Genomic DNA, 55,530 nt, shown 5'->3' on the forward strand with positions numbered 1-55,530 from the left:
GAAGTGCACGTCGGTGCGCAGGCGGGTCTTGATGATGGTGGCGTCGGCGAACCAGCGCTCGTCGAAGTTCATCGCCACGCCGACTTGCGCGCTGTAGGTCAGCTTGTTGTCGATCTTGAAGGTGGTCGGCACGTCGCTGCCCGGATTGGTGATTGCGGTCATCTTGCCCGAACCGCGTTCCTTCATGAAGTAGGCATAGGTCGGGCCCACGCCCACGAACGGACGGAAGGCCGACGTTGGCGAACCAAAGCGGTATTGCACGAAAGCGGTTGGCGGCAATGCCTCGACCTCGCCCAGCTTGCCGGTGCCGTCGATCGCGCCGGCGCCGTAGATGCTGTGCTTGTACGGCGTGCCGAGCGCGCCTTCGAGCGAGATATTGTCGGTCAGGCTGTACGACAGGATCAGCACCGGCTGCATGTCGGCGCCGACGTCGGCCTTGGTGCCCGGCAGCGCCGGCGCGCTGATGTCGCCGCTCTCGACCTTCGGCATCAAGCGGTTGAAACCGATCTTGGCCGTGATCTGGCCGGCCGATTGCGCGTATGCGCCGGACGCGAATGCCAGCCCGGCAGCCACACCCAGCACCTTGATCATGCTGTTGAAACGAACTTTCATAATTTCTCCTGATGTGTGTGAGTAGGCCCGCCATCGAGGCAGGCCCGCCGCTGTTCGGCCCTTACAGCCAGCCCTTGGTTGCCATGTCCCTGAAGACGTAGCGGGCGATGAGGTCGTTCTCGAACGGGGTCGGGTGGATCCCGTCGGCGAACATGTAGCGGCTCACATCACCGGCGACCGTGTTGTTCGCGGTGCAGATCAGCGAGGTCGTGCCCAGGGCGTTTTCGGCGCAGGCCGGCGTGCTGGTATTGGTCAGGCCATAGGGGCCGGGGTTCTTCACCTGGTCGTTGCTGACGCTGTACAGGTCGGTGTACAGGACGCGCGCATCATCGGCGCCCAGGCCGGCTTTCAGCTGGGTGTTGAAGGCGTTGACCATGGCGGTGACCAGTTGCTGGATCGCGACCGGACGCGACTTGGCGGTCGGGGTGCTGGCGACGTCCGGCAGGTTGGCGACGATGACGTACTTGGCGCCCTTGGCCAGCAGTTCGTTCTTGACCAGGCCGGCCATCTGCGCGCCGGCGGTGCCGAGGGCGGTGACCATCGCGGTCGCGTTGGCGCTGGCGTAGGCGGTAGCGGCGGTGTTGCCGGCCGCGGTGCCGTCGGCCTGGGCCGCCGCCACGATCGGGCCGTATACGGCCGGCTGGGCCATGGCCTGGTTGCCCGGCTGGGTCGCGGCTGCGCGCACGGCAGCCTGCACCACGGTCTGGTCGGTCTTGCCCGGACGCGCGTTTTCGGTGGCGATCGCCAGGCCAATGGCTTGCGCCGCGGCTTGCGGATTGGTCGCGCCGGCCGCCAGGCGGGTGGCCAGGGCGGTGGCGAAGGCTTGCGCGCCGGCGGCGGTGCCGGCGCTGGTGACTGCGGCCAGCTGCATCAGCACGTCATTGCCGCCCGACAGCACGGTCACCAGCTCGGTGCCGGTAAACTTGTTGCCGGTCTTGGTCAGGTGATTGGCGATCTGGGTGACCATCGGGGTCGTCATTTCGCCGATCGGCGAGCCGGTGGCGATATTGCCCGGGCCGACCGGATTGACGACGCGCGAACCCCCCTGCGCGTAGTTGAAGCAATTCGGGTGGTTTACGATCGGCACGTTGAAGCCGAGCGATGCATCGCCCTGCAGGCCGGTCTGGGCGGCGCACGGCGCCGGCAGCTTGAGCTGCGCGGCCATGAAATCGAGCCAGATCTTGCCGGTCAGGTCGACGTTCCTGGCGGTGCTGTCGCCATTGATGGTGAACTTGCCACCGCCGGCGGCCGCGACCGCGCCGACGCGGTAGGTGCCGACGTCCGACAGGCTGTCGCCGAAGGACACCATATTGGTGAAGGCGAGCTTGGTGGTCTGGTCGCCGCCGGCCGGGCTGGTGCCACCGCCGCATGCGGTCAGTACGGCTGCCGTCAGAACGGCGAGCGCGATCTTGGTATGACGCATTGTGTCTCCTGAATAGAAATTATTATGAAACGAACGTCCGTGCTATTCGCATCGTGCTTACTATGCCAGCGTTCAAATCGCTTGTATAGCAAATTCCATTGCGTGTAGGCATTCTGCTACCCCATCTCCCAAAAGGGATGGGCTAGCCTGAGGGAAGGGATTATAACCACCGTTTTCTGGACAGAAAGAGGCGAATTTGTAACGAAGCAGGGCTAAAGACGGGGCGTTTGAGCCCCGCCATGCGCTTTTATTGATACAAGTTAAATTTTAGCTTGGGTGTTGAGCAAACCATGCACGATACCCGTCGAACCGTGTGCGGCGCGGCGCAGGCGGTCATTGACGCCCAGCCAGTCGCCGCCTTGCGGCGGCGCCTCGACCAGGATCACATCGGCGCCCTGCCCGTCCATCGCGCGCAGCGCGGCGTAGAGGGCATGGGCAAAGCCGTCGGGCGCGGCCGGCAGGCGCAGGGCGGCCAGGGTCGCCGGCATGTCGCTGGTGTGGATCAGCGCGACCTTGCGGCCGGCGCCATGCAGCGCGGCCAGGGTCTCCAGCAGCGTCGCACGCTCCTGCATCGCCACCGGCGTGTGCGGGGCGTAATGCGATTCGAGCGTGCCCGAGGCGCGCGGGGCGGCAGCATCCGGCGCGCTTGGCAGGCGGTCGATCACGGCGGCGATTGCGGAGGCAGAGATATGGCCGGGCCGCAGCAGCACCGGGCCGTGGGTGGCCAGGCGCGACAGGTCGACGATGGTCGATTCGATGCCGACCTGCGAAGCGCCGCCGTCGAGCACCACGGCAACGCTGCCGTCCGCGCCGAATTCGTCCCGGACATGCTGGGCCAGGGTCGGGCTGACGTGGCCGAACTTGTTGGCCGACGGCGCGGCGACGCCGCCCTTGCCGCCCTTGAAGGCGCGCAGCAGCGCCAGCGCCACCGGGTGCGACGGGCAGCGCAGGCCGACCGTGTCCTGGCCGCCGCTGACGGCGTCGGGGATATTCGGCGCGCGCTTGAGGATCATGGTCAGCGGGCCGGGCCAGAAGGCATCGGCCAGCGCCTGTGCCTCCGAAGGGATATCGCAGGCCCAGTAGTCGAGCGGGGCTTCCGGCGCCAGGTGCACGATCACCGGGTGGTCTTGCGGGCGTCCCTTGGCGGCGTAGATGGCGGCCACCGCCGCCGGGTTCTCGGCGTCGGCGCCCAGGCCATACACGGTCTCGGTCGGGAAGGCGACCAGCGCGCCCGCCTCGAGCGCGCGCGCGGCGGCGGCGATGGCCGCCGGGTCGATGTGCTGCTCGTCCATCTTATTGTCCGATGCCGAGGATGGCGCAGGCGGCGCGCAGGCTGTCCTGCGCCTCGGCCAGCGTCGGCGCCACGAAGGTCACGTGGCCCATCTTGCGGCCGCGGCGCGGGTCGTTCTTGCCGTACAGGTGCAGGTTGGCGCCGGGCAGCGCCAGGACCTGGTCCCAGGCCGGTTCGCGCGCGTTTTCAGGCACGCCTTCGCCATCGTTTTCAAACCACACATCGCCCAGGATATTGAGCATGACGGCCGGCGAATGCTGGCGCACGTCACCCAGCGGCAGGCGCGCCATCGCGCGCACCTGCTGCGCGAACTGGCTGGTGATGCAGGCGTCCATGGTGTAGTGGCCGCTGTTGTGCGGCCGCGGCGCCATCTCGTTGACGACCAGGGTGCCGTCTTCGAGCACGAAGAACTCGATGCACAGCACGCCCACGTAACCCAGTTGGGCGACGATGGCGCGCGCCGCGTCCTGCGCCTGTTTCGCACAGGCTTCGGACACGTTCGGTCCCGGCACGGTGGTGGTAAACAGGATGCCGTCGCGGTGGACGTTCTCGGCGATCGGGTACACGACCGATGCGCCGTCGTGGCCGCGCGCGGTGAGGACCGACACTTCGTAGGCCAGCGGCAGCATCTTCTCCAGCAGGCAGGTCACGCCACCCATGGTGTCGAAGGCCGTGCGCACGTTCTCGCGCGAACGCACGCGGACCTGGCCCTTGCCGTCATAACCCATGCGCACCGTCTTGAGGATGCCCGGCAGCAGGCTGTCATCGATGGCGTCGATGTCAGCCTGCGAGGCAATGGTCTTGTGCGGGGCCGGCATCACTTTCGACGCCGGCGCGCAGTCGACGAAGAATTTCTTCTCGAGGATGCGGTCTTGCGCGACCTGCACGCAGGCGCTTGCCGGCGCCACGAAACTGTCGGCGGCCAGCAAGGCCAGGCTGTCGGCCGGGACGTTCTCGAATTCGGTGGTGACGGCCGAGCACAGGGCCGCCAGCTCGGCCAGCGCGCCACCATTGGTGTAGCCGCCTTCGACGGTGCGGTCGGCCACCTGGCCGGCCGGGCAATCGGCGCTCGGCTCGAGCACGGCGACCTTGTAGCCCATCGCCTGGGCGGCGTGGGCGAACATGCGGCCGAGCTGGCCGCCGCCCATCACGCCGAGCCAGGTCGATGGATCGGCGGACGGGAGAAGTGGGGACGATGCGGGTTGAGTCATTGACTTACAGAGGAAGAGTCATGGCCTGGGCAGCGGCGGTCTGGTCGCGGCGGAACTGCTCCAGCTTGTCGGCCAGCGCGTCGTCGCCCGCGGCGATGATCGCCACCGCGGTCAGGGCCGCGTTGGCGGCGCCGGCTTCGCCGATGGCGAAGGTCGACACCGGCACGCCTTTCGGCATCTGCACGATCGACAGCAGCGAATCCTCGCCGCGCAGGTATTTCGACGGCACCGGCACGCCCAGCACCGGCACGATGGTCTTGGCGGCCACCATGCCAGGCAGGTGGGCCGCGCCGCCGGCGCCGGCGATGATGGCGCGCAGGCCGCGCGAACGGGCTTGTTCGGCGTAGGTGAACATCTCGTCCGGCATGCGGTGGGCCGAGATCACCGAGGCCTCGAACGGCACCCCGAATTGCTTGAGGATGTCGACCGCGTTCTTCATCACGTCCCAGTCGGACGAGGAACCCATGATCACGCCGACCAGGGGCTTTGCTTGATCCGTCATCTGCTTACGCCTTCAGCTTCTCGCCGGTCAGGCGTTCGATGGCTTCGAAATACTTGGCCTGGGTTTTTTCGATCACGTCCGCCGGCAAGCTTGGGGCCGGTGCGGTCTTGCCCCAGTCGGTCAGGGTTTCCAGGTAGTCGCGCACGAACTGCTTGTCGAACGACGGCGGCGACATGCCCGGCGCGTACGAGTCGGCCGGCCAGAAGCGCGACGAATCGGCGGTCAGGACTTCGTCCATCAGGTGCATCACGCCGTCTTCATCGAGGCCGAACTCGAACTTGGTGTCGGCGATGATGATGCCGCGGGTGGCGGCGTATTCGGCGGCGGCGGTATACAGCTTGATACTGATGTCACGCATCTTGGCGGCCAGTTCGGCGCCGATTTTTTCTTCCATCTGGGCGAACGAGATGTTTTCGTCGTGCTCGCCGATATCGGCCTTGGCGGCCGGGGTGAACAGCGGCTCGGGCAGCTTGTCGGCCTGGCGCAGGCCGCTTGGCAGCTGGATGCCGCAGATCGCGCCGCTTTGCTGGTAGTCCTTCCAGCCCGAACCGATGATGTAGCCACGCACGACGGCTTCGACCATGATCGGCTTCAGGCGCTTGGCCACGACAGCGCGGCCGCGTACCTGCTCCACCTCGTTCTCGGCGACCACGCTTTCCGGCGCCACGCCGGTCAGGTGGTTCGGCACGATGTGGCCGAGCTTCTCGAACCAGAAATCGCTCATCTGGTTCAGCACCATGCCCTTGCCCGGGATCGGCTCGTTCATGACCACGTCGAAGGCCGACAGGCGGTCGGTGGTGACGATCAGGATCTTGTCGTCGCCGACGGCGTAGTTATCGCGCACCTTGCCGTGACCGAGCAGTGGCAGGGACTGGATGGAGGATTGGTAGAGGCTGTTCATAGATGGGCTATCAGGAAAGCGGAAACCGGCGGACAGGTCCGCCGGTTGAGAAAGTCAGGCCGTACGAGCCTGTGCAATGCGATATTTTACGTCAAATTGTGCTGCGGCCGGTCAAACTGGCGGCAGAACACGTGGGGTGGATGGCTGCGCCGTCCACGCGTCCAAGCAGCGCATGCTTTGCCACGAGGCATGCTTGGTTTGAACGCGTGGACGGGAAACCCGTCCACCCCACATGTGATCGCGGTCCGTATTTACACGCGATCGAGATCCGTATTACATGTGATCGCAATCCATATTACATGTGATCGCGATCCGTATTACATATGATCGCGATCCGTATTACATGTGGTCGCGATCCATATTACATGTGGTCGCGATCCGTATACATGTGGTTGCGATCCATATTACATGTGATCGCAATCCGTATTTACTGGACGATCTGCGCCAGTTCACCCGCCTTGTAGCGCTCGGCCATCTTGTCCAGCGGGATTGGCTTGATCTTGCTTGCCTGGCCTTCGCAGCCGAACGACAGGAAGCGCGCCTTGCATACTTCCATCGCCGCTTCGCGCGCCGGCTTCAGGTAGTCGCGCGGGTCGAACTTGGACGGGTTCTGGAACATGTATTTGCGGATCGCGGCCGTCATCGCCAGGCGAATGTCGGTGTCGATATTGATCTTGCGGACACCGTGCTTGATGCCCTCTTGAATCTCTTCGACCGGCACGCCATAGGTTTCCTTCATGTCGCCGCCGAATTCGCGGATGATCGCCAGCAGCTCTTGCGGCACCGACGACGAGCCGTGCATCACCAGGTGGGTGTTCGGGATGCGGGCGTGGATTTCCTTGATGCGGTCGATCGCCAGGATGTCGCCGGTCGGCTTGCGCGTGAATTTATAGGCGCCGTGCGAGGTCCCGATGGCGATGGCCAGGGCGTCGCACTGGGTGCGCTTGACGAAGTCGGCCGCCTGGTCGACGTCGGTCAGCAGCTGTTCGCGGGTCATGGTGCCGTCCGCGCCGTGGCCGTCTTCCTTGTCGCCCTTCATCGTCTCGAGCGAGCCCAGCACGCCCAGCTCGGCTTCGACGGTGACGCCGATCGAGTGGGCGAACTTGACGACCTCTTTCGAGACTTCGACGTTGTATTCGTAGCTGGCGACGCTCTTGCCGTCGGCTTCCAGCGAACCGTCCATCATCACCGAGGAAAAGCCCGAGCGGATCGCGGCCATGCAGACCGCCGGCGACTGCCCGTGATCCTGGTGCATGACGACCGGGATGTGCGGGTAGGCTTCGACGGCTGCGTCGATCAGGTGGCGCAGGAATGCCTCGCCGGCGTACTTGCGCGCGCCGGCCGAGGCTTGCATGATGACCGGGCTGTTGGCGGCGTCGGCGGCGGCCATGATGGCCTGCACCTGCTCCAGGTTGTTGACGTTAAATGCGGGCAAGCCGTAGCCGTTTTCCGCAGCGTGGTCCAGCAATTGACGCAGTGATACGAGTGCCATGGTTGTACTCCAAAACAATAAAGAAACTTGTCCGGGACTCCCGAATGCCGAGCGCGGCGCCATCCGTCCTGGACGGCGCCAGGCAGATGCCGCTGTCGCGTCTCAGGCTACTCGTGAAGTCGCTTTAATCATATTCGGGGCCGCGGTCGCCGGCGCGCACGATCTTGAGTGCATTGGTGCCACCGGCCTCGCCCATCGGCGAACCCCAGGTGACGATGATCAGGTCGCCCTTGCGGATGAAGCCTTCGCTGATCAACAATTCCTCTGCCTTGCGCAGCACGGCATTGCTGCCGCCGCCCTGCGGCAGGTTGAATGCTCGCACATTCCGGTACAGCGACGCCTTGCGCTGCGTCGTCTGCAGCGGGGTCAGGGCGAAGATCGGGGTGTCGATGCTGTAGCGGCTCATCCACAGGGCGGTCGAACCCGACTCGGTCAGCGCCACGATCGCCTTCACGCTCAGGTGGTGGGCGGTAAACAGCGTGCCGTAGGCGATGGTCTGGTCGATGCGGGTGAACTGCTGGTTCAGGAAATCGACGTCGATCTTGTTGTATTCGGACTGCTCGGCTTCGACGCAGATCGCGGCCATCATCTCGACGGTCTCGATCGGGTACTTGCCCGACGCGGTCTCGGCCGAGGTCATGACGGCGTCGGTGCCATCCAGCACGGCGTTGGCGACGTCCGACACTTCGGCGCGGGTCGGCACGGCGTTGACGATCATCGACTCCATCATCTGGGTCGCGGTGATCGCCAGCTTGTTCGACGCGCGCGCCATGCGGATCATGCGCTTTTGCAGCGCCGGCACGGCGGCGTTGCCGACTTCGACCGCCAGGTCGCCGCGGGCGACCATGATGCCGTCGGATGCGTCCAGGATCTCTTGCAGCACCGGAATCGCTTCGGCACGCTCGATCTTGGCGATCATCATCGGCTTGTGGGCATACGGCTCGCCGGCGATATTGGCCAGCTGGCGCGCCATTTCCATGTCGGTCGCGCTTTTCGGGAACGAGATGGCGAGGTAGTCGGCCTGGAAGCTCATCGCGGTCTTGATGTCTTCCATGTCCTTCGAGGTCAATGCCGGTGCGGTCAGGCCGCCGCCCTGGCGGTTGATGCCCTTGTTGTTTGACAATTCACCGCCAACCTTGACCGTGGTATAGATCTCGTGGCCGACGACGCGGTCGACGATCAGCACGATCAGGCCGTCGTTGAGCAGCAGCCGGTCGCCCGGCTTGACGTCGCGCGGCAGCGCCTTGTAGTCGAGGCCGACGCGTTCCTGGTTGCCCAGCTCACCGTTATCGCCCCATTTGGCGTCCAGGATGAAGCGGTCGCCGTTCTCCAGGAAGATCTTGCCTTCTTCAAACTTGCCGACGCGGATCTTGGGACCCTGCATATCGGCCATGATGGCCACTTCACGGCCGCATTCAGCAGCGGCGCGGCGTACCAGGGCAGCCCGATCGATATGGTCCTGCGCCTTCCCGTGCGAGAAATTCAGGCGCACGACGTCGACGCCGGCGCGGATCATTTTGACGAGAATATCGAAGTCGGTCGAAGCAGGGCCGATGGTTGCGACGATCTTGGTGCCACGGTACATGGATTGTCCTTGTATAAAAACAAAGCGCAGCAGGGCTGCGCTGGGGTCTCTCTTTAAGCGCTGCGTTGCAGCAGGATGTCGACAGCTGGCAGGGTTTTGCCTTCGAGGAATTCGAGGAAGGCGCCGCCGCCGGTCGAAATATAGCCGATCTGGTCGGCAATCTTATATTTTGCGATCGCGGCCAGGGTGTCGCCGCCGCCGGCGATCGAGAAGCCCTGGGAGCTGGCGATGGCCAGCGCCAGGGTCTTGGTACCCTCGGCGAACTGGTCGAATTCGAAGACACCGACCGGACCGTTCCAGACGATGGTGCCAGCCTTGGCGACCTGCTCGGCCAGCATGGCGGCGGTTTTAGGGCCGATATCGAGGATCATGTCGTCATCGCTCACGTCGGCGACATCCTTGACGGTGGCGGCGGCGGTCGGGGCGAACTCTTTCGCGCACACGACATCGACCGGAATCGGCACCTGTGCACCGCGCTGCGACATTTTCTCGATGATGGCCCGGGCTTCATCGACCAGGTCGTTCTCGACCAGCGACTTGCCGATATTGAGACCCACGGCCTTCATGAAGGTATTGGCGATGCCGCCGCCGACGACCAGGTTGTCGACCTTGTCGGCCAGGCTTTGCAGGATGGTCAGCTTCGACGAGACTTTCGAGCCGGCGACGATGGCCAGCAGCGGACGCTGCGGCTGGCCCAGGGCCTTGCCCAGGGCGTCGAGTTCAGCCGCCAGCAGCGGGCCGGCAGCGACGACGGGCGCGAACTTGGCGATGCCGTGGGTGGTCGCTTCGGCGCGGTGGGCGGTGCCGAAGGCGTCGTTGACGTAGACGTCGCACAGCTTGGCCATCTTCTGGGCCAGTTCGTCGCTGTTTTTCTTTTCGCCCTTGTTGACGCGACAATTTTCCAGCAACACGACCGAGCCAGGGGCGACGTCGACGCCGTCCACCCAGTCCTGCTTCAGTTCGACCGGTTGGCCCAGCAGCTCGGACAGGCGCTTGGCGACCGGCGCCAGGCTGTCGTCCGGCTTGAACTCGCCCTCGGTCGGACGACCGAGGTGCGACGTCACCATCACCGCCGCGTCGGCCTTGACCGCGGCCTGGATCGCCGGCACCGAGGCGCGGATGCGCGTATCTTCGGTGATATTTCCAGCGTCATCTTGTGGAACGTTCAGGTCAGCGCGGATGAAGACGCGCTTGCCTTGCAGCGCTTGTTGGTCGATCAGGTCTTGCAGGCGGGTGAAACGGAGAGCGTCCATTTGGTCGGCGTGGCAATAGTGAAAAAACGCCATTGTACATTAGCGGGCCTCGAAAAATCGTCGCGGGCGGCAGCGGTGGCGGTCGGAAGCGCAGCTGTACGGATGCACAGCGAGCATCACAAACCGGTACCGCAACGCGCAGCGGATTGTGGAGGCGCGCTAGCCTGCGGCGCCGAAAACATGCAATACGCGCAACAAGGTAAATACCAGCATGCCGAACAAGATCGTCAGCAGCATGCTGCGGCGCCACAGGTAGAACAGGAAGGCGGCGCCGCCGGCCAGCAGCTTCGGGTTGGCCAGCGTGGGCTGGATGTCGCCATGCGTATCGATCAAAAAATCAGGTCCGATGATGGCGGCCAGTGCGCAGGCCGGGGCGTAGCGCAGCATTTCCTGCACCCGCGGCGGGATCGTCACGCGGTGGCCGATCATCCAGAACGCGCTGCGGGTGGCGGCGGTGGCCACGCACAGCACGCCGATCACGACCCAGATTTCCCAGTCAGCCACGGCGCACCTTCGCTTTCGCCAGCGTTTCTTCGATCACCATCGCGGTGACCATCCCCACCAGTACCGCCAGCAGCAGCCCCAGCTTGTACGGCAGATCGTAGGCGAGCACGGAGATCGCCCCCGCCACCAGCACGCCGCACAGGGCCGCGTTGTTGATCATCAGCGGCACCATGATGCACAGGATGGCCAGGGTGCCGGCAAAGCCAAGACCCCATTCGGCCGGCACCGCGCTGCCGAGGAAGATGCCGATGCAGGACCCGACCTGCCAGGCGAACCAGTTCGGAAACATCAAGCCTTTGAGGTAGGACAGCTTGCCGACCGCCGGCTCCTGGGTCGGATAGCGCTGCAGGAACAGCGCGACCGTCAGGTCGCCCGAAATATAGCCGAGATAGAAACGCTGCCGCCAGGGCAGGTGGGCAAAATGCGGCCCCAGCAGCGCGGAAAAGATCACGAAACGCAGGTTGACCACCAGGGCGGTGGCGAAGATGACCCAGATCGGGGCCTGGGCGGCGATCAGCGGCAGCGAGGCCAGTTGCGCCGAGCCGGCGAACACCAGCAGGGTCATGCCCAGCGCCTGCGGCACCGACAGGCCGCTCTTGACCATGGCGATGCCGACCACCAGGCCCCAGGCGGCGATACCGAACAGGGTCGGCAAGCCGGTCTTGAATCCTTCGTTCCAGGCGTCGCGGTTCGGCGCGTCGCCGATGGCGGCGGGATGCTGGCCCTGGCCGTCGGCCGCGCTCATGCGGCGGACCGTGGCAGGGCGGCGCGTATTACGACATGGGCTGTGGCATTCATGCAACGATACCCGGGGGTGACGGCGATAACGGCGGACGTGAAACGGTCGGGCATGAAGCGCATGTGAAGAGGTGGCACCAGTTGGACGCCCAATATAACAGGCCGCGTCCGTGCCCCTTATGTTGGGTGCATTATTTTACGGTCATTTCGGCAATAGAGCGAATCCGTTAAAATCCAGTCTTTGCCCAACTTGCCTGACGGAGAAACAGATGAACCAAAAGACGATGCCCGTGGTGGAGCTCAAGGCCGAGGACCTGCCGGCCTACTGCCCCAACCCGGCGATGCCGCTGTGGTCCTCGCACCCGCGCGTCTTCCTCGACTTCGACCACCACGGTCAAGCAAAGTGCCCGTACTGCGGCACCGGGTATCGCCTGGCGCCGGGCACCGTGCTCAAGCACCACTGATTTCTCCAGAGGCACGCATGTGCCTCTTTTTCATGCACTACCCCGCTCCTTCATGGCTGCCTGGCGGTCACTTGCAGACCATCTATCCGGCGACCTGCATCGCCAAGCCGCCCGTCGCCTACCGGCGCGAGCGCTGGCATAGCGCGGACGGCGACTTCGTCGACCTCGATTTCGTGGATGGCCAGCCCGGCCAGCCGCTGGTGGTGCTGTTCCATGGCCTGGAAGGCAGTTCGAACAGCCATTACGCCCGCGGCCTGATGGCTGCCCTTGGCGCGCGCGGCTGGTCGGGCGTGGTGCCGCATTTTCGCGGCTGTTCCGGCGAAGCGAACCTGGCGCCGCGCTTCTATCACTCGGGCGACGCCGGGGAAATCGACTGGATCCTGCGCACCCTGCGCGCGCGTTACCGGGGCGTGCTGTATGCGGCCGGTGTCTCGCTGGGCGGCAATGCGCTGCTGCGCTGGCTGGGAGAATCGGGCCACGGCGCCGGGTTCATCGATGCGGCCTGCGCCGTGTCGGCCCCGCTCGACCTGGCGCGCGGCGGCGAAGCGCTGTCGTCGGGCTTCAATATGCTGTACACCCGGATGTTCCTGCAGACGCTCAAGCCGAAGTGCCTGGCCAAGCTGGAGCAATTTCCCGGCCTGTTCGACCGCAGCGCCCTGCTGGCCGCGCGCGACCTGTACGCCTTCGACAATGTCGTCACCGCGCCGCTGCACGGTTACCGCGACACCGACGACTACTGGCACCGCGCCAGCGCGCGTCACGTACTGCGCGACATCACGGTGCCGACCCTGGTGCTCAATGCGCGCAACGACCCGTTCTTGCCGGGCATTCACCTGCCGGCGTCGGCGTCACCAACGGTGACGCTCGAGTATCCCGCACAGGGCGGGCACGTCGGCTTTGCCGTCGGCCCTTTCCCGGGGCGGATCGACTGGCTGCCGCGGCGCATTCTTGACCATTTCGATACCGTTGCCGCGGCCGTGCAGGATAAGCGCGCGCTGGCGCCGGCCGAACCGTGCGATGCTGCGTAATACTATGGACGATATCGTAAAACAGGCAATGGCCAAATGGCCGAACGTACCCCACTGCTATGGCTGGCTCGCACTCGACGCGCGCGGCGGCTGGCGCATGCGCGACGAAGCGGCGCAGCGCGCCAATGCGCCAGGCGACCGGCTGAACAATGAAAAGCTGGTGGGTTTCATCAACCGCAATTACCTGCACGACGAGCGCGGCAACTGGTATTTCCAGAACGGGCCGCAGCGGGTGTACGTCAACCTGGAGGCGACGCCTTATATCGCGCGCACCGATCCGCAGCAGGGGCTGGTGCTGCAGACCGGGCAGGCGCTGGCCGGGGTCGAGCGGGTGGTGTTGAGCGACGCCGGGGCGCTGGTCTTCGTGGCGGGCAAGACGGTGGCGCAGCTGGACGACCGCGATATGGCCCAGGTACTGGGCTTGCTCGAGCTTGATGGCACTGCGGCGTCGGACGAGGCGGTGATGGGCTGGCTGGAGGATGGTTCGGGCCGTTTGATTCTGCCGTGGAATGGCAAGCGCCTTGCCGTGGAAAGGGTGGCCTCGGGCGAGGTGCCGCGCACGTTCGGATTCATCCAGACGCCGGCGCCATAGGACCGGTCAGCGTTCTTCGGCTTCTTCCTTTTCTTTCTTCTGACGCTCCTGCAGCTCGCGGACGCGCGCATCGATCACGGCCTGGTCGTAGAACGAGGCATCGCTGGACTTGCGCGCCAATTCCAGCTGGGCCATCGCCGCCGGCACGGCGCCGGCCAGGACATACGATTCGGCCAGCGCCATGTGCTGCAGCGCGAACTTGCCCTGCTTGGCATAGGTCTTGGCCAGCATGTCCTGCAGCTTGTATTCCTCGCGATATTGCTGGGCTTGCTCTCGCAGGAAGCGCGCCGCCTCGTCGAACCGGCTGGTCGCGATCAGCGCCTCGGCGTATTGGTGCGTCAGCGCGCGCGACAGCGGGAAGCGCTGGCGCGCCGCGTCGGCTTCCTTGACCGCTTCCTCGAGCACGGCGGCCGGCTGGCCCGGCGCCATCTTGATCTCGAGCGCCAGTCCGGCAAACATGGTGGCGCCATCGCCCACGTTCGTCGCCACCGACAGCACGCCTTCGCGCGGCTTCATCGTCTCGCGCGCCTTGTCGAGCCAGCGCTGCGCGCCGGCCAGGTCGTTCTGCTTGAGCGCCAGGTAGGCCAGTCCATATTGGGCGCCGGCCTGCTGCTGGCGGTGGGTCTGTTCCTTGAGCTGGGTCTCGAAGGCGGTGCGGGTGGCGCGCCGGCCCTGCTCGCTAGGGTCCTGCAGCACGCGGATGCGCGCGCGCACCAGATGAAAATCCAGGCTGTCGACGCGCTGCTTCTTGGGGATCTCGCGGATGCGCGCCTGCATGTCGGTGATCCGCTCCTGGGTCAGCGGGTGGCTGCTCAGGCTGGACAGGCCTGCCGGCAGGTCGCCATACAGTTTAGAAGCGTTCTGCAGGCGCCGGAAGAAGGCGACGATGCCGGTGGTGTCATAGCCGCCCGCCTCCATGATCTGGAAGCCGACACGGTCGGCCTCGCGCTCGGCGTCGCGGCTGAAGTTCAGCTGGCGCTGGACGGCCAGGCCCTGGCCGCCCATCAGCACGCCCATGGCGGCATCCGAGCTGGCCCGGGCCGCCAGCGCGGCCAGGATCATCGCCGCCAGTGGCAGCAGCACGTCCTGGCGCTGCTGGCCCAGCATGCGCGCGATGTGGCGCTGGGTGACGTGGCCGATCTCGTGCGCCATCACGCCGGCCAGTTCCGATTCGGCCTGGGCCGCGATGATCAGGCCCGAGTGGGCGCCGATGAAGCCGCCCGGCAGGGCGAACGCGTTCAGGGCCGGATCGCGCACGGCAAAGAAGTGAAAATCAGCATTGGTTTCGCCGCGCGAGCCGGGCACGGCGGCGACCAGGGCATTGCCGAAATTATTCAGGTATTCGGCGATCGGCTCGTCGTCGAGGTAATCGCGATCGCGCCGGATGTCGCGCATGATTTCTTCGCCCAGCTTGCGCTCGACGACGGGCGACAGGTCGACGCGCGCGGTATCGCCGAGCGTGGGCAGGCGCGTCGAATCGGGTCGCCTGAGCACCTCGGACTGCGCGGCAACGGGGAACGCGGTCGCCATGCACAAGGCCATGACGGACAAGGAAGCGCACCAGCGGCGCGCCATTGCTGGACGGACGACGGATTTCACGGTGCTATCATACCTGCATCCGGGCATGAACTGCTGTCCAGCGATCCATTTTGTAACCTGACCATATTTACCGCGTAATGACGAATCCTACCCCGACCGCAGACCATCTGACCCACTTCGACGCCACCGGCCAGGCCCATATGGTCGACGTCGGCGCGAAACAGGACACGCACCGCGTCGCGGTGGCGGCCGGGACCATCCGCATGAAGCCGGAGACGCTGGGGCTCATCACCTCGGGGAATGCGAAGAAAGGGGATGTGATCGGGATTGCGCGGATTGCGGCGATCATGGCGTCCAAGCGCACCGGCGACCTGGTGCCGCTATGCCATCCACTGCCGATCACGCGGGTGGCGGTGGATTTCGAGATCGACGAGGCGGCCAATAGCGTGCATTGCCGGGCGCAGGTGGAAACCATCGGCAAGACCGGGGTCGAGATGGAGGCGCTCACTGCGGTACAGGTCGGCCTGCTGACTGTCTATGACATGTGCAAGGCGGTCGACCGCGGGATGGTGATGACGAACATCCGGGTGCTGGAGAAGCACGGCGGCAAGAGCGGCGACTGGACGGCCGCTATCGACGCCTGATCGTCAGGCAGCCTGCGCAATATTGTAGACAGCGTCAATACTCGGCCTATACTGAGGGGCGACGCCTCCGTGCGTCTTTCCCCACTTCAACCTGCTTCTGCCCGAGAGGATGTGTCATGACGAACGCATACCCGCAGTTCACCGCAGCGACCGCCCTGCCCTACCAGGATACATTTTTGAAGATCGCCAATGTGTACGCGGACTCGACCCGCGCCAGCATGGAGCAACTCTGGATCAGCTCGGCCAAGATCATCATGGAAGAGACCATGAAGGCCTTCATCGCCGCCTCGCAATCATGCGCCGAAGCCCTGACCAGGAACGCCGTCTCGGTCCAGCAGCAGTCGTTCGGGCGGCTCATCAGCGCTAACCAGAAGGCGGTCGACATCATGGGCCAGAGCTTTGCCGACGGCATGGCGGCTGGCTGGAAACCCGCACGCTGAGCATGTCCATCCCGTTTCACAAGGAGTCCCGATGGCGCGCAGCATCACCCCTTTCTTGATGTTCGAAGGGTCGGCCGAGGAAGCAATGCGCTTTTACGTTTCCCTGTTCCCCCGCTCCTGCATCAAGCAGATCGCGCATTACGAGGCCGGCGAGATGGGGCCCGAAGGGACCGTCAAGCGGGCCGATTTTACCCTCGCGGGCCAGGACGTGATCTGCATCGACAGTCCGGCCAAGCACGCGTTTACCTTCACGCCATCGGTGTCGCTGTTCGTCGAATGCGAGGACGAGGCCGAATTCGATAGCGCTTTTTCACAGCTGGCGAACGGCGGCGCAATGCTGATGCCACCGGATAATTACGGATTCAGCCGCAAGTTCGGCTGGCTGAACGATCGCTTCGGCGTGTCCTGGCAACTCAACCTGACCTGAGCAGGCGTCTTATGAGCGTCTCGTCACGTTCAATCGGACGCAAGCAGTGACATTATGATACATCGCCGGGACAAGCTGCTGCTACCATGACTGCTTTTCTCTGTGGCAATGTCTGCCCGCTTGTTTTACCGATATGAGAAGTGCTCAAGCCCATGAGCTGAAGCCCCAGGAATTCGAGTTCGGCACCTTGACCATGCAGGTCGGTGTCCGTCTGCAATTGATCACCCACAGACGGGTCAAGCCGGTACCGCATTTTTCCAGCCTCATCGGCTACGTCAAGGACGCGTACCTGATCGTCAGGATTCCTTTCGAAGATGGCGTGCCGATCGGGCTGACCGAAGGCGAGCGGGTCACCATCCGGGAATTCTCGGGCGTGAACGTATGCTCGTTCGCCTGTTCAGTCGAGCGCGTCTTTTCCCGCCCCCTGTTCTACGTGCACCTGTCCTTTCCCACCTCGATCCAGGGCACCAGCCTGCGCGGCGCGATGCGCGTGCGGGCCGATTTGCCGGTGCAGGTGGCTGGGCTGAAGCATGGCGCGGCGCCGCTGGATTGCCTGCTGGCGAACGTGTCGGTTACGGGCGCGCGCATCGATTCGTCACAGCCCTTCCCACCGGAAGAAGACATCGTGGATCTGCAGTTCGCGCTGGTGGTCCAGCCCCGCAACCGGGAAACGCCCATCCGCACCCGGGCCAGCATCAAGAATCTCGCGATTGGCAAACCCACCGACGGCCGGGCCGGGATGTACAGCTATGGCATGCAATTCATCGACCTCGATCCGGTCCATTACACGCTGCTGCAGAACATGACCTACGAGGCGCTGCTGACCGATCGCGGCAGGATCGTCTGAACCCTCAAGCCCAGCCTTTCGGCAGGGGCAATCCTTCCTCGACCGCCAGCCGCTCCATGGCCGCTTCCAGCACGACCCGCGCGCGGCCCGAGGCCAACGCCAGCTCGGCGTGCAACGCGGCGTCTTCCGGATTGCGCGAGGCGCATTGCTGGCTGTAGCGCTCGAAACTTCCGACCATCAGCAGCAGTTCGGACAGATGGCGTGGGCATTCGCAGGTCAGCCAGTTGCCGGCCGCCGAGATATTGGCCAGGTCTTCGTCGGCAAAGCGCGGCGGCGCCACGGCCGCCGCGAGCGGCTCCTGCACCGGCGGGCGGTGGCCGGTCAGGGCCGACTGGCATAGCAGCGCCAGCTCGTTCAGGTCGGCGGGGATGCGCGCGACGAGGCAACCTTGCGCGCGCAGGGCGCGGATCGTGGCGCTCGAGCAGAAGCGATACAGCACGACCACCGCGGCGACGCCGGTGGCTTCGCGCGCGCTGGCGATGGCCGGCATCACCCGTTCGTCGAGCTCGGATTGCTCGATCACCAGCACGTCGGCGCCTGCGTCGCGCGGCAATTCCTCGGCCAGCGCCAGGCCGGCGCAGTGGCCGCGTACATCCAGGCCCAGGGCGCCCTGTCCCATGGCGACCACGCGCCGCGCCAGCATGGCGCCGACCAGCAGCACCCGAACGGGCGCCGACGCGACCGCCTTGGCCTGGCCATCCAGACCGAGCATCGATTGCAACTGGTCACGACTCAGGCCAGCGAGCACGCCGATCGAATGCCCCTGGTCGACCAGTTGCTTGAGCAGGCCAAGGCGCGCGACCTGTTCGGCCGAGTACAGGCGCTGACCGCGCTCGGAGCGCTGGGCGTCCGACAGGCTGTAGCGGCGCTCCCATACGCGCAGGGTTTCTACCGGCAGGCCGGCCAGCCGTGCGGCAGCGCCAGTGCGGTACATGATCCTTTCTTGTCCCGTTTTATAAGATTCTGTCATTACACGCCCCGAAGTTGAACCATTATTCTGAAACTGCATGGTGTCACATATTGGAGAAAAATGCAGTCCCGCCACTCAACAGTATCCAAAAATGATGAACCTTTGTTGAACCCATATTATCAAACATTATCGAGTCACACATTAGACTACAGGCTAAATCACAGGTAAATTTGTCTCAGATCGGTTCACCATGAACCATCAAAACCCACTTCTGGAGTCTACTATGAAAAAAATCCTGATCGCTCTGCCACTCGCGTTTGCTTTCAGTTCGGTACAGGCGGCCGATATCGTGGATACGGCCAAATCGGCCGGCACCTTCAATACGCTGGTTACCGCCGTCCAGGCCGCCGGCCTGACCGACACCCTGAAAGGGCCGGGTCCGTTTACCGTGTTCGCCCCGACCGATGCGGCATTTGCAAAAATTCCGAAAGTCAAACTCGACGCACTGCTGAACGACAAGGCGGCACTGGCCAAGGTGCTGACCTACCACGTGGTGCCTGGCAAGGTCATGGCCGCCGACGTCAAGCCCGGCGACGTCAAGACCGTCGAAGGCAGCGCGTTCGCGGTAAAGGTCGCGGGCGGCAAGGTCATGGTCGACAAGGCCACGGTGACCAAGACCGATATCGCTGCCGATAATGGTGTCATCCATGTGATCGATACGGTCATCATGCCTAAATAATTGCCTCTTCCTCGTACGGTAGCGTTTCCCCGCCTGGCGCCGCCGGCTGCGGGGAATGGTTCGGTTTCATGCCTGGTGACATCGTGGTAAATTGCCGGCTTGCCTGCGGCACCCGGCCGTGGCACTGATCGACGAGGATGGAATGACATTTCGCTTGCTGACGATGGCAGCGGCCCTGCTGGCCGCCACCACCGCGACGGCCGCGCCGCGCGGCTTTACCGTGGAAGACCTGGTCAACATGGAACGGGTCGGCAGCCCGGCCGTGTCGCCGGACGCCACGCGCGTGATCTATACCGTGCGCAGCACGGATATGGAAAAGAACCGTGGCAATACCCAATTGTGGATGGTCGACCTGCGCGCCGCCAAGCCGGTGCCGCAACGCCTGAGCCAGCATGCGTCCAGCAGCAGCGACCCGGAGTGGTCGCCCTCTGGCGACGCCGTGTATTTCCTGTCGGCGCGCTCGGGCTCGTCGCAGGTGTGGCGCCAGCCGGTCAACGGCGGCGAGCCGGTGCAGGTCACCAGCCTGCCGCTGGACATCGACAACTTCCGCCTGGCTCCCAGCGGCGACCGCCTGGCCTTCAGCCTGACCGTGTTCCGCGATTGCGCCGACCTGGCCTGCACCAGGTCGCGCCTCGACGCCAAGGAAAAGGACAAGGCCACCGGCAAGGTCTATGACCGCCTGTTCGTGCGCCACTGGGATACCTGGAACGACCACCGCAACGCGGTGCTGTTCTCGGCGCCGCTGGGCGCCGATGGCAAGGCCGGCGGCGAGCCGGTCAGCCTGTCCGGCTCGCTCGACGGGGACGTGCCGTCGAAGCCTTTCGGCGACCGGGAAGAGTACCGTTTCAGCCCGGACGGCAAGACCATCGTGTTTTCAAGCCGCATCGCCGGCAAGACCGAGGCCTGGTCGACCAACTTCGACCTGTACAGCGTCCCTGCCGCCGGCGGCGCCGCGCCGCGCAACCTGACCCAGGACAATCCGGCCTGGGATACCAAGGGCACCTTTTCGCCGGACGGCCGCACGCTGGCCTACCTGGCGATGGCGCGTCCCGGCTTCGAGGCCGACCGCTACCAGGTCATGCTGATGGACGTGGCCACTGGCCAGAAACGCAAGCTCGCGGCCGACTGGGACCGTTCGGCCGGCAACCTGATGTGGCGTGCGGATGGCAAGGCGCTGATCGTCGATGCCGAAGACATCGGCCAGCACCGCCTGTTCTCGATCGACGTCGCCAGCGGCAAGGTGACGCCGCTGACCGACAAGGGCGCGGTGGGCGCCTACGACCTGCGGCGCGACACCCTGGTCTATACCCACGCCAACCTGCAGTCGGGCGCGCAACTGTTCTCGATGAAGCTGGGCGGCAAGCCGAAGCAGCTGACCGACCTGAACACCGAGCGCTTGAAGGATGTGCGCTTCGGTGAATCCGAGCAGTTCTCGTTTGCCGGGGCCAATGGCGAGACCGTCCACGGGTATGTGATGAAGCCGTGGAACGCCCAGCCGGGCCAGAAGTACGCGGTTGCCTTCATCGTCCACGGCGGCCCGCAGGGCAGCTTCGGCAACAGCTGGAGCTATCGCTGGAATCCGCAGGTGTACGCGGGTGCGGGGTATGCGGCCGTGTTCATCGACTTCCACGGCTCGACCGGCTACGGCCAGAAGTTCACCGATGCGATCAGCAACGACTGGGGCGGCAAGCCGCTGGTCGACCTGCAGAAGGGCTACGACGCGGCGGTGCAGAAATTCCCTTGGCTCGACCGTTCACGCGACTGCGCGCTGGGGGCGTCGTACGGCGGCTACATGATGAACTGGATCGCGGGTAACTGGTCGGATGAGTTCAAGTGCATCGTCAACCATGACGGCGTGTTCGATACCCGCGGCATGGCGTACTCGACCGAGGAGCAGTGGTTCACGGATTGGGAAAGCGGCGGCCCTTACTTCAAGGTGCCGGAGAATCACGAGCGCTTCAACCCGGTTCATCACGTAAACAAGTGGAAGACGCCGATGCTGGTGATCCAGGGCGACCTCGATTTCAGGATCCCGACGGCGCAGGCGCTGGGGACGTTCACCGCGCTGCAGCGCATGGGTGTCGACAGCAAGCTGCTGGTGTTCCCGGATGAAAACCACTGGGTGCTCAAGCCAGCGAACTCGCTGCAGTGGCATCACACCGTGGTGGGGTGGCTGGATCAGTATTTGAAGACGCAGCCTGCTGTGAAGTAAGCTGGAAAGCAAAAAGCCCGCTGTGAAGCGGGCTTTTTGTTGGGGGTGAAGATTAGCCTGGGCCGTCTTCGCCTTCGCCTTCGCCTTCGCCACCACCGGTGCCGCCGCCTGCTGGGAGTTCAACGCTGTTCTTAAGGAGAGATTCCTTAACTGCGTTGTTCGTCACGGTCGTGGTCACGTTCCATGCAACAGCGCTAGCGGTCACGACTGGTTTGAAGATAACATCTTTTTCTGCGGTACCGTCACCGATATTCTTGAGGGTCATCGTGATCACGCCGGCATTGGTCACGGTCACATTGTCGACTTCAGCGGTTTCTGCGAACTCTGGGAAAGCGCCCGGGCTGGTCGTCGAGTTGCAGCTTGTGGCTGCGCCATTTTCTTGCACGCACATTGCTACTGCAGTTTTGTACGGATTGACGACGCTTAGCGCATTCGATGCTTTAGCACGTGCAGTGTAGTTGCTGTACTGTGGAATCGCAACAGCTGCCAGGATACCGATGATGGCAACGACGATCATCAGTTCGATCAGGGTAAAGCCGCCTTCGGCTTTCTTGCTTGGCATTTGCTTGAAGTTCATTTTTCTCTCCAGGGTGGTATGTCGAAAGTTGGGACTACGTGTCTTGTGCTGCTCTGCTGCTACGCTTTCCTATATGCAAGCGCTGTGCCAGCCCGAAAACAGCAGAAAACGGTCGATTTTATTAATATTGAGATAATAAAACCCTGTGCCACGACAAAAATTGGCGTCTCTACTGACAAATTTTGTCAGTGCCTTGGAGCAATTTTTGTCAGCTAACGATTATTGGCGACAAAAAATGGAACCCCAAACAAAACGGGGAGCCGAAGCTCCCCGTTTTGTTACCGATCAAGAGATCGTCAGAATTACAGCATCGCCTTCAGCAGACGCGCCATTTCCGATGGGTTCTTGGTGACGGTGATGCCGCAGGCTTCCATGATTTCCAGCTTGGCTTGCGCGGTGTCGGCGCCGCCCGAAATCAGCGCGCCGGCGTGGCCCATGCGCTTGCCTGGAGGCGCGGTGACGCCAGCGATGAAGCCGACCACTGGCTTCTTCATGTTGTCCTTGATCCAGTGAGCAGCGTTCGCTTCGTCAGGACCACCGATTTCGCCGATCATGATGACCGCGTCGGTATCAGGATCGTCGTTGAACATGCGCATCACGTCGATGTGCTTCAGGCCGTTGATCGGGTCGCCGCCGATGCCGACTGCCGACGATTGGCCCAGGCCCAGTGCGGTCAGCTGGCCGACTGCTTCATAGGTCAGGGTGCCCGAACGCGACACGACGCCGATACGGCCCTTCTTGTGGATGTGGCCCGGCATGATGCCGATCTTGATTTCGTCAGGGGTGATCAGGCCTGGGCAGTTCGGGCCCAGCAGCAGGGTCTTGGAACCGGCTTTGGCCATGCGATCCTTGATTTCCATCATGTCGCGGACAGGGATGCCTTCGGTGATGCAGATTGCCAGGTCCAGCTCGGCTTCGACGGCTTCCCAGATTGCGGCGGCTGCGCCTGCTGGTGGGACGTAGATGACCGACACGGTGGCGCCGGTTTCCGAGGCAGCTTCCTTGACGGTTGCGTAGATCGGGATGCCTTCGAAATCTTCACCGGCTTTCTTCGGGTTCACGCCTGCGACGAAGGCTTCCTTGCCGTTCGCGTAGTCGCGGCACATACGGGTGTGGAATTGGCCGGTCTTGCCGGTGATGCCCTGGGTGATGACTTTGGTGTCTTTATTGATCAGAATCGACATTTTTATTTCCTTAGCGAATTAGGCTTTACCAGCGGCGGCGGCAACGACCGATTTCGCTGCGTCTTCCATCGTATCGGCGGCGATGATCGGCAGACCCGAGTCAGCCAGCATCTTCTTGCCCAGGTCTTCGTTGGTGCCCTTCATGCGCACGACCAGCGGCACTTGCAGCGACACGGCTTTCGATGCGGTGATCACGCCTTCGGCGATGACGTCGCAACGCATGATGCCGCCGAAGATGTTGACCAGGATGGCCTTCAGTTCCGGGTTCTTCAGCATGATCTTGAAGGCTTCGGTCACTTTCTCGGCCGTGGCGCCACCGCCCACGTCCAGGAAGTTGGCCGGCTCGCCGCCGAACAGCTTGATGGTGTCCATGGTGGCCATGGCCAGGCCGGCGCCGTTGACCAGGCAGCCGATGTTGCCGTCGAGCGAAATGTAGGCCAGGTCGAACTTCGATGCTTCGACTTCGGCTGGATCTTCTTCGTCCAGGTCGCGGTAGGCGACGATCTCTGGATGACGGAACAGCGCGTTGGCGTCGAAGTTGAATTTCGCGTCCAGGGCGATGATCTTGCCGCTGCCGGTAACGATCAGCGGGTTGATTTCGGCCAGCGATGCGTCGGTATCCCAGTAGGCTTTGTACAGGCCTTGCAGGTTGGCGCGCGCGTCGGCGATCGAGCCTTCCGGCACGCCGATCTTGGCGGCGACGGCATCGGCGTCGGCGTCGGTCAGGCCGACGGCCGGGTCGATCACGACGTTGTGGATTTTTTCCGGGTTGCTGTGGGCGACTTCTTCGATGTCCATGCCGCCTTCCGACGAGGCCATCAGCACGACCTTCTGGGTGACGCGGTCGGTGACCAGCGAAACGTACAGTTCCTGCTTGATGTCGGCGCCTTCTTCGATCATCAGGCGACGCACTTTCTGGCCTTCAGGGCTGGTCTGGTGGGTCACCAGTTGCATGCCCATGATCTGCTCGGAGTATTCCTTGACTTGCTCGATCGACTTCGCGACCTTGACGCCACCGCCCTTGCCACGGCCACCAGCGTGGATCTGTGCCTTGACGACCCAGACCGGACCGCCCAGCTCTTCAGCGGCTTTGACAGCGTCTTCGACCGACATGCACGGAATGCCGCGCGGAACAGTCACTCCGAATTTTCGGAGGATCTCTTTGCCCTGGTACTCATGGATCTTCATGCTGGCTTCCCTTCTTCTATTACTGAATTAGAAATACGGTTGAACTACAAAATAAAAACGACGAACGCTAACCCGAGACGGCCTTGATCGACCAGCGTGGGTAGTATTTGGCCACGGCAGGGCCGTCGCTGCGCAGGGCATGGCAACGGTCGAGCTCAAATGGACGGTCGGTTGACGAGCCGCCGAGCCCACCTGGGGCATCGACATTGTCGTCAGCAAAGGCTTGCAGGGCTGCGGTCGGCAGTACCTGTGCCAATTCGGTCAGGTGGGTGCAGCCGAGCACGCCGGATAGGCGGTCTTTCAGATGCAACCGGAAATGGTTCACGAGCGAGAGCCCGATCAACTTCTTGTAGGCAGGGCCGATGGTATCGCAATAGCCCGGATACGGGACGGCGTCGGATGCGGCTTCGGCTTCGACGATGTTGAGCTCGCGGTCGATGGTCACGCGCAGCTTGAGGTCGTGCACCGGCGTGCCGCCGGGCCGTTCGCCGGAAGCGAGCGCGACAGTACGCGTCTTCACATCGCGGATATTGGCGTCCAGGTCCCACAAGCCATCGTCGCGCGCGAACGCTTCGACTGTGATGGCGCGCGTATGCCGGAGCGAGCGCGATACGGGAGGTGACAAAGGCATAAATACCAGTGCCGTCGAGACGGCGGTTAGTGATGCAGCCGGTGTGCTACGTGCACGTTGCCGCAGCTTCTGCGACAACAACCGCTCATGCGGCGCTGCTTAAACCCGCAAAGTTTAGCACAGCGTCCACAGCGGCGCATGGGAAAGAAAGGTCACTATGGGAAACTACGGGGAGTTGAACGCACTTGCAGGAAACATGACGGCACGTTTGCCGTTGATATTATTCACCTGTCTTTAGCGAGATAAAATACGCCATTCACAGCGTGAATGAAAGATATGTCGTTTGACCAGGATCAATCGACTACCAAGAATGAGCAGAAAACAAAAAAGCGCCAGCGTGCAGCGCCATCGCCCGTTGAGGAATATGCCCTAGGCATATCGGGGATGACGCTCCACGCTGGCGCCTGGCGTAGTCATATGGACAGATCGACAGCCATCAGTCGGCATCGAATTCATCGTCCGCTGGGCTGCCCTGCATGGCCACCTTGGCCGCGCGCTGGGAAAAGCCACGCTGCAATAAGAAACGCATTTGCTTGGCCCGCATCGCCGCATCGGTGGCGACGGTGCCGAACTTGCGCTGCCAGACTTCGATGGCGCGCGCGGTCTCGCTGTCGGACAGTCCCGCCTTGATCTCGACCAGCGCATCGCCGGTCACACCATGGCTTTGCAGCTCGGCCACCACACGGCTATTGCCGTAGCGGCTGGCCTTACGGTTGACCAGAGACTCGGCAAAACGTTCTTGCGACAGCCAGTTATTCTTTTCGAGGAAATCGAGGAGGGCGTCGACGTCTTCGTCCTCTTGCGCATATTTGGCCAGCTTGCGCCGCAACTCGAACCGGCTGTGTTCGCGCTGCGACAGGTAGCGCAGCGCGCGCGCCTTGAGGCTCAGTACGGGTGCGGGCATGAGGTCACCGTCGACAACGACTTGGTGCGGACATGCACGGCGCTACCCTGCCGTGCGGCCCGCACCAGGCGATTACTCACCGACAGCCTGCAGCTTCGGCTTGTCGCCGTCGCCTGGCGCTGCCGGCGGCAGTTCGCGCACACCCAGGGCGGCGCGGACCTTGTTCTCGATCTCACGCGCCAGGGCTGGGCGATCCACCAGGAACTGACGGGCGTTGTCTTTGCCTTGGCCGATGCGCTCGCCGTTATAGCTGTACCACGAGCCTGCCTTCTCGACGATCTTGTTGTCGGCGCCCAGGTCCAGGATTTCGCCTTCGCGCGAGGTGCCTGCTCCGTACAGGATGTCGAAGTGGGCTTCCTTGAACGGTGGCGCGATCTTGTTCTTGACGACCTTGACCTTGGTTTCGTTACCGATCACCTCGTCGCCCGACTTGATCGAACCGGTACGACGGATGTCCAGGCGCACGGAGGCGTAGAACTTCAGTGCGTTACCGCCGGTCGTGGTCTCCGGGCTGCCGAACATGACGCCGATCTTCATGCGGATCTGGTTAATGAAGATCACCAGGGTGTTGGTGCGGTTGATCGAACCGGTCAGCTTGCGCAGCGCTTGCGACATCAGGCGCGCCTGCAGGCCCGGCAGCGAGTCACCCATGTCGCCTTCGATCTCGGCGCGCGGCGTCAGTGCCGCCACCGAGTCGATGACCACGAGGTCGACGCTGCCCGAACGCACCAGGGCGTCGGTGATTTCGAGTGCCTGTTCGCCGGTGTCTGGCTGCGAGATCAGCAGGTCGCTCAGGTTGATGCCCAGTTTTTGGGCATAGGTCACGTCGAGCGCGTGCTCGGCGTCGATGAAGGCGCAGGTGCCACCCAGTTTTTGCATCTGGGCGATGGTCTGCAGCGTCAGGGTGGTCTTACCCGACGATTCAGGGCCGTAGATCTCGACGATACGGCCGCGCGGCAAGCCGCCGACGCCCAATGCGATGTCGAGGCCCAGCGAGCCGGTGGAAACAGTCTGCACTTCTTCGACCGGCGCATTGGCATCCATGCGCATGACCGAGCCCTTGCCGAACTGCTTTTCGATTTGCGCCAGGGCGGCTGCCAGCGCCTTGCCCTTTTCAGCGGCGTTCAATGCGGATTTTTTGTCGTCCATGGTGTACTTTCAATCGTGGAGTAGGCAAGGTGTGGGCGCGCACGCGCACTTCAAGAGCCAGTACTGTATAAAAATCCAGTGGTTTTTGCAAGCACTAATACGTGGTGGTTTTGTCAATAAAATGGTCGAGGCTCGCATTGTTGCGACAAATCAAACACAATACACGTCATCCCCGCGAAGGCGGGGTCCAGGTCCTGCGCCAACTACTGATGGCGCACGCCGTCACAATGCCAGAAAATGGGGTTCCCGCCTGCGCGGAAACGGCGTTTTCAACTGTCAACCGAGGTGCCACCATGCGAATTCTGCTCGCTGAAGATGATAGCGTACTTGCCGACGGCCTGACGCGCTCGCTGCGCCAGTCCGGCTACGCCATCGATTACGTCAAGAACGGCCAGGATGCCGACACCGCCCTCTCCACCCAGGAGTTCGATCTCCTCATCCTCGACCTCGGCCTGCCCAGGATGTCGGGTCTCGAGGTGCTGCGCCGCCTGCGCGCGCGCGCCTCGCTGCTGCCGGTCCTGATCCTGACCGCCGCCGATTCCGTCGAGCAGCGCGTCGAAGGCCTCGACCTTGGCGCCGACGACTACATGGCCAAGCCGTTCGCCCTGTCCGAACTCGAGGCGCGGGTGCGCGCCCTCACCCGGCGCGGCGCCGGCGGCGGCCCGACCATGGTGCGCCACGGCCCGCTGGTCTACGACCAGGTCGGCCGCAGCGCGTATATCAACGACCAGATGCTCGACCTGTCGGCGCGCGAACTCGGCCTGCTCGAAGTGCTGCTGGCGCGCACCGGCCGCCTGGTGTCCAAGGAGCAGCTGGTCGACCACCTGTGCGAATGGGGCGAGGAAGTCTCGAACAATGCGATCGAGGTCTATGTGCACCGGCTGCGCAAGAAGATCGAGGTCGGCGGCGTGCGTATCGCCACCGTGCGCGGCCTCGGCTACTGCCTCGAGAAATTCTCCGAGGCCGCCGCGGCTGCCTCCAATGAGCGCGCCGCATCGGCGGCGGCGGCCAGCGTCGCCGACAGGTGAACGAACGCGACGCCGGTTTCACGGGCGAGCCTGCGCACGGGCCTGCGTTCGTCCCGGCGCCGGCCGAGCCGACCTACGTCCCGCCCAATCCCGAGCCGGACGAGAACATCCGGCATTCGCTGTTCGGCGAGATCCTCGACTGGATGCTGGCCCCGCTGCTGCTGCTGTGGCCGATGAGCATCGCCATCACGTACCTGGTCGCCAAGTCGATCGCCAACCAGCCCTTCGATGACGCCCTGGAAGACCGGGTCACGGTGCTGGGCCAGCAGATCCGCAGCGTGGGCGGCAAGGCCGCAGGCCAGCTGCATCCTTCCGGGCGCGACATCCTGCGCGCCGACGACGTCGACAGCGTGTATTACCTGCTGGCCGGCCCCAACGGCGAGCTGCTGGACGGCGACCGCGACCTGCCGCAGCCGAGGCCGAACGCGGCCGACGAGCATGCGCGCAGCGGCGCGGTCGAGTTCCGCAACGACAGCATCCACGGCACGCCGATCCGGGTCGCCTACACCTATATCAATCTCGATCCGCTGCACGAGCGCTCGCTGCAGCAGCCACTCGAGGCGCCTCATTCCCCTCCCCTTGCCCTGGTGCAAGTCGCCGAGACACTCGATAAACGGGCGCACCTGGCCAACGAGATCATCAAGGGCGTGATCCTGCCCCAGTTCATCATCCTGCCGGTGATCCTGGCGCTGGTATGGTTCGCGCTGTCGCGCGGCCTGAGTCCACTGGCCGAGCTGCAGCAGCGCATCCGCGCGCGCGCGCAGGACGACCTGTCGCCGATCGACCCGCGCCAGGTGCCCGAAGAAATCTCGCCGCTGGTCGGCTCCTTCAACGACATGCTCGAGCGCCTGGGCGAATCGGTGGCGATGCAAAAGCGCTTCATCGCCGACGCCGCGCACCAGATGAAGACCCCGCTGGCCGGCATGCGCATGCAATCCGAACTGGCGCTGCGCCAGCTCGACCCGGCCGAGATCCACCGCTCGCTGGAACAGTTGGCCAAGAGTTCGGAATCGGCCACGCGCCTGGTGAACCAGCTGCTGGCGCTGGCGCGCGCCGAGAATCAGCCGCAGGCGGGCCTGGCGTTCGCCGGGATCGACTTGCCGGTGCTCGCGCGCGAGACCGTGCGGGACTGGGTGCAGGCCTCGTTCGCGGGCCAGATCGACCTGGGCTTCGAGCCGCCCGCGAACGACGAGCCGGTCGTCATCGCCGGCCAGCCCTTGATGCTGCGCGAGCTGCTGTCGAACCTGATCGACAATGCGCTGCGCTACACCCCGGCCGGGGGCAGCGTCACGGTGCGCGTGCGCTGCGACGCCGGGCGCGCCCTGCTCGAGGTCGAGGACACCGGCCCCGGGATCGCCCCCAACGAGCGCGAACGCGTGTTCGAGCGCTTCTACCGCATCCTGGGCAGCAATACCCAGGGCAGCGGCCTCGGCCTGGCGATCGTGCGCGAGATCGCGCAGCAGCACGGCGCCGAGATCGACATCTTCAACAATCCGCGCAGCCATTCCAAGCGCTTCCCGGGCTGCCTGTTCCGCCTGACCTTCCCGCCTCCGTTCCATGAACCCGACGACGCCGCCTGATCCCCTCGATGACAATGCGGTGCGCCAGCGCGCCGCCGCCCGCGCCGCGCACTGGGAGCGCAGCCGCAAGATGACCATGCTGCTGCTGGTGCTGTGGCTGGCGACCGGCTTCGGTACCGTGTTCTTCGCGCGCGAGCTGGCGCGCTTCGAGGTGTTCGGCTGGCCGCTGTCGTTCTACATGGCCGCGCAAGGCGCCTCGCTGGTGTCGCTGGCGATCATCGGCTTCTACGCCTGGCGCATGCGCCGGCTGGACCGCGACGCCAGGGCCGCGCGCGGGACCGGGGATGAAACACGATGAGCGGCAAGCCACCCTATTTCAGCAAGCTGGCGCGCTACTACCTGTGGTACACCGGCTGCTTCGCGCTGTTCCTGATCGCGCTCGCGCTGCTCGAGCAGGAAGGCATGCCGCGCCTGTGGATCGGCTACCTGTTCATGTTCGCCACCATCGCGCTGTACGCGATCATCGGCGTGATCTGCCGCACCTCGAGCGTCACCGAATACTATGTCGCCGGACGGCGGGTGCCGGCCATGTTCAACGGCATGGCCACCGCCGCCGACTGGATTTCGGCGGCCAGCTTCATCAGCCTGGCCGGAGGCCTGTACCTGCAGGGCTTCGACGGCCTGGCCTTCATCATGGGCTGGACCGGCGGCTTCGTGCTGGTGGCGCTACTGATCGCGCCCTACCTGCGCAAGTTTGCCCAGTACACCGTGCCCGATTTCCTGGCGGCGCGCTACGGCGGCGGCGCCGGCGGACGCGGCGCCGCGGTGCGCGCGCTGGCAGTGGGCGCCACCATCCTGGTCTCGTTCACCTATGTGGTGGCGCAGATCTATGCGGTCGGCCTGATCGCCTCGCGCTTCACCGGCGTCGACTTCTCGGTCGGGATCTTCCTGGGCCTGGCCAGCATCCTGGTGTGCTCGTTCCTGGGCGGGATGCGCGCCATCACCTGGACCCAGGTGGCGCAGTACATCATCCTGCTGGTCGCCTTCCTGATACCAACCATGTGGCTGTCGGCCAAGCATGCCGATAATCCGATTCCAGCGGTGGCCTACGGCTCGCTGCTGCCCAAGCTGACCGCGCGCGAGGCGGCGCTGGCGCAAGACCCGCGCGAAGAAGAAGTGCGCGCAGAATTTCGCCGCCGCGCCACCGAATACGCGGGGCGGGTGGCCCTGCTCCCCGAATCGTGGGAGGCCGGCAAGCTGGAAGCCCAGCGCCAGCTGGCGGCGGCGCGCGCGCGCAATGCCTCGCTCACCGAGGTGCGCCAGGCCGAGCGCGCACTGGCCACCTACCCCAACTCGGTCGACGAGGCGCGTTCGCAATGGAGCGAGCGGCGTGACGCCAATCTCGCGCGCGCCAGGCCGCCCGAGCCGCATGCCGAGCCCTTCCCCGGCGCCACCAAGGAGGAATCGGACAACCGCCGCAACAACTTCCTGGCGGTGGTGTTCTGCCTGATGTTCGGCACGGCCGCCCTGCCCCATATCCTGATGCGGGCCTATACCACGCCCTCGGTCAACGACACCCGGGTCTCGGTGTTCTGGACCCTGTTCTTCATCCTGCTGGTGTACCTGACGATTCCGGCGCTGGCAGTGCTGGCCAAGTACGATATCTATACCTCGCTGGTCGGCAGCGATTTCTCGGCGTTGCCCACCTGGATCTCGTACTGGGCCAATGTGGACAAGGCCAATCCGCTGGTGAGCGTGGCCGACATCAATGGCGACGGCATCGTGCAACTGGCCGAATTCGCGATCGACGCCGACGTGCTGGTCCTGGCCACGCCCGAGATCGGCGGCCTGCCTTATGTGATCGCGGGGCTCGTCGCGGCCGGCGGCCTGGCGGCGGCGCTGTCGACCGCCGATGGCCTGCTGCTGGCGATCTCCAATGCGCTGTCGCACGACGTCTACTACAAGATGGTCAACCCGAGCGCCTCGACCCAGAAGCGGGTGACGATCTCCAAGCTGCTGCTGCTGGGGGTGGCCTTCATCGCCGCCTACGTGGCTTCGCAAAAGCCGGCCGACATCCTGTCGCTGGTCGCCGCGGCGTTCTCGCTCGCTGGTTCCACCTTGTTCCCGGTGCTGGTGCTGGGTGTGTTCTGGAAGCGGGCCAACCACCAGGGCGCGATCGCCGGCATGCTCGCCGGCTTCGCGGTCTGCCTGTACTACATGCTGCGCGCCAGCCCGGCCCTGGGCGGCAACCTGGACGCGGCCTGGTTCGGCATCCTGCCGATGGCGGCCGGCGTGTACGGGGTGCCGGCCGGGATGCTGGCGGTAGTGGTGGTCAGCATGCTGACCGCGCCGCCCAGCCGCGGCAGCGAAGGCATGGTCGATTACATCCGCGCGCCGGAGTAAAGCCGGCGTGAGAATTGAGTAGATTCCGGCCCGGGTGTGAATGGTATCGTCATCCGCGCCGGTCGCCCTCGCTGCGATCGGTACGATAATAACGATCTCAGACGGAAAAACCATGACTGTATTGACCCGCGCACTGCGCGCGGCCTCGCTGGCCTCGCTGGCCGCGCTGGTGCTCTGTGGCGCGGCCCAAGCCCAGACCCCGCCGCCGGCCATCGCCACCACTGCGCCACCTCCCCTCTCCGCGTTCTTCGGCAACTCCCCATTCGGCGACGCCAAGCTATCGCCCACCGCCCGCTACCTCGCGGTGCGCGCCAGCGCCCCGGGCCAGCGCGATTTTTTGCTGGTAATCGATATCGACAGCAAGAGCGGCAAAATCATTGCCAACTACAACGATGCCGACATCAACGGCTTTTACTGGATCAACGACACGCGCCTGGTCTTCGACACCCACGAAAAAGGCGTAGGCCCCGGTGACCAGCGTTTCGCCCCCGGCCTGTATGCGGTCGACCACGATGGAGGACGCTTCGCCGAACTGGCCAGCCGTACCGGAAGGTCGACCTACGAAGGCTCGCGCACTGCACGCAAGCTGCTGCCGGTCCAAAGCCGGATCGCCGGCAATATGCCGTGGGAGGGTTCCGACTTCACCTATGTGCTGTCGCCGGTCGGCAATACCAGGAACGAACTGAGTTACGTGGACCTGCTGCGCGTGAATACCGTCAGCGGCCAGTACACGACCGTGCCGCGTCCGGGCAATACGGTCGGCTGGCTGCTCGACCACAAGGGCGAGCCGCGCCTGGCCATTACCGACAAGGACCTGACGAGGACGATCCAGTATCTCGACCCGGCCACCGGCAAATGGCGCGAACTGACCAGCTTCCCCATGTACCAGGAGACAGCAGCCACGGTCGAACCGGTAGGCTTCGGTCCGACCGGCACCCTGTTCGTCGTCGCCCGCGGCAAGACCGGCCTGAAGGCGCTGCACACTTTCGATGTCGCCAGCGGCAAACTCGATCCGCAGCCGCTGCTTTCCGCCCCCGGCTATGATTTCGACGGCGGCCTGGTCGTCAATAGCGACAAGGTGCTGGGCGTCCTGTTCCGCACCGACGCCACTTCGAACGAATGGTTCGATCCCGCCATGAAGCAGCGCCAGCAGGATGTCGACAAGCTGCTGCCAGCCACCGTCAACCTGATTTCAGTGCCGGCCCACGCCGCTTCATCGCTGAGCCTGGTTACCGCCTACTCCGATACGGTCGCCCCTCTGTATTTCCTGTACGACGGCAAAACCAAAGAACTGAGCAAGATCGGCGAAGCACGTCCCGGCCTGCAACCAGCGCAAATGGGGCGCCAGCAATTCTTCCGCTACAAAGCACGCGATGGCCTCGACATTCCGGCGCTGCTGACCCTGCCGCCCGGCGCACAACGCACCGGCCTGCCGCTGGTGGTCATGGTCCATGGCGGTCCCCATGTCCGCGGCAAGTCCTGGGGCTGGGCCTCCGATTCACAATTCCTGGCCTCGCGTGGCTATGCGGTACTGGAACCGGAATTTCGCGGCAGCCTGGGCTTTGGCGCCCGGCACGAGCGCGCCGGCTACAAGCAATGGGGCCTGGCGATGCAGAACGACATCGCCGACGGGGTGCGCTGGGCCATCGACAAAGGCATCGTCGATCCCCAGCGCATCTGCATCGCTGGCGGGAGCTATGGCGGATACGCCACCCTGATGGGCCTGGTCAACGACCCGGACTTGTACAAATGCGGAATCGACATTGTCGGCGTGACCGATATCGGCCTGCTGTTCGACAATGGCTGGAGCTTCAGCGACGATGTCTCGCGCGAAGCCAAGGAGCACAGCATGCCCGAGAAAATCGGCGATCCGGTCAAGGACGCGGCCAAGTTCAAGGCCACCTCGCCAATCCAGCAGGCGGCGCGCATCACGCAGCCATTGATGCTGGCCTATGGCGGCGTCGACCGGCGCGTGCCGATCAACCATGGTACGGCCTTCCGCGACGCCGTCATGCGCACCAACAAGAACGTCGAATGGATCGAATATCCGGAAGAAGGCCACGGCTGGTCTCTGGAGCGCAACCGCCTCGACTTCTGGGGCAGGGTCGAGAAATTCCTCGACAAGCACATCGGCAGGGGCGCGGCGCGTTGAGCGACCGCACATGAAAACGGGCGCCCGCGGGCGCCCGTTCTTTATGCGACAGCGGCAGGCTTACAGGACGACCGTCTGCGCCTGGCCTTCTGCGCGCGTACGGATCTCGCCGATGCGGTACACGGTCTCGCCGGCCGCTTCGAGCTGGGCCACGGCCGCATCGGCGTTCTCTTTCGCGACGATCACGGTCATGCCGATGCCGCAGTTGAACACGCGGTGCATTTCGGCATCCGCTACGCCGCCGTGCTGCTGCAGCCACTGGAACAGCGGCGGCATGGTCCACGACTTGCTGTCGAGCACCGCGGTCAGCTTGTCTTGCAGCACGCGCGGGATGTTCTCGACCAGGCCGCCGCCGGTGATGTGCACCAGGCCCTTGACTTCCATCGCGGCCATCAGGGCCAGCAGCGGCTTGACGTACAGGCGGGTCGGCGCCATCAGCACGTCGGCCAGCTTGCGGCCGTGGAAATCGGCGTCGAGGTCGGGATTGGCCACTTGAATGATCTTGCGCACCAGCGAGTAGCCGTTCGAGTGGATGCCCGACGAGGCCAGGCCCAGCACCACGTCGCCCGGGACGATCTTGCTGCCGTCGATGATCTGCGATCTTTCGACCGCGCCGACGGCAAAGCCCGCCAGGTCGTATTCGCCGTCCGGGTACATGCCCGGCATTTCGGCGGTTTCTCCACCCAGCAGGGCGCAGCCCGACGCTTCGCAGCCCTGGGCGATGCCCTTGACCACGGCGGTGGCGGTGGCCACGTCCAGCTTGCCGCAAGCAAAGTAATCGAGGAAGAACAGCGGCTCGGCGCCCTGCACCAGGATGTCGTTCACGCTCATGGCGACCAGGTCGATGCCGACCGTGTCGTGGCGGTTGAGCTCGAACGCGAGCTTGAGCTTGGTGCCCACGCCGTCGGTGCCCGAGACCAGGACCGGCTCCTTGAACTTCTTGCTGATCTCAAACAGACCGCCGAAGCCGCCGATGCCGCCCAGTACGCCTTCGCGCATGGTGCGCTTGGCAAGCGGCTTGATCGCTTCGACCAGGGCGTCGCCGGCATCGATATCGACACCCGCGTCGCGGTAGGAGAGAGAAACATTAGATGGTTGGCTCATGGTATTTGGCAGCGGAGGCGGTAAAATAGGAGGCGACCGGCGAAACTGGTCAATCCACTATTTTAGCAAAACGGTTCCCTTCATAAGCCGTTTAACGAATATAACAACGAAACTTGACCTTACTGGCATGCCATTTTTTTCCACGTCAGGCATGAAACGGCCCACGCCATGAAACAGCTGGTGCTCGATTTAGGCGCCGAACCGGCCCAGAGCCTCGACACCTTCCGGGTGGGGGCGAATGCCGAGATGGCGCACCTGATGCACCTGTTCGCCGAGCGCAGCTCGCGCGAGCACTTCGCCTATCTGTGGGGCGACAGCGGCGCCGGCAAGACCCACCTGCTGCACGGGCTGGCGGCCAGCCCGGGCGCGCGCTATATCGCGGCCGACGCGCCTGCCGCCGATTTCCTCCACGCGCCCGACGTCACGCTCTACCTGCTCGACGATTGCGATCGCTTGAGCCCGCAGCGCCAGATCGACGCCTTCGCCTTGTTCAACCAGATTCGCGAACACGGCGCCTACATGGTCTGCACCGGTCCGGTGCCGCCGGCCGTGCTGGGGGTGCGCGAAGACCTGCGCACGCGCATGGGCTGGGGCCTGGTGTACCAGATCCACGGCTTGTCCGACGATCAAAAGATCGAAGCGCTGACGCACGCCGCCGAGGCGCGCGGTTTGACGCTGTCGGCGAGCGTGTTACCCTATTTGTTGTCTCATTTCAAACGCGACATGCGTTCCCTGTCGACCATGCTGGACGCGCTCGACCAGTATTCGCTCGAAACCCAGCGCCCGGTCACGCTGCCCCTGCTGCGCGACCTGCTGTTGCAAGAGAACCTGCCGCTCGAACCCAAAGAATGAAAAACCTTGCCCTGTTTGACCTCGACCACACCCTGCTGCCGCTCGATTCGGACCACGAATGGGGCGAATTCCTGGCGCGGGTCGGCGCGGTCGACGGCGACGCCTACCGCGCCCGCAACGACGCCTTCTTCGCCCAGTACAATGCCGGCGTGCTCGACCCGGTCGAATACCTCGAGTTCGCGCTCGGCACCCTGGCGGGCTTTCCGCGCCACGAGCTCGACGCCCTGCATGCGCGCTACATGCGCGAAGTGATCGAGCCGGCGATCACCCCGCAAGCCTTGAAGCTGGTGCGCGAGCACCAGGCCGCCGGCGACCTGGTGGCGATCATCACCGCCACCAATCATTACATCACGGCACCGATCGCGGCCGCCTTCGGCGTCGAGCACCATATCGCAGCCATGCCCGAGCTCGACGCCGACGGCAATCTGACCGGGCGCCTGGCCGGCACCCCGACCTCGGGCCCCGGCAAGATCACGCACATGCACGCCTGGCTGGAACGCCTGGGGCAGCCGTTCGGCAGCTTCGGCCGCAGCCATTTCTACAGCGATTCGCACAACGACATTCCGCTGCTGTCCATCGTCTCCCATCCGGTCGCGACCAATCCGAGCGCCGCGCTCGCGAACCACGCGCAGCAACAGGGCTGGCCAACCATCCAACTATTCAATGATTAAAAAATTCATCCGTAAAATCCTGGGTGTGAAAGACCAGCGCGACACGACCGAACCAGTGATCCTGGGCCCGGCCGAACACGGCATCGACCCGAAAAACGTCTCGTCCAACGCGATCCGCGTGACGCAAACCCTGCAAGAGGCCGGCTTCAAGGCCTTCGTGGTCGGCGGCGCCGTGCGCGACCTGCTGCTGGGCGTGAAGCCCAAGGACTTCGACATCGCCACCGACGCCACGCCCGAGCAGGTGAAAAAACTGTTCCGGCGCGCCTTCATCATCGGCCGCCGCTTTCAGATCGTGCACGTGATGTTCGGCCAGGACCTGCTCGAGGTGACCACCTTCCGCGGCAACGGCAGCGACAACGCGCCGAAGGACGAGCACGGCCGCGTCCTGCGCGACAACAGCTTCGGCCCGCAGCACGAGGACGCCGAGCGGCGCGACTTCACCATCAACGCGATGTACTACGACCCGGCCACGCAAACGGTGCTGGACTACCACGGCGGCATCGAGGACATCCGCGCCAAGCTGCTGCGCATCATCGGCATGCCCGAGGCGCGCTACCGCGAAGACCCGGTGCGCATGCTGCGCGTGGTGCGTTTCGCGGCCAAGCTGGGCTTCACCATCGAGCCGACCACGCGCGCGCCGATCCCCGTCATGGCGCCCCTGATCGACAACGTGCCGGCGGCGCGCGTGTTCGACGAAATGCTCAAGCTGCTGTTGTCGGGCCACGCACTGGCCTGCCTCAAAGAGCTGCGCTCGGCCGGCCTGCACCATGGCCTGCTGCCGCTGCTGGACGTGGTGCTGGAGCAGCCGATCGGCATGAAGTTCGTGACCCTGGCGCTCGACTCCACCGATTCGCGCGTCAAGGCCGGCAAGGGCGTCTCGCCCGGCTTCCTGTTCGCCTCGCTCCTGTGGCACCAGGTGCTCGAGAAATGGACGGCCTACCGCGCCGCCGGCGAAGCGCCGATCCCGGCCCTGCACCTGGCGGCCGACGCCGTGCTCGAGACGCAAACCGACAACCTGGCCCTGCAGCGCCGCATCGCCACCGACATGCGCGACATCTGGGCCATGCAGCCGCGCTTCGAGCGCCGCGCCGGCCGCGCGCCCTACAAGCTGCTCGAACACCCGCGCTTCCGCGCCGGCTACGACTTCCTGCTGCTGCGCTGCGCCTCGGGCGAACTGCCCCTCGAGGTGGGCGAATGGTGGACCGAGTTCTATGCGGCCGAAGGCGGCGACCGCGAACGCCTGGTGGTGGCGGCCAGCACGCGCGAGCGCGAAGGCGGCGCCAATGGTGGCGCGCCGGCCAAGAAACGTCGTCCGCGCCGCGGCCCGCGCAAGTCGAATGACAACGGCGCTGTCGAAGGCGGCGCGCCAGCAGCGGCGAACCACGAAGAATGAAGACCTGGATCGGCATCGGCGCCAACCTGGGCGACGCGCAGGCGAACGTGCTCGATGCGCTGGCGCGCCTGGCCCGGCTCGATGGCAGCACCTTGCTGCATACCTCGAGCCTGTACCGCACCGCTCCGATCGATTCGAGCGGCGACGACTACATCAACGCCGTGGCCTGCCTCGATACCACGCTGGCGGCCCACGACCTGCTGGCGGCGCTGCAGGACATCGAACAGGCCCACGGCCGTGAGCGACCCTACCATAACGCGCCGCGCACGCTCGACCTCGACCTGCTGCTGTACGGCGACGAAATGATCGCCAGTCCCGGCCTGACGGTGCCGCATCCGCGCATGCACGAACGTGCCTTCGTGCTGCAACCGCTGCTCGAGATCGCGCCCGACATCGAGATCCCTGGCCACGGCCCGGCGCGCAATTTCGCGGCGCTGGTGGCCGGCCAGACCATCGTCAAGGTCGCGTAGGAAGCACACGCCATGAACCTTCCCGTCTGGGCCCAGACCACGGGCCTCCTGGTCCTGTCGAACGTCTTCATGACCTTCGCCTGGTACGGCCACCTGAAGGGATTGCAGCACCGCGCATGGTATGTGGCGGCGCTGATCAGCTGGGGCATCGCGCTGTTCGAATACCTGCTGCAGGTGCCTGCGAACCGCATCGGCCACACCCAGTTCTCGCTGGCGCAGCTCAAGATCATGCAAGAGGCGATCACGCTCACCGTGTTCGTGCCGTTCGCGATGTTTTATATGAACGAGCCGTTCAAGCTCGATTACGTGTGGGCCGGCCTGTGCCTGGTCGGCGCGGTGTATTTCATCTTTCGGTCCTGAACTGGCTGGCGCGCCATGCGCCTCCAAGGTATGACAAAGGGGTTGCGGCTCTCGCGAGCGCCCCCCCCTGTCAATCCGACGACCGGGCTAGTATGTAGCCGCTTCAGCCCTGACGGCGGCGGCGGCGCAGCGCACCGACGCCAAGCAGACCAGCCCCCAGCAGCGCCAGCGAGGCTGGTTCAGGTACCGCAGTCACCCTATCCGAGAAATCAGCCACGATATACAAGGTCGAGGTTGCCTCTTCCGGGTTAACCCAAGTATTCTGGTTGAACGTTCCTGGACCGCCCGCGAGCACGTACCGGAGGTTGCTCATAATAACGTTTCCCAGGTTAAATGAGATTCCATTCAAATCCTGCATAGTCAAGCCACTGAGGATATCGCCAGCGATATTTTCAGTATTATTGATCACCAAATTAAACGTCTCAGTATCGGTCGCGTTGGTTGGGCTACTGAAAGCAAATGATAATGCGTAGTTCGCGCGGAATATGTCTGGCGTGACACGATCATCGGTCGCATTATTGAACCAAGTTAGTGCGGCAAGTCTTACGCCCTGTCCAGTTGCGTTGGCGCTGTTTCCAGACCAGTTAGTAACGCCTCCCGTGAGCGTTGAGGGCGCATCCCCCGCACCATAACCCCACTCAAGCCTTCTACCATTGGCAGCCGTACGGCAATTATTGCTGCCGCCACACCCAGAGACATTATCATTATTGGAAATAGTGAAAGTTCCGGTTGAGCTGCCGGTGACAGGCACCGCGTTCGCAGCGCCGGCAGCGAACAACATCGATGCGAGAAGCAAGGAATTACGCATTGCAGAAGTAAGCGTGAACATGATTTGGTCCTTTCAGGAACATCGAAATATTTTATTGGTTGACCCCTATCATTCTTTTTAAGAACACTTTGATAAGCATCTCCTTGTGTCGTTGTTGTTCCACATTGCTTAGCTAGAATCATGCCAGCAGCATATGTCATTGATTTTCAAGATCTTCTGCTCAAAGCAGATTTCGTTATGTAAAAATTATCGACTCTTACCAACGAGATACTCCATTTGGTGAATCGATCTCCAGCAGCTTCGTCCCGCTCTCGAACGTCGTTCGGCGACATTCCTGCACGTTCCCGAGCAGCGCATTACACTAAGCGGTTTGAACGTCAGTTTTCCAAAGGATTTGTATGAGCTCTTATTTGCAGGGTAACGAGATGGCTTCCACGGGCGCAACGCCAGTACCGGCGCCAGTGCCGGCATTGCCCAAGGCCGTGACCGTTCCCGCACTGCTCGCCAAGCGCGCCGCCGGCGACAAGATCGCGATGCTCACCTGCTACGACGCCAGCTTCGCCTCGCTGATGGACCGCTGCGGCGTCGAAATCCTGCTGATCGGCGATTCGCTGGGCATGGTCTGCGCCGGTCACGACTCGACGCTGCCGGTCACGGTAGCCGACATGGTCTATCACACGGCTTCGGTCGCCCGCGGGAACAAGAACGCACTGGTACTGGCCGACATGCCTTTCGGCAGCTACGGCAATCCGCAGCAAGCCTACGACAGCGCGGTGCAGCTGATGCGCGCCGGCGCCCACATGGTCAAGATCGAGGGCGGCGCCTGGCTGGCCGACACCGTGCGCCTGCTGGTCGAGCGCGGCATCCCGGTGTGCGCGCACATCGGCCTGACCCCGCAGTTCGTGCACCAGCTGGGCGGCTTCAAGGTGCAGGGCAAGACCGGCGAAGGCGCCGAGCGCCTCAGGAACGACGCGCTGGCGCTGCAGGCGGCCGGCGCCGCCGTGGTACTGCTCGAAGCGGTGCCGGCGGCGCTGGGCAAGGAAGTCACCGAACTGCTGTCGGTGCCGACCATCGGCATCGGCGCCGGCCCCGACTGCTCGGGCCAGGTGCTCGTGATGCATGATCTGCTGGGCGTGTTCCCGGGCCGCAAGGCGCGCTTCGTGAGGAACTTCATGGATGGCCAGACCAGCATCGACGCCGCCGTCATGGCCTATGTCGCGGCCGTGAAGGACGGCAGCTTCCCGGCGCCGGAGCACTGCTTCTAAGGAACCCCATGGGCCAGCAGGAGACCTCCCGTCTGTTCCTGGCCCTGTGGCCGGAGCCCGCCGTGCGCCATCGCCTGCGCGAACAGCGCGACGCGTGGGACTGGCCGCGCGGGGCCACGCCGGTCCACACCGACAAGCTGCACCTGACCCTGCACTTCCTGGGCGACGTGCCGACCGCACAACTGCCGGCACTGCGCGACGGGTTCGCCGTGCCGTTCGAACCCTTCCAGCTGGAAGTCGGCACGCCGGTGCTGTGGCCGCACGGGGTCGCCGTGCTCGAGCCACTGGAGGCGCCACGGCGGTTGCTGGCCCTGCATGCGCACTTGACAGCGGCGTTGGTCGACCTCGGCCTGCAGCCGGAGGCGCGCGCCTATCGGCCGCACGTCACGATGGCGCGCCGCGCCGGGGGCGTCGTGGCGCCGGAAGGCAGCGTCCCGGTCACCTGGAACGTGACGGGCTACGCGCTGGTCGAATCGCGGGGCGGCATGTACATCGTCCTGCGCGACTATCCTACTTCTTGAGCACGCGCGCGCTCAGCGCGATCACGAGCCCCGACAGCGACAGCGCGCCGAGCGCCACCATCAAGCTCAAGTGAACCGAGATCCAGCCCAGTACCGGCGGCGCCAGCAGCAGGCCGCCATAGCCCAGCGTCGCCACCGCCGCCACACCGGCTCCCGGGTGCATGCCCGGGATGCGCGTGGCGGCGCCGAACAGCAGCGGCACCACATTCGCCGCGCCCAGGCCGACCAACGCGAAGCCGACGCTCGAGGCCACGAAATTCGTGCTGAGCACCGCCAGCGCAAGGCCGGCGAACATCGCCAGGCCGCCGAACACCATTACCCGCATCGCGCCGAACCGCAGGATGATGCGGTCGCCGGCGAAGCGGCAGGCCGCCATCGCGATCGAGAACGCCGAGTAGCCCAACGCCGCCGACGCCGGCGAAGCGCCGGTGCGCTCTTCGAGCAGCAGCGCGCTCCAGTCGACCAGCGCGCCTTCGACCGCGAAGCATAGCAGCGCCAGCAAGCCCAGGCCGAGGGCGGCCCTGCGCGGCAGCATGAAGTGGCTGCCGCTTGCGTGCGCGGCGAACCCCATCACGCGCGGCGCCGTCAATGCCAGCACCACGGCGGTCGCCAACGCCACCATCAGCGCGCCCTCGCCATGGCCCAGGCCCTGGCCGACCAGTACCCCGCCCAGGCCGGCGCCGAACAGGCCGCCCAGGCTGTAGAAGCCGTGGAACGAGGACATCGTCGGCAAGCCGCGCGCGGTCTCGACCTCGCTGGCGTTGGCGTTCATCGCCACGTCCAGCGCGCCGTTGGACACGCCGAACAGGAAGGCCGCTACGAACAGCAGCGGCAGGGTCGGCACGAACATGACCACGGCCGTCATCAGGGCAAAGGCGAAGCCGGCGAGCAGCACCATGCGGCGCGTGCCCCAGCGTCCGGTCAGCCCGCCCATCAGCGGCATTGCCATCAGCGCGCCGCCGGCGAGCGTGAGCAGCACGAGGCTCAGCATGCCGGTATCGACGCCCATGCGCGCCTGCACGGTCGGCACATGGGCCGCCCACAGGCCGATGCCGGCGCCGTTGAGCAGGAAGACGGTCGAGATGGCCCAGCGGCCGGCCTCGATGCTGCGCGTGTCGATGGTGGAAACGTGGGTCATTCTTGGGCCTTCGCGGTGGTTTGTCGTCGAGCGCGCGATAGCGCCGGCGCAGGGGGACGCTGGCGCACGCCGCAGTCGCTTCCAGCACCAGGTGGTCGATCTGGCCCAGCTCACCAATGACAGATGGAGGCTGCCCAAAGAACAAGTTTACGCAAACGTGCACGTTCCTGCAATAAACTTAAGAATACGCAACACACCGGTCGCCGCATCCAAGCCGCAACTCGCGCCGTATTTTCTGCAACCGGGCGCGTGGCTTGACGCAAGCGCCCCGATCTCGACGATACTTCGCCCATGAACCCGACCAAGTCTTTCCGCATAGCGCCGATGTGGCGCCACTATATCTGCATCTGGCTCGTCTATATCGCGCTGATCGCGGTCGTGCTCCAGGCAGAGACCCTGCTGACGGGGGGATTCGACCCCAAGATGGTTCTCTATGCCTTCCTGAGCATCGCGCCGGCGGCGGCGGTGCTGGCCCTGGTCTGGCCCCTGACCGGCTGGTTCGAGCGGCGCGCAGTGGGGCTCGCCCTGTGCAGCGCGATCCACTTCATGGCGGCAATCGCATTTTCCTTCGGCACGCACATGGTGCTGGTTCATGTGCAACAACCGATGGAACGCCGGCTGGAATGGCATATCTGGCCGTTCATGTACAACGTCATGATCTATGCCATGGTGGCCGGCCTGTTCCACAGCGTGCGCGCCAGTGCCGCCGCCCAGCGCCAGGCCCTGGCGGCGCAGCAGGCGCGAACCCTGCTGGTCGCGGCGGAACTGGGCGCCCTGCGCAGCAAGCTCAATCCCCACTTCCTGTTCAATACGCTGCACTCGATCATCGCCCTCACCCAGCGTAATCCGGCCGCTGCCGAGACGGCGTTGTTCCAGTTCTCTGACATGCTGCGCTATGTATTGGACACCGAACGCGCCGGCGTCGACCGCGTCACGCTCGACGCCGAACTGCAGTTCGTGCGCGACTACCTGGAGCTGGAGCAGCTGCGTCTTGGACCGCGCCTGCAGGTGCAATGGGACCTGGATCCCGACATGGGCGACTTCGTGTTGCCGGCCCTCACCCTGCAACCGCTCATCGAGAACAGCATCAAGCATGCCTTCAATCCGTACACCCGGCCCGGCATGCTGCGCATCGAAGGCCGGCGCGAGCTTGACGCCGGGATGCTGCGCCTGACCGTGCGCGACGACGGCCCCGGGGCCACGCACGAGACGATCGCCGCCTCGCCGGGATTGGGACTTCGCACCATCGGCCGCCGCCTCGAACTCGATTACGCCGGACGCGCCGCGCTGGCGATCGATTCCCGTCCCGGCGCCGGCTTCGCCGCCTGCATCACCCTGCCCATCACCTGACACCATGACCAAGACCGTATTCTTCGCCGAAGACGAACCGCTGGCGCGCGACGTGCTGCGCGACGCCATCTATGCCCATCCCGGCCTGCGCCTGGTGGGCGAGGCCGCCGACGGCGCCAGCGCCCTGGAGCGCATCGCGCTGTTGCGGCCCGAGGTGGTGTTCATGGACATCCAGATGCCCGAGATGACCGGCCTCGAGGTGCTGCGCCGGCTCGACTACCTGCCGCAAATCGTGTTCACCACCGCCTACGACCAGTACGCGGTGACCGCCTTCGAGCTGCATGCCGTGGATTACCTGCTCAAGCCGTTTACCCGCGCGCGCTTCGCCGCCAGCGTGGCGCGCGTGCTGGAAGGCGCGACGCAGGACCGCCCGGCGCTCGAGGATGCGCTGGTGCGCGCGGCCGGCGCACCGGCGCGGCTGGAGCGCATCCTGGTGCGCGACCGTGGCCGCATCTTCCCGCTGGCGGTGGGCGAGATCGAATACATGAAGACCGACTCGAAATACACGGTGATCGTGGCGCGCGGCCAGCACTTCCTGGTGCGGATCGGCATCTCGGAACTCGAAGGCCAGCTCGACCCGCGACGCTTCATCCGCGTGCACCGCTCGGCGCTGGTCAACCTCGATTTCGTCGAGTCGATGCGCGCCGACGAGCAGTCGCAATTGCAGATCTTCATGCGCGACGGCGCCTGCATCGGCGCCAACCGCGACGCCTCCAGGCTGCTGCGCGAGATGGCGATCTAGACCACGATTTCATCGCAACAACACCGACTGGCGAATCGAGGCAATTTGAACCAACCGCCAGGTTCTGCCTTTATAATCGCGAATTTTCCGCCCGATAATAATCCTGTCCCAGGAGCCTCCACTCGCATGAACACCACCCTGATCTCTTTCGTCGTGCTCTACCTGCTGGGTACGCTTGCCTTGGGCATGTGGGCGGGCACGCGGATCAAGAACACCAGCGATTTCGCTGTCGCCGGCCGCAGCCTGCCGCTGGTCATGGTGATCACCACCACCTTCGCCACCTGGTTCGGCGCCGAGACCGTGATGGGCATCCCGGCCAAGTTCGTCCAGGGCGGCCTGAACGCGGTGGTCGAGGACCCGTTCGGCGCCGGCATGTGCCTGATCCTGGTCGGCGTGTTCTTCGCCGCCCGCCTCTATAAACTGAACCTGCTGACGATCGGCGACTACTACCGCCAGCGCTACGGCAAGGGCATCGAGGTGTTCTGCTCGGTGGCCATCATCCTGAGCTACCTGGGCTGGGTCGCGGCCCAGATCACGGCGCTGGGCCTGGTGTTCACGGTCCTGACGGCGGGCGCGATGACGCCGGCCACGGGCATGATCGTCGGCACCCTGACGGTGCTGATCTACGTGGTGGTGGGTGGCTTCCTGGCGGTCGCCGTGACCGACTTCATCCAGATGATCGTGCTGGTGGTGGGCATGAGCGTGATCGCCTGGTTCGCGGCCGACCTGGCCGGCGGCGCCGGCAACGTGCTGGCGATGGCCCAGCAGGCCGACCTGTGGCGCTTTTTCCCGGAGCCGAGCCTCAAGGACATCCTGTTCTTCATCGCCGCCGCGATCACGATGATGTTCGGCTCGATCCCGCAGCAGGACGTGTTCCAGCGCGTGATGTCGGCCAAGGATGCGCCGACGGCGCGCACCGGCGCCGTGATCGGCGGGGCCAGCTACATCGTGTTCGCCTTCGTGCCGATGTTCATCGTGGCCGCCGCCGTGGTCGTGATGGGCAATACGGCGCTCGACCTGGCCCAGAACGACTACCAGCGCCTGCTGCCGACCTTCGTGATGACCCAGATGCCGCTGTTCATGCAGATCCTGTTCTTCGGCGCCCTGCTATCGGCAATCAAAAGCACCTCGTCGGCCACCCTGCTGGCCCCATCGACCAGTTTTGTGGAAAATATCCTCAAGAACCTGCGCCCGGGGATGACCGACCGCCAGCAGCTGTTCGCGATGCGCATCTCGATCGTCGTGTTCGCGGCGCTGGTGCTGTTGTATGCGATCGCGATGGAAGGCACCTCGATCTATGAGCTGGTGTCGGGCGCCTACCAGGTGCCGCTGGTCGGCGCCTTCATTCCGCTGGTGATGGGGCTGTACTGGAAGCGTGCGACGACCCAGGGCGCGATCTTCTCGATCGGCGCGGGGCTGTCGACCTGGATCCTGTTCTTCGAGCAGGTCACGACGCTGGGCGAGCACTTCCCGGGGCAGCTGGCGGGGTTGATCGCGGCCTTCGTCGGCATGGTGGCGGGATCGCTGGCGCCACAGGTGTTCGAGAACCGGGGCCAGACGCAGGACGTGCTGGAGGCCAAAGCCTAAACTGGTGGGTACGTGGGTTCCCGCCTGCGCGGGAACGCCGGTTTGGAGGCTACGGGCCACGGTCATCGATCGTGGCCCGACCCTTTTGTACGTCGTCCCGCGCGGGCGGGAACCTGATTTGCACCAACAGCGACAACGCTTGCCTCATCAAACATGCAGCAGCAAATGCTCGCGCTCCCACGGGCTGATGACCTGCATGAATTCTCGATGCTCCAGCTCCTTCACCGCCGTGTACACGTCGATGAAGCGCTCCCCCAGCACGTCGCGCAGCCGGTCCTCGCGCCGCAGCAGCGTGATCGCCTCGGACAGGCCCTGCGGCAGCTCGACCGGCATATCGTAGGCACTGCCTTCCACCATCGGTGACGGCTCGAGCGCCTCGGTCATGCCCAGGTAGCCGCAGGCCAGCGTGATCGCCAGCGCCAGGTAGGGATTGGCGTCGGCGCCGATCACGCGATTTTCGACGCGGCGGTCTTGCGAGCCACAGACCGGCACCCGGAAGCCCACCGTGCGGTTGTCGATGCCCCACTGCAGGTTGATCGGCGCCGCCGTCTCGCGCACGATGCGGCGGTAGGAGTTGACGTAGGGGGCGACGATCGCCATCGCCGACGGCATATAGCGCTGCAGGCCGCCGATATACTGCTGGAACAGCGTCGACGGCGAACCGTCGTCGTTGCTGAAGATATTCTTGCCGGTCTCGGCGTCGACCACGCTCTGGTGCACATGCATCGCCGACCCCGGCTCGCCGGCCATCGGCTTGGCCATGAAGGTAGCGTACATATCGTGCTTGAGCGCGGCTTCGCGCAGGGTGCGCTTGAAATAGAACACCTTGTCGGCCAGGCCGAGCGGCTCGCCGTGCTGGAAGTTGATTTCCATCTGGCCGGCGCCGATCTCGTGGATCAGGGTGTCGACGTCGAGGTTCATCATCTCGCAGTAATCGTAGATATCCTCGAACAGCGGGTCGAACTCATTGACTGCATCGATGCTGTACACCTGGCGGCTGGTCTCGGCACGGCCACTGCGGCCGATCGGGGCCGCCAGCGGCAGGTCGGGGTCGATGTTCTTGGCGGTGAGATAAAACTCGAGTTCGGGCGCCACGACCGGTTTCCAGCCACGCTGCTCATACAGCTTGAGCACGCGCCGCAGCACGCTGCGCGGCGCGAAATCGACCAGCCGGCCATCGGCGTAGTAGCAATCATGGATCACTTGCGCGGTGGGGTCGACCGCCCACGGCACCATGGTGATGGTGGTCGGATCTGCCTTGAGGATCATGTCACGGTCGATGCTCGAGATGGCGCGCTCGTAGGCGGCATCGCGCTCGGGCGTATTGCCGGTGACGGTCATGCCCAGCACGACTTCGGGCAGGCGCATGCCGCGGTCATCGGTAAATTTCACGCGCGGCAGGATCTTGCCGCGCGCCACCCCGGTCAGGTCGGGAACCAGGCATTCGATCTCGGTGACCCGTTTTGCGTCGAGCCACTCTTCCATGTCGGTATAGCTGAAGTTATCGCGAATTGCCATTAGATTAGTCTCACTGTCGTTGAACGAAGACGCCCATTTACCGTTCAGACGCGGCCAGGCGCTGTTCGCGGTACTCGCGGCAAGCCTGGCCGAACGCGCCGAACATCTTCATCGAATAAGGGTTGTGCTGGATGCGCCATTCAGGGTGCCACTGCACCGCCAGGGTAAAGCCCGGCGCATTCGATACCGTGAACGCTTCCACCAGACCATCTTCGGCCAGGGCTTCGACCGTGAGGCCCGGCGCCAGTTCGTTGACGCCCTGCCCGTGCAGCGAATTGACGGGAATCTCGGGCACGCCGAGGATGCGGTCGAGCAAGCCGCCGGGGCACAGGGTGACGTTGTGGGCGTCGCCATATTGCTCGTCCATGCCCAGTTCGGGATTTTCGCGGTGGTCGAACTTGCCCGTCACCGTCTGCACCGCCTGGTGCAGGCTGCCGCCCAGCGCCACGTTCATCTCCTGGAAGCCACGGCAGATCGCGATGATCGGCACGCCGCGCCGCACCGCCTCGCGGATCAGCGGCAAGGTGGTCTGGTCGCGCGCGGGATCCTGCGGCAGCGAAGGATCGAGCAGCTCTTCGGAGTAATAACTGGGGTGCACGTTCGATGCCGAACCGGTCAGCATGATGCCGTCGATGGTGCCAAACAGGGTTTCCAGGTCCAGCGACGCGCCCAGCGATGGCAGGATCAGGGATGCGCAATCGGCGCCGAGGGTCACGGCGTCGACATACTTGTGCTGGGCCGCGTGGTACGGGTGTTCGCCGAAATCACGCGTGCAGGCGGGAACGATAACGATGGGGCGCATGGACTCTACCTTGTGTTGAAGTGCACGGGACCGAACCAGTCGGGTCGCTGGCAAGCGGGTTTTTAATCCAGGTAAAACACAGCGCAAGCGGGCGCTACTTCTGCCGGTTCGCTGTCAAACCAATGATTCCATATCAAAAGCTTAACGTTAACCGGCGAGCCCTGCCCACACGTTACGGGCTGTCACGAAACGTTTTCAGCCGATGGGAGTGGCGAAAGAACCCATCCCGGCAGATCTGGCATCCATTTCGTAGTGGTAGGAAAATTACATGCTATCGGTCAAAATTTAATTTCTTCGGGCAATCGCTTGATTTCTATTAAATCTCTCTCCATGGCCACGTTTGCTTTTTGAAGATGACCTCTTGGCCGAAGTGAAACCAGATCGGTTACAGCCATAACTGAGAAGGCCATGAGCGTCCTGGTGTGTTTATCCTTGGCTGTAGTGACCAGGACGTGACGTTCCGTTTTTCGAAGTTGACGGCCGATTTCGGCAATCTGCCGGCAGCCGAAGTGCGTGAACCGGCCACCCTGCTTACCCTCGGCGCCGGCCTGCCGGGCGTGGCTGCCATGCGTTGTCGGAAGATGCGCAAGGCCTGACGATGTCCATGCAACGGCCGGCCCGGATCATGTCGATCGGGGCCGGCCGTTGGGATGCTGGCGAAGGTGAAGCTGGCGCAGGCTGGACGCGTGGAAGGCAAAGCCTTCCACCCTAGGTCTTGTATTCGTCGTATTTGCGGGCATCGCCGCGTACTTTGTCGGCGGGGTACTTGGCCCTGTTGAGCACCATCTTTTCTTCCACCGCCGCGAACAGGTCGACATCGAGTTTGTCGGCCAGGCGCACCAGATAGACCAGCACGTCGGCCATCTCGTGGCGCACATCGCTCAGCTTGCCGCCGAGTTCCTCGATGCGGCCCGACTGCAGCCACTGGAAATGTTCCAGCAGCTCGGCCGCCTCGACAGAGAGGGCCGCGGCGAGGTTCTTGGGCGTGTGGAACTGATCCCAGTCGCGCTCGTCCACGAACGCACGTACGATGGCGCGCAGGCGCGCGAGATCACTGTCCGCGGCGTTCGTCACGCACCTCTCCGCCGTCCAGGTATCCATTGAGCACGCGCTCGAGCTTCGGCGCGATCTCGTCGAAGCCGCTGACCGTGATGCCCAGGTCGCGCAGCAGGCCGTCGTGCACGCCGTACACCCAGCTGTGGATGGTCAGCGGCTGGCCGCGTTCCCAGGCGTCGCGCACGATGGTGGTGTGGGCCGTGTTCATCACCTGCTCGGCCACGTTCAGCTCGACCAGGCGGTTGGTGGCGGCGCGGCCGGCCACGTTGCCCAGGTATTTGCCATGCTTTTCGCGCACGTCGCGCACGTGGCCGAGCCAGTTGTCGGCCAGGCCGACGCGGATGTCGGTCAACGCCGCGTGTACGCCCGAGCAGCCGTAGTGGCCGCAGATGATGATGTGCTTGACCTTCAGGACGTCGATCGCGAACTGCAGCACCGACAGGCAATTCAGGTCGGAATGCACGACCACGTTGGCGATGTTCCGGTGCACGAACAGCTCGCCGGGCGCCATGCCCAGCAGCTCGTTGGCCGGCACGCGGCTGTCCGAGCAGCCGATCCACAGGTATTCGGGCGCCTGCTGGTCTTGCAGCGCCTTGAAGAAGTTCGGGTCCTCGGCCACCATCGAGGCGGCCCAGGTACGGTTGCGCTCAAACAGCTCGGCCGCGGTCAAACCCTTGGTCTTGTACTTGTCCATCGTGATTCCTTGTATTGTCGTGTTGCCGTCGTCCGGGAGGCTTCCCGGCTGACGTTGCCTGGCCCGTCTCGTGCGGGCGCTTCGGCGGGTGCTCCTCAAAATTACGTGAAGTGTAACAGCGTTGCGTGGCCGCCGGCTGCGTCCCGGCCGGGCGAAAAAAAACCGCCGAGGGCAGGTGCCGGTCGGCGGTTCATGAGGCTGCTTATTCGAAGAAGTCCTTGACCTTGTCCATCCAGCCCTTGCTTTGCGGGCTGTGCTTGGAGCCACCTTCGGTGGTGAGGCGATCGAATTCGCGCAGCAGGTCCTTCTGCTTGTCGGTCAGCTTGACCGGGGTCTCGACCGCCACGTGGCAGAACAGGTCGCCGGTATAGCCCGAGCGCACGTTCTTGATGCCCTTGCCTTTCAGGCGGAAGGTCTTGCCGGTCTGGGTGCCTTCGGGGACCGTGAACGAGACCTTGCCGGTGAGCGTAGGCACCTCGATCTCGCCGCCCAGGGCGGCCTTGGAAAACGAGATCGGCATTTCGCAATGCAGGTCGTCGCCTTCGCGCTGGAACACCGCGTGCTGCTTGATGTGGATCTCGACGTACAGGTCACCCGGCGGCCCGCCGTTGGTGCCCGGCTCGCCGTTGCCCGACGAGCGGATGCGCATGCCGTTGTCGATACCGGCCGGGATCTTCACTTCGAGCGTCTTGTTGCGCTTGATGCGTCCGGCGCCGCCGCAGGCCGCGCATGGCTCGGGGACGATCTTGCCGCTGCCATGGCATTTCGGGCAGGTCTGCTGGATGCTGAAGAAGCCCTGCTGCATGCGCACCTGGCCGTGGCCGGCGCAGGTGGTGCAGGTCACGGGTTGCGTGCCCGGCTTGGCGCCGCTGCCGTGGCAGGTGTCGCACTTGTCCCAGCTCGGCACGCGAATGGTGGTGTCGAAGCCGTGTGCGGCTTGCTCCAGCGTGATCTCGAGGTTGTAGCGCAGGTCGGCGCCGCGGTAGACCTGTGGTCCGCCGCCGCCGCGGCCACCGCGGCCGCCACCGAAGATGTCGCCGAAGATGTCGCCGAAGGCGTCGCCAAAGCCGCCCGCACCGCCGCCGAAGCCACCGCCCATGCCGCTGTTCGGATCGACGCCGGCGTGACCGTAGCGGTCATACGCTTCGCGCTTCTCCGGGTTGGTCAGCATCTCGTAGGCCTCTTTGACCTCCTTGAACTTTTCTTCCGCTTCCTTGTTGTCGGGGTTGCGGTCGGGGTGGTACTTCATCGCAAGCTTGCGATACGACTTCTTGATCTCGTCTTCCGACGCACCTTTTGCGACCCCGAGGATCTCGTAAAAATCACGCTTCGCCATGGTCGGCACCTAAAGTTATCTTTTGAATTCTCTACATCAAAAAAACCGAGCCGAGGACCAGTGAAGGTGTCGGCTCGGCCTGTGCGCGAAAGCGGTCGGCCTTCGCGCCAAAGACGCTTACTTGGCGTCCTTCACTTCCTTGAAGTCGGCGTCGACCACGTCGTCGTCCTGCTTGGCCGACTGTTCGCCACCGGCCGCGCCAGCCGCACCCGCACCCGCGGCGCCCGCGCCGCCGGCCTGCTGCGCCTGCATGTCGGCGTACATCTTCTCGCCCAGCGACTGCGCTGCGCTCGACAGGGCCGCGGTCTTGGCGTCGATGTCGGCCTTGTCGCCGCTCTTGATCGCGCCTTCCAGGTCGGTGATCGCCGCTTCGATCTTCTCTTTCTCGCCCGCGTCCAGCTTGTCGCCGTATTCGGTCAGCGACTTGCGGGTCGAGTGGACCAGCGCATCGCCCTGGTTACGGGCTTCGGCCATTTCCTTGACCTTCTTGTCTTCTTCCGCGTTCAGCTCGGCATCCTTCACCATCTTCTGGATTTCTTCTTCCGACAGGCCCGAGTTGGCCTTGATGGTGATCTTGTTCTCCTTGCCGGTGGCCTTGTCCTTCGCGCCGACGTGCAAGATGCCGTTGGCGTCGATGTCGAAGGTCACTTCGATCTGCGGGGTGCCGCGTGCCGCTGGCGGGATGCCTTCGAGGTTGAATTCGCCCAGGCTCTTGTTGCCTTGCGCGATTTCACGCTCGCCCTGGTAGACCTTGATGGTCACGGCCGGCTGGTTGTCGTCGGCGGTCGAGAACACCTGCGAGAACTTGGTCGGGATCGTGGTGTTCTTGTGGATCATCTTGGTCATCACGCCGCCCAGGGTCTCGATGCCCAGCGACAGCGGGGTCACGTCCAGCAGCAGCAGGTCCTTGCGCTCGCCCGACAGGACCGAGCCCTGGATCGCGGCGCCGACGGCGACCGCTTCGTCCGGGTTCACGTCCTTGCGTGCGTCCTTGCCGAAGAATTCCTTGACCTTCTCTTGCACCTTCGGCATGCGGGTCATGCCGCCGACCAGGATGATGTCGTCGATGTCCGAGACCTTGACGCCGGCATCCTTGATCGCGGTGCGGCATGGTTCGATGGTCTTGGCGATCAGTTCCTCGACCAGCGATTCCAGCTTGGCGCGGGTCATCTTGAGGTTCAGGTGGACCGGCGCGCCGTTCGCCATGGCGATGTACGGCTCGTTGATCTCGGTCTGCTGCGACGACGACAGTTCGATCTTGGCGCGCTCGGCCGAAGCCTTGATGCGCTGCAGGGCGATGGCGTCCTTCGACAGGTCCAGGCCGTTGATCTTCTTGAATTCGTCGATGATGTAGTCGATCACGCGCTGGTCGAAGTCTTCGCCGCCCAGGAAGGTGTCGCCATTGGTCGACAGCACTTCGAACTGCTTCTCGCCGTCCACGTCCGCGATCTCGATGATCGAGACGTCGAAGGTGCCGCCACCGAGGTCATACACGGCGATCTTGCGGTCGCCCTTGTCGGTCTTGTCCAGGCCGAAGGCCAGCGCGGCCGCGGTCGGCTCGTTGATGATGCGCTTGACGTCCAGGCCCGCGATGCGGCCGGCGTCCTTGGTCGCCTGGCGCTGCGAGTCGTTGAAGTAGGCCGGCACGGTGATGACGGCTTCGGTGACTTCTTCGCCCAGGTAGTCCTCGGCGGTCTTCTTCATCTTGCGCAGGACTTCAGCCGAGATCTGCTGGGCTGCCAGCTTCTTGTCGCGCACGCCGACCCAGGCGTCGCCGTTGTCGGCCTTGACGATCTGGTATGGCATCAGCGAGATGTCTTTCTGCACTTCTTTCTCGTCGAACTTGCGGCCGATCAGGCGCTTGACGGCGAACAGGGTGTTCTTCGGGTTGGTCACCGCCTGGCGCTTGGCCGGCGCACCGACGAGGATCTCGCCATCTTCCTGGTAGGCGATGATCGACGGCGTGGTACGCGCGCCTTCGGCGTTCTCGATCACCTTCGGGGTACCGTTTTCCATGATGGCGACGCAGGAGTTGGTGGTGCCCAGGTCGATACCGATGATTTTGCCCATGATGTGTTCCTTTAGTATTTGTGGATTTCTGATGGATTCAATATTGGGAAGGGGTGGCGTGCTTTCAAGTGGCTCAGCTGACAGCTTCAGTTAGAACACGCACATATGCACCCCGTTACCCTTATTTGGGCGCTGCGGCGGTCACGATTGCCGGACGCAGCAGGCGGTCGGCGATCATATAGCCCTTTTGCAGCACGGCGACCACGGTATTGACTTCCTGCTCCGACGGCACCACGGCCACGGCCTGGTGCTTGTTCGGGTCCAGCTTGTCGCCCGGCTGCGGCATGACTTCGACCAGGCGGTTCTTTTCGAACGCGGCGGTCAGCTGCTTGAGGGTCATTTCGACGCCTTCCTTGATCGATTCGACCGTCGGGGCTTCGACCTTCACGGCCATTTCAAGACTGTCGCGCACCGGCACCATGGCCTCGGCGAAGCTTTCGATGGCGAATTTATGGGCCTTGCTCACGTCTTCCTGGGCGCGGCGGCGGATATTGTCGGCTTCGGCCTTGGCGCGCATGAAAGCGTCGTGCATTTCTGCCAGTTTCGCTTCGGTTGCGCTCAGCTGCTCTTCGAGGCCCGGCTCGGTGGTTGGCGCGGCCGGCGCCTGAACAGTTTCACCAGCGGCATCGGCAACAGGCGCTTCGCCAGCTTGCTGGTCGAGCACCTCTTTGTTTTCTTGGTCTTGCATCGGAAAAACTCCTAGAATCAAGGACTTGGCTGAGTTGAAAACGTATCCTGATCGATACACAGCGCCCCAGATGGGGCGATCTCCTACAATTTCAAGGGGAATTGCAGAGATGTCATCTCAAAACTTTTGCAGACGGCACCCAGCACCAACAACCTGCCATTTTAGCAGGTTGTCAATAAGCAAGCGGTGGTCGCGGCGAATGCCGGCCTGGCGCCGCCATCCGGGTCAGGCACCCAGGCGGGCCGCGTTCCGGGCGCCGCGCTCGGCGTCGAGACGGCGCGCCTCGCGCTCGGCCGGGGTCTCTATGGTAGGCCAGCCGATCAGGTGCTGCTCGGCGATCTCGGCCATGCCGCGTATCCAGGAGGGCGAGGCGTTCAGGCAGGGGATGTAATGGAAGTCCTTGCCGCCGTTGGACTCGAAGTCGTGGCGCACTTCCATCGAGATTTCTTCCAGCGTCTCGAGGCAGTCGCTGGTAAAGCCCGGACAGATGACGTCGATGCGCTCGACGCCATCGCGCGCCAGCTGCTGCACCGTCGGCGCCGTATAGGGCTGCAGCCATTCGGCCTTGCCGAAGCGCGACTGGAAGGTGACCAGGTAGTCGTCCGGGCCCAGGCCCAGCGCTTGCGCCAGCAGGCGCCCGGTCTTCTGGCATTCGCAGAAGTACGGGTCGCCCAGCTCCAGGGTGCGCTTGGGCGTGCCATGGAAGCTCATCACCAGCTTCTGGCCGCGGCCGTGGGCGTCCCAATAGGCCTGCACATTGTCGCGCAAGGCATGGATATAGCCTTCATGGTCGTGGTAGTGCTTTACCAGGCGCAGCTCGGGCACGTTGCGCACGCGCGCGTAATGCTGGAATACCGCATCCCAGATCGAGGCGGTGGTGGTGCCGGAATATTGCGGATACGCGGGCAGCACGACGATGCGGTCGCAGCCGTCTTGCTTGAGCTGATCGAATACGTCGGGCAGGGATGGCGAGCCGTAGCGCATGGCCATGACGACCTTGACGTCTTCGTGGCCGCGCTCGGCCAGCACGGCCTGCAGCGCCGATGCCTGCTGG

The 55,530-nt window shown here is 64.2% G+C and carries 55 protein-coding genes (2 of these 55 running past the window's edge); 25 read left to right on the forward strand and 30 right to left on the reverse strand.

The genetic code is table 11. From position 1 onward, the window contains the following. The 11 genes from AC56KW_RS03400 to AC56KW_RS03450 all read right to left on the reverse strand — a co-directional run. A protein-coding gene (locus tag AC56KW_RS03400; protein WP_497169319.1) for an OmpW/AlkL family protein crosses the window boundary here: on the reverse strand, window positions 1–612 show its 5' portion. Its footprint begins 72 nt before the window's first position; 612 of the gene's 684 nt are visible here — the first part of the coding sequence; its start codon is at window positions 610–612; the stop codon falls past the left edge of the window. Window positions 613–673: 61 nt separating this feature from the next. Then, a complete protein-coding gene (locus AC56KW_RS03405) occupies window positions 674–2,035 on the reverse strand; it encodes an SGNH/GDSL hydrolase family protein (RefSeq protein ID WP_497169320.1) in 1,362 nt (453 codons plus the stop codon). Between the two features lie 260 nt (window positions 2,036–2,295). After that, a complete protein-coding gene (locus AC56KW_RS03410) occupies window positions 2,296–3,327 on the reverse strand; it encodes an L-threonylcarbamoyladenylate synthase (protein WP_497169321.1) in 1,032 nt (343 codons plus the stop codon). A 1-nt stretch (window position 3,328) separates the two neighbouring features. Next, window positions 3,329–4,537 (reverse strand): 5-(carboxyamino)imidazole ribonucleotide synthase, encoded by a 1,209-nt coding sequence (locus tag AC56KW_RS03415; RefSeq protein WP_497169322.1) that lies wholly within the window; start codon window positions 4,535–4,537, stop codon window positions 3,329–3,331. A 4-nt stretch (window positions 4,538–4,541) separates the two neighbouring features. Continuing rightward, window positions 4,542–5,039, reverse strand: a complete 498-nt coding sequence (gene purE / locus AC56KW_RS03420) for a 5-(carboxyamino)imidazole ribonucleotide mutase (protein WP_497169323.1) — start codon at window positions 5,037–5,039, stop codon at window positions 4,542–4,544. A 4-nt stretch (window positions 5,040–5,043) separates the two neighbouring features. After that, window positions 5,044–5,940, reverse strand: coding sequence for a phosphoribosylaminoimidazolesuccinocarboxamide synthase (locus tag AC56KW_RS03425; RefSeq protein ID WP_497169324.1), 897 nt, complete (start codon window positions 5,938–5,940; stop codon window positions 5,044–5,046). 427 nt (window positions 5,941–6,367) lie between these two features. Beyond that, window positions 6,368–7,432, reverse strand: a complete 1,065-nt coding sequence (gene fba / locus AC56KW_RS03430) for a class II fructose-bisphosphate aldolase (protein WP_137174668.1) — start codon at window positions 7,430–7,432, stop codon at window positions 6,368–6,370. A 124-nt stretch (window positions 7,433–7,556) separates the two neighbouring features. Further along, window positions 7,557–9,017 (reverse strand): pyruvate kinase, encoded by a 1,461-nt coding sequence (pyk, locus tag AC56KW_RS03435; protein WP_497169325.1) that lies wholly within the window; start codon window positions 9,015–9,017, stop codon window positions 7,557–7,559. Window positions 9,018–9,070: 53 nt separating this feature from the next. Beyond that, the gene (locus AC56KW_RS03440; RefSeq protein ID WP_497169326.1) at window positions 9,071–10,270 is read right to left on the reverse strand and encodes a phosphoglycerate kinase; all 1,200 of its coding nucleotides are present in this window, start codon (window positions 10,268–10,270) and stop codon (window positions 9,071–9,073) included. Between the two features lie 159 nt (window positions 10,271–10,429). Then, on the reverse strand, window positions 10,430–10,774 hold the full coding sequence (locus AC56KW_RS03445) for an AzlD domain-containing protein (RefSeq protein WP_497169327.1): 345 nt from the start codon (window positions 10,772–10,774) through the stop codon (window positions 10,430–10,432). Further along, window positions 10,767–11,519: an AzlC family ABC transporter permease gene (locus AC56KW_RS03450; RefSeq protein WP_497169328.1), complete on the reverse strand. Its 753-nt coding sequence runs from the start codon at window positions 11,517–11,519 to the stop codon at window positions 10,767–10,769. Before AC56KW_RS03450 ends, AC56KW_RS03445 begins: the two co-directional genes overlap by 8 nt. A 262-nt stretch (window positions 11,520–11,781) precedes the next feature. On the opposite strand from AC56KW_RS03450, the gene AC56KW_RS03455 reads away from it, so the two are divergent. The 3 genes from AC56KW_RS03455 to AC56KW_RS03465 are packed head-to-tail and all read left to right on the forward strand — an operon-like array spanning window position 11,782 to window position 13,596. Beyond that, window positions 11,782–11,976, forward strand: a complete 195-nt coding sequence (locus tag AC56KW_RS03455; RefSeq protein ID WP_497169329.1) for a zinc-finger domain-containing protein — start codon at window positions 11,782–11,784, stop codon at window positions 11,974–11,976. A gap of 32 nt (window positions 11,977–12,008) precedes the next feature. Further along, entirely contained in the window at window positions 12,009–13,004 is a 996-nt protein-coding gene (locus AC56KW_RS03460; RefSeq protein ID WP_497169496.1) for a YheT family hydrolase, read from the forward strand. Window positions 13,005–13,008: 4 nt separating this feature from the next. Then, a complete protein-coding gene (locus AC56KW_RS03465) occupies window positions 13,009–13,596 on the forward strand; it encodes a DUF2946 family protein (protein ID WP_497169497.1) in 588 nt (195 codons plus the stop codon). Between the two features lie 6 nt (window positions 13,597–13,602). Here AC56KW_RS03465 and AC56KW_RS03470 read toward each other — a convergent pair whose 3' ends face one another. Further along, window positions 13,603–15,171: a M48 family metalloprotease gene (locus AC56KW_RS03470; protein ID WP_497169498.1), complete on the reverse strand. Its 1,569-nt coding sequence runs from the start codon at window positions 15,169–15,171 to the stop codon at window positions 13,603–13,605. Between the two features lie 101 nt (window positions 15,172–15,272). Between AC56KW_RS03470 and moaC the strand changes: the two genes are divergently transcribed. From moaC to AC56KW_RS03490, 4 genes are all read left to right on the forward strand, one after another. After that, window positions 15,273–15,779 (forward strand): cyclic pyranopterin monophosphate synthase MoaC, encoded by a 507-nt coding sequence (gene moaC / locus AC56KW_RS03475; RefSeq protein WP_497169330.1) that lies wholly within the window; start codon window positions 15,273–15,275, stop codon window positions 15,777–15,779. A 116-nt stretch (window positions 15,780–15,895) separates the two neighbouring features. Beyond that, window positions 15,896–16,219 (forward strand): hypothetical protein, encoded by a 324-nt coding sequence (locus tag AC56KW_RS03480; protein WP_497169331.1) that lies wholly within the window; start codon window positions 15,896–15,898, stop codon window positions 16,217–16,219. Window positions 16,220–16,250: 31 nt separating this feature from the next. After that, a complete protein-coding gene (locus tag AC56KW_RS03485) occupies window positions 16,251–16,646 on the forward strand; it encodes a VOC family protein (RefSeq protein WP_497169332.1) in 396 nt (131 codons plus the stop codon). 133 nt (window positions 16,647–16,779) lie between these two features. Then, complete coding sequence (locus AC56KW_RS03490) at window positions 16,780–17,493, forward strand: flagellar brake protein (protein WP_497169333.1); 714 nt, start codon at window positions 16,780–16,782, stop codon at window positions 17,491–17,493. A gap of 4 nt (window positions 17,494–17,497) precedes the next feature. Here AC56KW_RS03490 and AC56KW_RS03495 read toward each other — a convergent pair whose 3' ends face one another. Continuing rightward, a complete protein-coding gene (locus tag AC56KW_RS03495) occupies window positions 17,498–18,427 on the reverse strand; it encodes a MerR family transcriptional regulator (protein ID WP_497169334.1) in 930 nt (309 codons plus the stop codon). Between the two features lie 259 nt (window positions 18,428–18,686). Between AC56KW_RS03495 and AC56KW_RS03500 the strand changes: the two genes are divergently transcribed. Both AC56KW_RS03500 and AC56KW_RS03505 read left to right on the forward strand, forming a co-directional pair. Beyond that, window positions 18,687–19,142 (forward strand): fasciclin domain-containing protein, encoded by a 456-nt coding sequence (locus tag AC56KW_RS03500; protein WP_497169335.1) that lies wholly within the window; start codon window positions 18,687–18,689, stop codon window positions 19,140–19,142. A 142-nt stretch (window positions 19,143–19,284) separates the two neighbouring features. Continuing rightward, window positions 19,285–21,354, forward strand: coding sequence for a S9 family peptidase (locus tag AC56KW_RS03505; protein ID WP_497169336.1), 2,070 nt, complete (start codon window positions 19,285–19,287; stop codon window positions 21,352–21,354). Window positions 21,355–21,406: 52 nt separating this feature from the next. Here the strand turns inward: AC56KW_RS03505 and AC56KW_RS03510 are convergent, their stop codons facing one another. The 6 genes from AC56KW_RS03510 to recA form a co-directional block, all read right to left on the reverse strand. After that, complete coding sequence (locus AC56KW_RS03510) at window positions 21,407–21,931, reverse strand: pilin (RefSeq protein WP_497169337.1); 525 nt, start codon at window positions 21,929–21,931, stop codon at window positions 21,407–21,409. Between the two features lie 302 nt (window positions 21,932–22,233). Beyond that, entirely contained in the window at window positions 22,234–23,115 is an 882-nt protein-coding gene (gene sucD, locus AC56KW_RS03515) for a succinate--CoA ligase subunit alpha (RefSeq protein ID WP_497169338.1), read from the reverse strand. Between the two features lie 18 nt (window positions 23,116–23,133). Beyond that, the gene (sucC, locus tag AC56KW_RS03520; protein ID WP_497169339.1) at window positions 23,134–24,303 is read right to left on the reverse strand and encodes an ADP-forming succinate--CoA ligase subunit beta; all 1,170 of its coding nucleotides are present in this window, start codon (window positions 24,301–24,303) and stop codon (window positions 23,134–23,136) included. A gap of 67 nt (window positions 24,304–24,370) precedes the next feature. After that, complete coding sequence (locus AC56KW_RS03525) at window positions 24,371–24,934, reverse strand: DUF2889 domain-containing protein (RefSeq protein WP_497169499.1); 564 nt, start codon at window positions 24,932–24,934, stop codon at window positions 24,371–24,373. 436 nt (window positions 24,935–25,370) lie between these two features. Then, entirely contained in the window at window positions 25,371–25,838 is a 468-nt protein-coding gene (gene recX / locus AC56KW_RS03530; RefSeq protein WP_497169340.1) for a recombination regulator RecX, read from the reverse strand. A gap of 72 nt (window positions 25,839–25,910) precedes the next feature. After that, window positions 25,911–26,987: a recombinase RecA gene (gene recA / locus AC56KW_RS03535; protein ID WP_497169341.1), complete on the reverse strand. Its 1,077-nt coding sequence runs from the start codon at window positions 26,985–26,987 to the stop codon at window positions 25,911–25,913. A 293-nt stretch (window positions 26,988–27,280) separates the two neighbouring features. On the opposite strand from recA, the gene AC56KW_RS03540 reads away from it, so the two are divergent. The 5 genes from AC56KW_RS03540 (at window position 27,281) to AC56KW_RS03560 (ending at window position 34,090) form a co-directional block, all read left to right on the forward strand. Further along, window positions 27,281–28,015, forward strand: a complete 735-nt coding sequence (locus AC56KW_RS03540; protein ID WP_497169342.1) for a response regulator — start codon at window positions 27,281–27,283, stop codon at window positions 28,013–28,015. After that, window positions 28,012–29,595, forward strand: coding sequence for a sensor histidine kinase (locus AC56KW_RS03545; RefSeq protein WP_497169343.1), 1,584 nt, complete (start codon window positions 28,012–28,014; stop codon window positions 29,593–29,595). The genes AC56KW_RS03540 and AC56KW_RS03545 overlap by 4 nt, the downstream gene beginning before the upstream one ends. After that, complete coding sequence (locus AC56KW_RS03550; RefSeq protein WP_497169344.1) at window positions 29,573–29,893, forward strand: DUF4212 domain-containing protein; 321 nt, start codon at window positions 29,573–29,575, stop codon at window positions 29,891–29,893. The genes AC56KW_RS03545 and AC56KW_RS03550 overlap by 23 nt, the downstream gene beginning before the upstream one ends. Beyond that, complete coding sequence (locus AC56KW_RS03555) at window positions 29,890–31,938, forward strand: sodium:solute symporter family protein (RefSeq protein WP_497169345.1); 2,049 nt, start codon at window positions 29,890–29,892, stop codon at window positions 31,936–31,938. Before AC56KW_RS03550 ends, AC56KW_RS03555 begins: the two co-directional genes overlap by 4 nt. A 112-nt stretch (window positions 31,939–32,050) precedes the next feature. Beyond that, complete coding sequence (locus AC56KW_RS03560) at window positions 32,051–34,090, forward strand: alpha/beta hydrolase family protein (protein WP_497169346.1); 2,040 nt, start codon at window positions 32,051–32,053, stop codon at window positions 34,088–34,090. A gap of 60 nt (window positions 34,091–34,150) precedes the next feature. On the opposite strand, the gene purM is transcribed toward AC56KW_RS03560, so the two are convergent. Next, on the reverse strand, window positions 34,151–35,194 hold the full coding sequence (gene purM, locus AC56KW_RS03565) for a phosphoribosylformylglycinamidine cyclo-ligase (protein WP_497169347.1): 1,044 nt from the start codon (window positions 35,192–35,194) through the stop codon (window positions 34,151–34,153). Window positions 35,195–35,362: 168 nt separating this feature from the next. Between purM and hda the strand changes: the two genes are divergently transcribed. The 5 genes from hda to AC56KW_RS03590 are packed head-to-tail and all read left to right on the forward strand — an operon-like array spanning window position 35,363 to window position 38,940. Then, window positions 35,363–36,046, forward strand: coding sequence for a DnaA regulatory inactivator Hda (gene hda, locus AC56KW_RS03570; protein ID WP_497169348.1), 684 nt, complete (start codon window positions 35,363–35,365; stop codon window positions 36,044–36,046). Next, window positions 36,043–36,717, forward strand: a complete 675-nt coding sequence (locus AC56KW_RS03575) for a histidinol-phosphatase (RefSeq protein WP_497169349.1) — start codon at window positions 36,043–36,045, stop codon at window positions 36,715–36,717. The genes hda and AC56KW_RS03575 overlap by 4 nt, the downstream gene beginning before the upstream one ends. Continuing rightward, window positions 36,710–38,110: a polynucleotide adenylyltransferase PcnB gene (gene pcnB / locus AC56KW_RS03580; RefSeq protein ID WP_497169350.1), complete on the forward strand. Its 1,401-nt coding sequence runs from the start codon at window positions 36,710–36,712 to the stop codon at window positions 38,108–38,110. The genes AC56KW_RS03575 and pcnB overlap by 8 nt, the downstream gene beginning before the upstream one ends. Then, a complete protein-coding gene (gene folK, locus AC56KW_RS03585; RefSeq protein ID WP_497169351.1) occupies window positions 38,107–38,580 on the forward strand; it encodes a 2-amino-4-hydroxy-6-hydroxymethyldihydropteridine diphosphokinase in 474 nt (157 codons plus the stop codon). The genes pcnB and folK overlap by 4 nt, the downstream gene beginning before the upstream one ends. Before the next feature lie 12 nt (window positions 38,581–38,592). Further along, on the forward strand, window positions 38,593–38,940 hold the full coding sequence (locus AC56KW_RS03590; protein ID WP_497169352.1) for a DMT family protein: 348 nt from the start codon (window positions 38,593–38,595) through the stop codon (window positions 38,938–38,940). Window positions 38,941–39,043: 103 nt separating this feature from the next. On the opposite strand, the gene AC56KW_RS03595 is transcribed toward AC56KW_RS03590, so the two are convergent. Next, the gene (locus tag AC56KW_RS03595) at window positions 39,044–39,769 is read right to left on the reverse strand and encodes a choice-of-anchor K domain-containing protein (protein WP_497169353.1); all 726 of its coding nucleotides are present in this window, start codon (window positions 39,767–39,769) and stop codon (window positions 39,044–39,046) included. A gap of 338 nt (window positions 39,770–40,107) precedes the next feature. Between AC56KW_RS03595 and panB the strand changes: the two genes are divergently transcribed. Both panB and thpR read left to right on the forward strand, forming a co-directional pair. After that, the gene (gene panB / locus AC56KW_RS03600; protein ID WP_497169354.1) at window positions 40,108–40,974 is read left to right on the forward strand and encodes a 3-methyl-2-oxobutanoate hydroxymethyltransferase; all 867 of its coding nucleotides are present in this window, start codon (window positions 40,108–40,110) and stop codon (window positions 40,972–40,974) included. 8 nt (window positions 40,975–40,982) lie between these two features. Further along, window positions 40,983–41,495, forward strand: a complete 513-nt coding sequence (gene thpR, locus AC56KW_RS03605; protein ID WP_497169355.1) for an RNA 2',3'-cyclic phosphodiesterase — start codon at window positions 40,983–40,985, stop codon at window positions 41,493–41,495. Here the strand turns inward: thpR and AC56KW_RS03610 are convergent. After that, complete coding sequence (locus AC56KW_RS03610) at window positions 41,485–42,633, reverse strand: MFS transporter (protein ID WP_497169356.1); 1,149 nt, start codon at window positions 42,631–42,633, stop codon at window positions 41,485–41,487. The genes thpR and AC56KW_RS03610 overlap by 11 nt on opposite strands. Before the next feature lie 291 nt (window positions 42,634–42,924). Between AC56KW_RS03610 and AC56KW_RS03615 the strand changes: the two genes are divergently transcribed. From AC56KW_RS03615 to AC56KW_RS03625, 3 genes are all read left to right on the forward strand, one after another. After that, window positions 42,925–43,983, forward strand: coding sequence for a sensor histidine kinase (locus AC56KW_RS03615; protein WP_497169357.1), 1,059 nt, complete (start codon window positions 42,925–42,927; stop codon window positions 43,981–43,983). Window positions 43,984–43,987: 4 nt separating this feature from the next. Next, a complete protein-coding gene (locus tag AC56KW_RS03620) occupies window positions 43,988–44,725 on the forward strand; it encodes a LytR/AlgR family response regulator transcription factor (protein WP_497169358.1) in 738 nt (245 codons plus the stop codon). Window positions 44,726–44,851: 126 nt separating this feature from the next. Beyond that, complete coding sequence (locus tag AC56KW_RS03625; RefSeq protein WP_497169359.1) at window positions 44,852–46,312, forward strand: high affinity choline transporter 1; 1,461 nt, start codon at window positions 44,852–44,854, stop codon at window positions 46,310–46,312. Between the two features lie 147 nt (window positions 46,313–46,459). Here AC56KW_RS03625 and AC56KW_RS03630 read toward each other — a convergent pair whose 3' ends face one another. Further along, entirely contained in the window at window positions 46,460–47,830 is a 1,371-nt protein-coding gene (locus AC56KW_RS03630) for a glutamine synthetase family protein (RefSeq protein ID WP_497169360.1), read from the reverse strand. A gap of 37 nt (window positions 47,831–47,867) precedes the next feature. Then, the gene (locus AC56KW_RS03635; protein ID WP_497169361.1) at window positions 47,868–48,632 is read right to left on the reverse strand and encodes a gamma-glutamyl-gamma-aminobutyrate hydrolase family protein; all 765 of its coding nucleotides are present in this window, start codon (window positions 48,630–48,632) and stop codon (window positions 47,868–47,870) included. A 452-nt stretch (window positions 48,633–49,084) separates the two neighbouring features. Here AC56KW_RS03635 and AC56KW_RS03640 point away from each other — a divergent pair, with 452 nt between their 5' ends. Beyond that, window positions 49,085–49,228 carry a PEP-CTERM sorting domain-containing protein gene (locus AC56KW_RS03640; protein ID WP_497169362.1) on the forward strand — a complete coding sequence of 48 codons (144 nt, stop codon included), beginning with the start codon at window positions 49,085–49,087 and terminating at the stop codon, window positions 49,226–49,228. A gap of 112 nt (window positions 49,229–49,340) precedes the next feature. Here AC56KW_RS03640 and AC56KW_RS03645 read toward each other — a convergent pair whose 3' ends face one another. The 6 genes from AC56KW_RS03645 to hemH all read right to left on the reverse strand — a co-directional run. Then, a complete protein-coding gene (locus AC56KW_RS03645; protein ID WP_497169363.1) occupies window positions 49,341–49,706 on the reverse strand; it encodes a nucleotide pyrophosphohydrolase in 366 nt (121 codons plus the stop codon). Next, complete coding sequence (can, locus tag AC56KW_RS03650; protein ID WP_497169364.1) at window positions 49,684–50,382, reverse strand: carbonate dehydratase; 699 nt, start codon at window positions 50,380–50,382, stop codon at window positions 49,684–49,686. The genes AC56KW_RS03645 and can overlap by 23 nt, the downstream gene beginning before the upstream one ends. A 202-nt stretch (window positions 50,383–50,584) precedes the next feature. After that, window positions 50,585–51,718, reverse strand: a complete 1,134-nt coding sequence (gene dnaJ, locus AC56KW_RS03655; RefSeq protein ID WP_497169365.1) for a molecular chaperone DnaJ — start codon at window positions 51,716–51,718, stop codon at window positions 50,585–50,587. A gap of 117 nt (window positions 51,719–51,835) precedes the next feature. Further along, entirely contained in the window at window positions 51,836–53,788 is a 1,953-nt protein-coding gene (dnaK, locus tag AC56KW_RS03660) for a molecular chaperone DnaK (RefSeq protein WP_497169366.1), read from the reverse strand. A 121-nt stretch (window positions 53,789–53,909) separates the two neighbouring features. Continuing rightward, complete coding sequence (gene grpE, locus AC56KW_RS03665) at window positions 53,910–54,476, reverse strand: nucleotide exchange factor GrpE (RefSeq protein WP_497169367.1); 567 nt, start codon at window positions 54,474–54,476, stop codon at window positions 53,910–53,912. A 225-nt stretch (window positions 54,477–54,701) separates the two neighbouring features. Continuing rightward, window positions 54,702–55,530 carry the 3' portion of a ferrochelatase gene (gene hemH, locus AC56KW_RS03670; protein WP_497169368.1) on the reverse strand. Its footprint extends 275 nt past the window's final position, so 829 of the gene's 1,104 nt are visible here — the last part of the coding sequence; its start codon lies beyond the right edge, outside the window; it ends in the stop codon at window positions 54,702–54,704.

The organism is Telluria sp. RT2P19 (assembly GCF_059685725.1).

What these genes read in the sequence shown, in the direction of transcription:
- sucC (WP_497169339.1), bottom strand. Translation starts at nt 24,303, where the DNA reads ATGAAGATCCATGAGTACCAGGGCAAAGAGATCCTCCGAAAATTCGGA.
- AC56KW_RS03615 (WP_497169357.1), top strand. Translation starts at nt 42,925, where the DNA reads ATGAACCCGACCAAGTCTTTCCGCATAGCGCCGATGTGGCGCCACTAT.
- AC56KW_RS03455 (WP_497169329.1), top strand. Translation starts at nt 11,782, where the DNA reads ATGAACCAAAAGACGATGCCCGTGGTGGAGCTCAAGGCCGAGGACCTG.
- AC56KW_RS03490 (WP_497169333.1), top strand. Translation starts at nt 16,780, where the DNA reads ATGAGAAGTGCTCAAGCCCATGAGCTGAAGCCCCAGGAATTCGAGTTC.
- AC56KW_RS03625 (WP_497169359.1), top strand. Translation starts at nt 44,852, where the DNA reads ATGAACACCACCCTGATCTCTTTCGTCGTGCTCTACCTGCTGGGTACG.
- AC56KW_RS03415 (WP_497169322.1), bottom strand. Translation starts at nt 4,537, where the DNA reads ATGACTCAACCCGCATCGTCCCCACTTCTCCCGTCCGCCGATCCATCG.
- recX (WP_497169340.1), bottom strand. Translation starts at nt 25,838, where the DNA reads ATGCCCGCACCCGTACTGAGCCTCAAGGCGCGCGCGCTGCGCTACCTG.
- hda (WP_497169348.1), top strand. Translation starts at nt 35,363, where the DNA reads ATGAAACAGCTGGTGCTCGATTTAGGCGCCGAACCGGCCCAGAGCCTC.
- AC56KW_RS03500 (WP_497169335.1), top strand. Translation starts at nt 18,687, where the DNA reads ATGAAAAAAATCCTGATCGCTCTGCCACTCGCGTTTGCTTTCAGTTCG.
- AC56KW_RS03610 (WP_497169356.1), bottom strand. Translation starts at nt 42,633, where the DNA reads ATGACCCACGTTTCCACCATCGACACGCGCAGCATCGAGGCCGGCCGC.
- AC56KW_RS03440 (WP_497169326.1), bottom strand. Translation starts at nt 10,270, where the DNA reads ATGGACGCTCTCCGTTTCACCCGCCTGCAAGACCTGATCGACCAACAA.
- sucD (WP_497169338.1), bottom strand. Translation starts at nt 23,115, where the DNA reads ATGTCGATTCTGATCAATAAAGACACCAAAGTCATCACCCAGGGCATC.
- AC56KW_RS03485 (WP_497169332.1), top strand. Translation starts at nt 16,251, where the DNA reads ATGGCGCGCAGCATCACCCCTTTCTTGATGTTCGAAGGGTCGGCCGAG.
- AC56KW_RS03525 (WP_497169499.1), bottom strand. Translation starts at nt 24,934, where the DNA reads ATGCCTTTGTCACCTCCCGTATCGCGCTCGCTCCGGCATACGCGCGCC.
- AC56KW_RS03480 (WP_497169331.1), top strand. Translation starts at nt 15,896, where the DNA reads ATGACGAACGCATACCCGCAGTTCACCGCAGCGACCGCCCTGCCCTAC.
- pyk (WP_497169325.1), bottom strand. Translation starts at nt 9,017, where the DNA reads ATGTACCGTGGCACCAAGATCGTCGCAACCATCGGCCCTGCTTCGACC.
- recA (WP_497169341.1), bottom strand. Translation starts at nt 26,987, where the DNA reads ATGGACGACAAAAAATCCGCATTGAACGCCGCTGAAAAGGGCAAGGCG.
- dnaK (WP_497169366.1), bottom strand. Translation starts at nt 53,788, where the DNA reads ATGGGCAAAATCATCGGTATCGACCTGGGCACCACCAACTCCTGCGTC.
- AC56KW_RS03555 (WP_497169345.1), top strand. Translation starts at nt 29,890, where the DNA reads ATGAGCGGCAAGCCACCCTATTTCAGCAAGCTGGCGCGCTACTACCTG.
- AC56KW_RS03635 (WP_497169361.1), bottom strand. Translation starts at nt 48,632, where the DNA reads ATGCGCCCCATCGTTATCGTTCCCGCCTGCACGCGTGATTTCGGCGAA.
- pcnB (WP_497169350.1), top strand. Translation starts at nt 36,710, where the DNA reads ATGATTAAAAAATTCATCCGTAAAATCCTGGGTGTGAAAGACCAGCGC.
- AC56KW_RS03595 (WP_497169353.1), bottom strand. Translation starts at nt 39,769, where the DNA reads ATGTTCACGCTTACTTCTGCAATGCGTAATTCCTTGCTTCTCGCATCG.
- dnaJ (WP_497169365.1), bottom strand. Translation starts at nt 51,718, where the DNA reads ATGGCGAAGCGTGATTTTTACGAGATCCTCGGGGTCGCAAAAGGTGCG.
- panB (WP_497169354.1), top strand. Translation starts at nt 40,108, where the DNA reads ATGAGCTCTTATTTGCAGGGTAACGAGATGGCTTCCACGGGCGCAACG.
- fba (WP_137174668.1), bottom strand. Translation starts at nt 7,432, where the DNA reads ATGGCACTCGTATCACTGCGTCAATTGCTGGACCACGCTGCGGAAAAC.
- AC56KW_RS03510 (WP_497169337.1), bottom strand. Translation starts at nt 21,931, where the DNA reads ATGAACTTCAAGCAAATGCCAAGCAAGAAAGCCGAAGGCGGCTTTACC.
- AC56KW_RS03425 (WP_497169324.1), bottom strand. Translation starts at nt 5,940, where the DNA reads ATGAACAGCCTCTACCAATCCTCCATCCAGTCCCTGCCACTGCTCGGT.
- can (WP_497169364.1), bottom strand. Translation starts at nt 50,382, where the DNA reads ATGGACAAGTACAAGACCAAGGGTTTGACCGCGGCCGAGCTGTTTGAG.
- AC56KW_RS03630 (WP_497169360.1), bottom strand. Translation starts at nt 47,830, where the DNA reads ATGGCAATTCGCGATAACTTCAGCTATACCGACATGGAAGAGTGGCTC.
- AC56KW_RS03405 (WP_497169320.1), bottom strand. Translation starts at nt 2,035, where the DNA reads ATGCGTCATACCAAGATCGCGCTCGCCGTTCTGACGGCAGCCGTACTG.
- AC56KW_RS03470 (WP_497169498.1), bottom strand. Translation starts at nt 15,171, where the DNA reads ATGGCGCGCCGCTGGTGCGCTTCCTTGTCCGTCATGGCCTTGTGCATG.
- AC56KW_RS03590 (WP_497169352.1), top strand. Translation starts at nt 38,593, where the DNA reads ATGAACCTTCCCGTCTGGGCCCAGACCACGGGCCTCCTGGTCCTGTCG.
- AC56KW_RS03495 (WP_497169334.1), bottom strand. Translation starts at nt 18,427, where the DNA reads ATGTACCGCACTGGCGCTGCCGCACGGCTGGCCGGCCTGCCGGTAGAA.
- AC56KW_RS03620 (WP_497169358.1), top strand. Translation starts at nt 43,988, where the DNA reads ATGACCAAGACCGTATTCTTCGCCGAAGACGAACCGCTGGCGCGCGAC.
- folK (WP_497169351.1), top strand. Translation starts at nt 38,107, where the DNA reads ATGAAGACCTGGATCGGCATCGGCGCCAACCTGGGCGACGCGCAGGCG.
- AC56KW_RS03460 (WP_497169496.1), top strand. Translation starts at nt 12,009, where the DNA reads ATGCACTACCCCGCTCCTTCATGGCTGCCTGGCGGTCACTTGCAGACC.
- AC56KW_RS03450 (WP_497169328.1), bottom strand. Translation starts at nt 11,519, where the DNA reads ATGAGCGCGGCCGACGGCCAGGGCCAGCATCCCGCCGCCATCGGCGAC.
- purE (WP_497169323.1), bottom strand. Translation starts at nt 5,039, where the DNA reads ATGACGGATCAAGCAAAGCCCCTGGTCGGCGTGATCATGGGTTCCTCG.
- thpR (WP_497169355.1), top strand. Translation starts at nt 40,983, where the DNA reads ATGGGCCAGCAGGAGACCTCCCGTCTGTTCCTGGCCCTGTGGCCGGAG.
- purM (WP_497169347.1), bottom strand. Translation starts at nt 35,194, where the DNA reads ATGAGCCAACCATCTAATGTTTCTCTCTCCTACCGCGACGCGGGTGTC.
- moaC (WP_497169330.1), top strand. Translation starts at nt 15,273, where the DNA reads ATGACGAATCCTACCCCGACCGCAGACCATCTGACCCACTTCGACGCC.
- AC56KW_RS03575 (WP_497169349.1), top strand. Translation starts at nt 36,043, where the DNA reads ATGAAAAACCTTGCCCTGTTTGACCTCGACCACACCCTGCTGCCGCTC.
- AC56KW_RS03410 (WP_497169321.1), bottom strand. Translation starts at nt 3,327, where the DNA reads ATGGACGAGCAGCACATCGACCCGGCGGCCATCGCCGCCGCCGCGCGC.
- AC56KW_RS03505 (WP_497169336.1), top strand. Translation starts at nt 19,285, where the DNA reads ATGACATTTCGCTTGCTGACGATGGCAGCGGCCCTGCTGGCCGCCACC.
- AC56KW_RS03465 (WP_497169497.1), top strand. Translation starts at nt 13,009, where the DNA reads ATGGACGATATCGTAAAACAGGCAATGGCCAAATGGCCGAACGTACCC.
- grpE (WP_497169367.1), bottom strand. Translation starts at nt 54,476, where the DNA reads ATGCAAGACCAAGAAAACAAAGAGGTGCTCGACCAGCAAGCTGGCGAA.
- AC56KW_RS03550 (WP_497169344.1), top strand. Translation starts at nt 29,573, where the DNA reads ATGAACCCGACGACGCCGCCTGATCCCCTCGATGACAATGCGGTGCGC.
- AC56KW_RS03560 (WP_497169346.1), top strand. Translation starts at nt 32,051, where the DNA reads ATGACTGTATTGACCCGCGCACTGCGCGCGGCCTCGCTGGCCTCGCTG.
- AC56KW_RS03540 (WP_497169342.1), top strand. Translation starts at nt 27,281, where the DNA reads ATGCGAATTCTGCTCGCTGAAGATGATAGCGTACTTGCCGACGGCCTG.